This window comes from Paraburkholderia antibiotica (assembly GCF_012927125.1).
In the GTDB taxonomy this organism is placed as follows: domain Bacteria; phylum Pseudomonadota; class Gammaproteobacteria; order Burkholderiales; family Burkholderiaceae; genus Paraburkholderia; species Paraburkholderia antibiotica.
Genome location: NZ_JABBFZ010000002.1, coordinates 574,273 through 631,943, shown reverse-complemented (window position 1 = coordinate 631,943; position 57,671 = coordinate 574,273). Strand labels below are relative to the sequence as shown.

Below are 57,671 nucleotides of genomic sequence, written 5' to 3'. Positions count from 1 at the left end.
GGCCGCACGGTGAGAGCGGTCAATCACGCGAGTTTCAGCATCGCGCGCGGTGAGACGCTTGGGCTGATCGGCGAAAGCGGCTGCGGCAAGAGCACGCTCGGGCGCGCGGTGTTGCGGCTTCACGAACCCACGGCGGGGAAGGTGCTGTTCGACGGTGTCGACATCACGTCGCTCGACGCGCGCGAACTCAAGCGCATGCGCGCGCGCATGCAGATCGTGTTTCAGGATCCGTATTCGTCGCTGAATCCGCGCAAGACGGTGGAGCAGATCGTGAGCTTGCCGCTGCAATTGCAGGGCGGCGTGCAGCCGCGCGAGATGCGCGATCGGGTGGCGTTCATGATCGAGAGCGTGGGGCTCAAGGCCGATCACCTGCGCCGCTATCCGCATCAGTTTTCGGGCGGACAGCGTCAGCGGATCGGTATCGCGCGGGCGCTGATCGCGAATCCGGCCTTTCTCGTCTGCGACGAACCGGTGTCCGCGCTCGACGTGTCGATTCAGGCTCAGGTCATTCAGCTACTCGAAAATCTGAAGCGCGAACGCGGCCTCACCTATCTGTTCATTTCGCACGATATCGGCGTGATCGGTTACGTGAGCAATCGCATTGCGGTGATGTACCTCGGCGAGATCGTCGAGACTGGTCCGTCGCGCAGCGTGCTGGAGAATCCCGCGCATCCTTATACGCAGGCGTTATTGTCGGCGGCGCCGCAGGTCGACGAACCCGAGCGCAAGCGCAATCGCATCGAACTTCGCGGCGAGTTGCCGTCACCGCTCGATCCGCCCGCCGGATGCAAATTTCATTCGCGCTGTCCTTATGCGCAGGAGATTTGCCGCAAGGTGGAACCGCGCGCGGTGGAGATCGGCGGCGGGCAGAGTGTGGCTTGTCATCTTTATCCGGTGGGGTTGTGAGGGAGTGGGTTAGGCGTGGCGGGCGGCGCGATACTCCGTCTCGCCGCCCCAGAAATGCATCCGCGATGTTGCTCTGGCTTTCGTGCGACGGGCGTGATGTGAAGCGTCAGAACCGCTCCACCACGTATTTAAACGGATAGTTCGACTCCTCATACCCGCCAGGTTTCTGCCGTTTCGGTAACATCACCTTCTTGCGATGAGGCGCCTTGTACGGAATCCTGCCGAGCAGATCGCTGATGACATTGAGCCGCGCGCGCCGCTTGTCGTTCGAATTCGCGATGTACCAGGAAGCGAATTCCGTGTCCGACGCCGCGATCATCGCATCGCGTGCGCGCGAATAGTCGTACCAGCGGCTATAGGATCGCAAGTCCATGTCGGTGAGTTTCCAGACCTTGCGGCCGTCATGGATGCGCGCTTCGAGGCGGCGCGTCTGTTCGTCGGAGCTGACTTCGAGCCAGTATTTGAGCAGGATGATCCCGGATTCGACGAGCGCCCGTTCGATCAGCGGTACGGCCTTGAAGAAGCTCTGCACGTCCTGTTCGGAGCAGAAGCCCATTACGCGCTCCACGCCCGAGCGGTTGTACCAGCTACGGTCGAAGATCACGACCTCTCCGGCAGCCGGGAAATGCGGCACGTAGCGTTGCATATACATCTGGCTCTTTTCTCGTTCGGTCGGCGCGGGCAACGCGACCACACGGAAGATACGCGGGCTGACGCGCTCGGTAATGGCCTTGATCGTGCCGCCTTTGCCCGCACCGTCGCGTCCTTCGAAGACGATGCAAACCTTGCTGCCCGTCTGCACGACCCATTCCTGCAATTTCACCAGTTCGACGTGCAACTGGAATAGCGCCTTGCGATACGCCTTATACGAGAGTGTGCCGTTTTCTGTTTTCGTGGGCTGCCCGTTTTCCGAATCGGTTCTGGCCATGCCTCTCTCCCCGCCGCGGACTGCGCGAACTCGTTTGCCGACGATCAATTTACAAAATAAGGCGCATCGAGCGGCGAGACCATACGACCTTGGTCCAATATCGTCGGCATACCGCGCGCTGTAAGCTGCATGCGTCTGCTCGTGCGTGCAGCGCCCAGTCGGGGTGTCCGGCCGCCACCTCTCATCCTCATGCCATCGACGCCGCCGGCTTCGCATTTCGCATATCGGCCGCGAGCTGGCCGTAAGACCAAGGTCCGATTCCGCCAATGTCTCCGGGTGACATCATGTAACCGGAGGCGTTGCAGTCGTCGTTCCATTGAATGAAACGTCGACGGTTCGTGGGCAGCAATGCCGCATTACCGTAAAGAAAAGCCGAGCCGTCCGGACAGCAGGATGCGCGAATCGTATCGTAACGAGAACGGAGGTCGACAGTGAACAGACGGAACTTTGTGCAAACGCTCGCGCTTTCAACCATGGCCGCGAGTCTGGTTTTGGCGGGTTGCACGACGACCCCCGGCAGCGGCAAGAGCCCGGAAACCGACGCGGCGAGACGCCAGGAAATCGACGCGGCCGTGGACGGTACGCTGTCGCGCCTCTTTAGCACGGTACAGGGTTCGAAAGAACTGCTGGCCAAGTCTCAGGGCGTGCTGGTGTTCCCCTCGGTGAAGAAGGCGGCGTTTATCGTGGGCGCCGAGTACGGTGAAGGGGCGTTGCGCGTGCACGGCGCGACAGTTGGCTATTACAGTACCGCGGCGGCGTCGTTCGGCTTGCAGGCCGGCGCGCAGTCGACCGCGGTGATCTTCCTCTTCATGACGCAGGAATCGCTCGAGAAATTCCGCAATTCGGCGGGCTGGTCGGTCGGCGGCGATGTGTCGGTTTCGCTGGTGAAGGTCGGCGCGAACGGCGCTATCGATACGACTTCGGCGTCCTCGCAGGTCGTCGCGCTGGTCTTGACCAATACCGGCTTGATGGCCGACCTCTCGCTGGCCGGCACCAAGGTCACGCGGCTCGATCTGTAACGGCGCGAGCACGGCAGGTCGGACCGCTGCCGGTCGTCGTCACGTGATAGCGTCTGCGAGGCCACGCCATGCTTTGGCGTGGCCTCGCGGCTTCGTTATCGCCATGCCACCCCGCAATGGTTCATCTGCCAAAGTGCTACGCCGCGTATCGAATCGGCATCGGCACATGCGATCCGTCGTGCGTTTGTCTGCGCAGGCTGCGTATATCGCCGTCTTTATGTCCTATCGGTGGCCGAGGAAAGCGAAAGCGGCGCGCCGGCATATCGATCCTTCCCGGAAAACGATAGCTTTTTCCACGCCGCTCAACAATAGCCTGGGCATAAAAACGCGGCATCATCGCATAAGCGCGTGGGTGATTCGCGCTAAATACCGTGCAAAAATGCGCTGGGCAACACGAATGAAAATCGCTCATCGCCGCTGGCGAATTAACGTGGCCGTTATCGGTATTTATCCTGATCCACCCTGTGAAAAACATTGATCTGGAACACTCATCCGTCCTGTCAGGATGCCAGAATTAATACGGGGATAGTACAAATCGGCCACCACCAAAGACGATTGCGGACGGCCGCCGCCGGGTCGGCTGTTTTGAACCACCCGAATGCGCTTATAGGGCGGCACCATTCGTGCGAATAGGTAACCGGTTAAAAAAGACCACGTAAATAGTGTCCTGAATGAGCGACCGATGTCGGAAATGGAAGGGTGCGTGTCAAACGCACACGAAGCCGCGGGCGGGAATTAATTTAACTGCCGGTAATTGATTTCTGATGGCCTATACTGCTTTCAGCCGCAAGCTTTGCGAAAGACGGATTGTGAAGGTAACGACGCGGTTCGAATCCCTGGGAATTGAAGACGTCGCAGTTGTTCAGAATCCGTTCGCATTGGACGCGGAGGTGCCAATGATTAATCTGATCGTGCACGGCAGACATCTTGCAATGGGCGTAGCGGACGCTTTAATGGCACTCTATGTACAGCGTCATATAGGCCACCCGGCCTCCTCCGAAGTCGGTACCTTACCTGTCAGCGATTCTTCCATCCACGGCACTTCCAGGCAATTCCCACTGTGGCATCTCCCGCTGCAGTCCGTTCGCGGGATCGCCGGCATGTCGATCCGCAATGGCACTCAGGACACGCGCGAGCGGGCGGGGCCGCCCACGTGGCGGGACTATCTCGTCGCGTGCGGATTATGGCTGCATGGCGGCCGCGATCGCCGTGACCGTCGCGTGCGCCGGCTTCTGAATGTGAGAACGCCGCTCAGGGACGCGCTCGAAATGTTGCCGGTGCCGATCGTTACCGTCGATCAACACGACCAGATCGTCTTCGTCAACGCGAGAGCCGCGCAGATGTTCGGCTATACGAAGGAAGAGCTGATCGGCGCATCGACGGGAATGCTGTTTCCGATCGACGGCATGAACGCCGGCCACGCGGGCCCGGCGGATCTTGGCGTGCCGACTGCGCATGCAACCGTGCAGATGCTGATCGCGCGGCGCCGCGACGGTGTCGGTTTTCCCGCCGAGGCCGAAACTACCCGTTGGCGCGTGCTCGATCAGGAATTGCAGATCACCGCGATCTCGGACTGCAGCGCTTGCGGCGAAGTCGATCGGAACCCGAAAGAACTCGCGCATCTCGCGCGCGTCTCCTCGATGGGCGAACTCGCCGGCTCGCTCGCGCACGAGTTGAAGCAGCCGCTTACTGCAATTCTGTTCAACGCGCAGGCCGCGCGCAAATTCATGGATTCGAAGACCGCCAATGCGGCGGAATTGCGCGAAGCACTCGAGGACATCGTCACGGACAATTGCCGCGCGAACGACGTGCTGCAAAAAATCCGCGCGCTCGTGCGCAAAGGCGACATCGAATTGCAGTTGCTGGACCTCGGCAACGTCGTGCGCGATATCGCGTTGCTCGTGCACAGCGATGCGTTGACGCGCGGCGTTCGCACGAGCTTCGACATCGCCGACAATCTGGCGCTGATTTGCGGCGACAAAGTGCAGATCCAGCAGGTCATCCTCAACCTGCTGCTCAACGCGTTCGACGCGGTCAAGGATTGCGCGCCGGCGGACCGGGTGGTCGAAACCTCGGTGCGCGAAGAGTCAGCCGATGTCGTGCGGATCACGGTGAAGGATCGCGGACAAGGTCTCGCCGCCGACAGCATCGAGAAAATTTTCCGGCCGTTTTTCACGACCAAAACGCAAGGACTCGGGCTCGGCCTGTCGATCAGCCGCACCATCGTCAGCGCGCATCGCGGCCGGCTGTGGGCGGAAAACAATGAGGACAAGGGCGCGTCGTTCCACGTCACGCTGCCGGTCGCGGCGGATATCCGACAGGGTCGCGTGTCGAGAGCGTCATGAACGAAACCGCCACTCGCGTATTCGTGGTCGACGACGACGAGAGCGTACGTGGCGCGCTGGCCCGTTTGCTACGCGTGTCGGGCTACCAGGTCGAATGCTTCGAGACGCCGCAGGCCTTTCTGGAGCGCGCCGATCTGACCGGCACGCCGGCCTGTCTGCTGCTCGATCTGCAAATGCCGGGTATGAGTGGGCTCGAAGTCCAGCGCAAACTCGACCAACTGCTGCCGATCGTCTTTCTGACCGGACATGGCGACGTCAGCTCCAGCGTGGACGCGATGAAAGGCGGTGCGCTCGATTTTCTGCCCAAGCCGCCGAGCGAATCCCAGTTGCTTGAAGCCGTCGACCGCGCGCTCAAACGCGCCTGCGAAGAAAGCCGGCGCCGTCGCGAACGCGCGGAAATCGAGGAGCGTATGACTCATCTGACGCGTCGCGAGCGGGAAGTGATGGAACTCGTCGTGACCGGCCGGCTGAACAAGCAGGTCGCGAGCGATCTCGGCGCGGCCGAGAAGACCATCAAGATCCATCGGGCCCGCGTGATGGAAAAGATGAAGGCGAGATCGATCGTCGAACTTGCCCGACTCATGCGCAAGGCCGGCATCCGCGCGGCCGACGAAGAATAATCGTTGCTTTCGCGCAAACGGCAATTCCTGCTTGTGCCCGGACGCTTTGAACGGTCGTTGCCAATACCGGTAGTGGACCAAAGTCTTATATCTCGTTCGGCTTTCAACAAGTAGGCTACAGCTTCAATGGTCCACTTACCGGAGCGACTGCGCGCTCGCGCCGTCTTATGGTCAACCCTAATCAAATCATTGCTGTCGTCGATGATGACGAGTCGGTTTGCCGTGCCATCAAGCGCTTGCTGCATTCGGAAGGTATTCGGGCTGAGACGTTTTCGAGCGGCGACGAGTTTCTGAATGCGCTTGCGGCAATTCCGTCCTATCGGCCAGCGTGCGTGATCCTGGACGTCCAGATGCCTGGCAGCAATGGACTGGAAGTCCTGCGTCAACTCACGTCCATGCGCGTGCCGGTCATCATGATCACCGCTTACGACGATCTCGCCGTCCGTCAGGCCGCACTCGCGGCAGGCGCCGCCGCGTATCTGCGCAAGCCCTTTACGAGCGCGATCCTGTTCAAGGCCGTCGAGATGGCGGTGAACGGTAATCCGTCATCCTGAACATTGTGCTGACCATCTTCCGCGCGGCGCGGATATGAGACCAAGGTCCGATTGTCGCCGTTGCTCCGAGCCGCCAGACTGAACTCAATCGACGCGTCGAATGGAGCGCGGCCTGCGTTGTCCCGAACGCGCGGCCCTCGCGTTCGCGGCGCATGCGTGCGTGCGCGCGCAAGACGCTGTGCGCGAGCATTCAACGAACAAGCGAGGGCTCACGTGATGAACTCAAGTTCGGTGTTTCTCGCGATTCTTCTCAGCACCGTCGCGCTGCGTTCGGTCACCGCATGGCTTCCCGAGCGACGGAGTGAGCGATGAACACCGTCCCTGTGCGTTCCGTCCCGCTACGGCCGACCGCCTGCGCGCTGCTGCTCGCGGTAGCGGCGCTATCGCCGCTGGTCGCCTGCAAAAAAGCCGCGCCGCCGCCCGCTGCGACAGCGGCGGAAGTGACGGTAACCACGGTCACGCAGCAGGACACGCCAGTCGATTTCGAATTCACCGCGCAAACGCAAAGCTCGCGGGAAGTCGAAATCCGCTCGCGGGTGGACGGCTTTCTCGACAAGCGCACCTACACCGAGGGCCAACTGGTGAAGACCGGGCAAACGATGTTCCAGATGGACCGCAAGCCGTTCGAGGCCGCGTTGCAGACCGCCAAAGGAGAGTTGGCGCAGCAGCAGGCACGGCTCGAAGTCGCCAAGGCCAATCTCGCGCGCGTGCAGCCGCTGGCCGCGCAGAACGCGCTGAGCAAGAAGGATCTCGACGACGCGGTCGGCAACGAGAAGCAGAGCGCAGCCGCGGTGATCTCCGCGCAGGGCGAGGTCGACACCGCGTTGCTGAACCTCGGCTACACGACCATCAAGTCGCCGCTGAACGGTCTGTCGAGCTTCGCGCGCCAGCAGGACGGCAGCTACGTGACGGCGACTTCCAACGGCTTGCTGACCTACGTGTATCAACTTGATCCGATGTGGGTGAACTTCAGCATCTCCGAGAACGAGATGCTGAAGTACCGCGACGAGATCGCGGCGGGCCGGTTGAAATTTCCTTCGCACAACGATTTTGTCGTCCATCTGGTTCTCGCCGATGGCTCGCTGTTCGCCGAAGAAGGTCACATCGACTTTGCGAATCCGGCCTTCAATACCGAAACCGGCACCTTCCTCGTGCGCGCGGTCTTCGACAATCCACACGGCACCTTGCGCCCCGGGCAGTTCGTGCGCGCGCGCATCTCCGGCGCGCTGCGGCCCAACGCGACGCTGGTGCCGCAGCGCGCGGTCCTGCAGGGCGCGAAGAGCCACTTCGTGTGGGTGGTCGGCGCGGATTCGAAGGCACATCAGCAAGTCGTCGAGGTGGGCGACTGGCAGGGCGATCAGTGGTTCATCTCGGATGGACTGAAGGCGGGCGAGCGCATCGTCGTGGACGGCGCGTTGCGCGTCACGTCGGATGCGCCGCTGAAGATCGTCAAGGAGCTGCCGGCGAGCAGGAGTTCGACGGCGGTGGCGACGGCGGCCTCGGACAGCGCCGCCGCGCCGCCCGCCACCGAGACTCCGGGGCCGGCGGCGCACGGCTCCGGTGGCACCAGCGCCGAGTGACGGGGCGGCCGCCATGAACATCTCGCGCTACTGCATCGATCGCCCGATTTTCGCGTCGGTCATCTCGATCGTGATTACGCTCGGCGGCGCGCTGGCGATGTTCTCGCTGCCGGTCGCGCAGTACCCTGACATCACGCCGCCGCAGATCACGGTGTCGGCGACCTATCCGGGCGCCAACGCCGAGGTTGTCGCGAACAACGTCGCCGCGCCGATCGAGCAGCAGGTCAACGGCGCGGACAACATGATCTACATGAACTCGTCGAGTTCGTCGACCGGCAGTCTGACGCTCAACGTGTTCTTCGAGATCGGCACCAATCCCGAGCTGGCCCAGGTCGACGTGCAGAACCGCGTCAATCTCGCGTTGCCGCAACTGCCGCAATCGGTGCAGTCGCAAGGCATTCAGGTGCAGAAGAAGTCGTCGGCGTTCATGATGGTGATCGCGATCTATTCGCCGTCCGAGCGCTACGACCCGGTCTATATCGCGAACTTCGCGAACATCTACGTGCTCGACGCGATCAAGCGGATTCCGGGCGCGAACCAGTCGAGCATTTTCGGCAACCCCGACTACGCGATGCGTATCTGGCTCAAGCCCGACCGGATGGCGCAACTGGGCGTGACGGCCGCCGACGTGCAGAAGGTCGTCGCGAACCAGAACCAGCAGTTCGCGGTCGGCAGCATCGGCCAGTCGCCGACGGGCAGCGAGGTGCAGCAGTCGTTCGCGGTCACGACCACCGGACGCCTCGCCGAGCCGTCGCAGTTCGACAACATCATCGTGCGCGCCGCCAGCGGCGGCGCGGCGATCGTGCGGCTCAAGGACATCGGCCGCGCGCAGCTCGGCCAGAAAGACTACTCGATTCGCAGCCGCTTCCAGGGCAAACCGGCCACGGTGATCGCCGTCTATCAGCAGCCGGGCGCGAATGCGCTCGACGTGTCGAAGCACGTGCGCGCGACGCTTGCCGAGCTGAAGAAGTCGTTCCCGGAGGGCATGACCTATGAGATCGCGATGGATACGACCGAGTTCACGCGGGCGTCGATCTCGGACGTGATCCACACGTTTTTCGAGGCGCTCGTGCTCGTCGTGATCGTCGTGTTCGTGTTCCTGCAGAGTCTGCGCGCGACGCTGATTCCGATCGTCGCGGTGCCGGTGTCGATCGTCGGCACCTGCATGTTCATGCTGCTGCTCGGTTTCTCGATCAACATGCTGACGCTGTTCGGCATGGTGCTCGCGATCGGCATCGTCGTCGACGACGCGATCGTCGTGATCGAGAACGTCGAGCGCAACATGACGGTGCATAAGCTGTCGCCGAACGAGGCCGCGAAGCGCGCGATGGACGAAGTCGCCGGGCCGGTCGTGGCGATCGTGCTGGTGCTGTGCGCGGTGTTCGTGCCGGTCGCGTTTCTCGGCGGCATCACCGGGCAGATGTACAAGCAGTTCGCGATCACGATTGCGATTTCGGTGGTGCTATCCGGGGTGGTCGCATTGACGCTGTCGCCGGCGCTCGCCGCGTTGCTGCTGAAGAGCACGCACCACGAAAAGAAGGGCTTTTTCCGCTGGTTCGACAACCAGTTCGCCCGTATGACGGGGGGCTATACGCGCGCCGTCAGGCTCATCATCAAGCGCTGCGTCATCGCGCTGGTGTTCTTCGTCGCGATGATCGTGCTGGCGGTGCTGATGGTGCGCTCGATTCCATCCGCGTTCCTGCCGCCCGAGGACCAGGGCTATCTGCTTGGCGCGGTCATCATGCCGGACGCCGCGAGTCTCGACCGCACCGGCGAGGTGTCGCAACTCGTCACCGATTACTTCAAGCAGCAGGAAGCGGTCGGCAGCATCACCACGGTCGACGGCTACAGCCTGCTCGACAACCAGAACAAGAACAATGCGAGCGCGTTCTTCGTCGGTCTGAAGAGCTTCGACGAGCGCTACACGCGCGCCAACATCAGAACGCAGAACGCGCGCGCCGTGCTGCTCGACGCGTACCGTCATTTCGCGAACGTGCCGCAAGGCATGGTGCTGCCGGTCAACCCACCGTCCATTCCGGGGCTCGGCACGACGGGCGGCACCGAGGTGTGGATTCAGAGCAAGGGCGACGCGAGCATCGCGCAGCTCGCGGGCGTGGCCGATCAGTTCGTGCAGAAAGCACGGGCTAGCAAGGAGCTGACCGGCGTCACGATGACCTTCAATGCGTCGTCGCGGCAACTGCTGGTCGACGTAGACCGCGACAAGTCGGAGACGCTCGGCGTGCCGGTCGAAGATGTTTATAGCGCGATGCAGACGATGTTCGGCTCGCTGTACGTATCCCAGTTCAACCGTTCGAGCCGGCTGTGGCAGGTCATCTTGCAGGCCGAACCATCGTATCGCCTGAAGCCGACCGACCTCGATCAGATCTTCGTGCGCAGCCGTACCGGCACGATGGTGCCGATCAAGTCGGTGGCGAGCTATCGCTATGTGACGGGCCCGGACCTCGTGACCCGCTTCAACAACTTCCCGGCCATCAAGGTCACCGCGAACGCCGCGCCGGGATTCAGCTCCGGCCAGGTGATCGCCGCGCTCGAGCAGATCGCTACGCAGATGCCGGAAGGCTACGACGTCGCGTGGAGCGGCGAAGCGTACGAGGAGCGGCAGTCGGGCGGCACCTCGGGGCTCGTCTTCGTGTTCGGCCTCGTTATGGTGTTCCTGATCCTCGCCGCGCAGTACGAGAAGTGGACGCTGCCGTTCGGCGTGCTGATGGCGGTGCCGTTCGCGCTGTTCGGCGCGCTGCTCGCGATCATGCTGCGCGGCCTCTCCAACGACGTCTACTTCCAGATCGGGCTGACGATGCTGGTCGCGCTCGCCGCGAAGAACGCGATCCTGATCTTCGAGTTCGCGGTGCTCAATCGCGAGACCGGCGCGTCCGTGTTCGACGCGACGATGACCGCCGCCGAAGAACGGCTGCGGCCGATCGTGATGACCTCGCTCGCGTTCATTCTCGGCTGCGTGCCGCTCGCGATTGCGACGGGCGCGTCGGCCAACAGCCGTCATTCGATCGGCACTGGCGTGATCGGCGGGATGCTTGGCGCAACCGCGATCGCGGTGTTTTTCATCCCGATGTTCTACTACCTGCTTGAACTGATGTCGTCGCGCTCGAAGGGCGGCAAACCGTCCACGCCGGATGTTTCGGGCACGGGCGGCGCGGGGCCCACGGTGGTGCCGGGTCCGGGGGCGTCGAGCGAGGCGCCGTCCGCGCCGCAAGAGGGCGATTGAGATGCGCGCGACGCTGCCGGCACGGATGCTCGGGGCCGCGCTGCTGCTCGGCCTCAGCGGCTGCCTGCTCGGCCCGAACTACGTGAGGCCGGCGGTCGACGTGCCGGCGACCTATCGTTTCGCCCAGGGCGAGGCCGCCGATATCGCCAACACCGCGTGGTGGGGGCAGTTTCAGGACCCGGTGCTCGATCAGTTGATCGCCACCGCGCTGCAGGAAAACCGCGACGTCAAGATCGCGGCCGCGCGCGTCGACGAGTATCGCGGGCAGTTCGTGACCACCCGTTCCGGGTTGTTCCCGCAGGTCGCAGCGGGCGCCGACGCGTCGCGCCAACGCATCTCGCAGTCCGAGGGCGTGCCGCTGCCCAAAGGCGTTGCTCCGATCTACAACCAGTTCGACGCGACGCTGTCGGTTGCGTGGGAACTCGATCTGTTCGGCAAGGTGCGCCGCGAAACCGAAGCGGCGCGCGCGAATCTGCTGGCAAGCGAAGAGGGTCGCCGCGCGATGATTCTGACGCTGGTCGGCGCGGTCGCGTCGGCCTACATCAATCTGCGCAGCCTGGACCGGCAACTGGAGATCGCGAAGGAGACCGTGCAAAGCCGCGCGGAATCGGTGCGGGTATTCGAGGCGCGCTTCCACGGCGGCGAAGTCTCGCAGATGGAACTCGCGCAAAGCCAGTCCGAGTACCAGGCCGCGCAGGTGACGATTCCGCAGCTCGAAGCGCAGATCGCGCAGCAGGAAGACGCGTTGTCGGTGTTGATCGGCACGAATCCCGGCGCGATTCTGCGCGGCCGCGAACTCGCGCAGATGGGCATGCCGCGGATTCCCGCGGGCTTGCCGTCCGATCTGCTCGAACGCCGTCCCGATCTGCTGGAGGCCGAGCAGACGCTGGTCGCGCAGAACGCGCTGATCGGCGCGGCGCGCGCGCTGTACTTTCCGTCGATTTCGCTGACGGGACTGTTCGGCTCGGTCAGCGCGCAGTTCTCGAATCTGTTCACCGGGCCCGCGCGGGTGTGGTCGTTTGCCGGCAGCGTCACGCAGCCGATCTTCACGGCGGGCAGCATCGCGGGCCAGGTGCATCAGGCCGAAGCGCGCCAGCAGCAGGCGCTGTTCGCGTACGAGAAGGCGATTCAGGTGGCGTTCCAGGAAGTCGAGGACTCGCTCGTGTCGGTGCAGAAGACGCGTGAGGCGCTCGATGCGCAGAACCTCCAGATCGAGGCGCTGCACACCTACGCGTATCTCGCGCGGCAGCGTTACGAGGGCGGCTACACGAGCTACATCGAAGTGCTCGATGCGGAGCGCAGCCTGTTCAATGCGCAACTCAGCTATACGCAAACCCAGGGTGCGGTGCTGACCTCGTTCGTCACGCTCTACAAGGCGATGGGCGGCGGCTGGGTGCAGGAGGCGGAAAAGCTGACGGTGCCGCCGGCGGCGGCCGCGCCGGCGTCGTCGACGGCGCCCGCATCGCCCACGTCGCCCACGTCGCCCACGTCGCCGTCACCGTCATCCTCATCGCCGGAGGCCCCCGTTTCACAGCACGCGCCCGCGACAAGCGGCGCGCCGATCGCGCTGGAGGCGAGATGATGAGCGAGGAGATCATCGCGTGCGAGGAGTGCGATCTGCTGCAGCTCGGCGCGCCGCCCGCGGCCGGCCATGCGCTGCGCTGCCGGCGCTGCCGCGCGGAATTGCGGCGCGGCCGCTCGAACGGGCCCGAGTACGCGCTCGCGTTCACGTGTGCGTCGGTGGTGCTGCTGGTGATCTCGAACCTGTTTCCGATCGTCGGTCTGTCGCTGAACGGTCACGTCGTGCAGACGACGCTCGCCGGTTCCGTGAGCATGCTGTATTCGCACGGCTCGTGGCCGCTCGCCTTGCTGGTCGGTCTCACGACGATCGTCACGCCCGTGCTGCAGACCCTCGCGATGCTCTGGCTGCTGCTGCCGCTGCACTTCGGGCGCCTGCCGTGGCGCGCCGCGGAAGGCTTCCGGCTGTTCCAGCTGGCGCGGCCGTGGGGCATGACCGAGGTGCTGATCCTCGGGCTGCTGGTCGCGCTGGTCAAGCTCGCGCATATCGCGAAGGTGGTGCCGGGCACCGCGCTGTGGTCGTTCATCGCGCTGATGTTGCTGCTGGCGGCCGCCGCGGCGACCTTCGATCCGCACGAGGTGTGGGCGCGCATCACGGCGGCGCATGGCGCGCGCGTGTTCCGCTTGCCGCCGATCCGCTGGCGCCGTCACGCGCTCACCGCGTCCGCCTACGGGCTCGTGCTGTGCGAGGAATGCGGTCTGCTGCTCCGGCCGGCCAGCGGCGGCAAGCCGGTCTGCCCGCGCTGCAAGGCGCCGCTGCATCGCCGCAAGCCCGCGAGCCTGTCGCGGACGTGGGCGTATCTGCTCGCGGCGATGGTGCTCTACGTGCCGGCTAACGTGCTGCCGGTGATGGACACGAGTTCGCTGTTCGGCACGCAGAAAGACACGATCATGAGCGGCGTGGTCTATCTGTGGGTCTCCGGTTCGTGGCCGCTCGCGGTGCTGGTGTTCATCGCGAGCATCGTCGTGCCGATGCTGAAGATTGTCGGCCTCGCGTATCTGGCCGGCTCGACGCAGTTGCGCTCGCGCTGGCTGCCCGGGCAGCGCACGCGGATCTATCGCGTGATCGAGCTGATCGGGCGCTGGTCGATGCTCGACATCTACGTGATCACGATGCTGGTCGCGCTCGTGCAGTTTCAGGCGCTCGCGACCATCAAGGCCGGCCCGGCTGCGATCGCGTTCGGCGCGGTCGTCGTGCTGACGCTGCTCGCCGCGATGGCGTTCGATCCGCGTCTGATGTGGGATGCGCTGGAGAGCGGCCGTGGCCACGCCGAATGACGAACCCGAGCTGCCCGCCGCCGAACCGGTGCCGCGTTCGCGCTGGCGCATGCAACTGGTGTGGCTGGTGCCGATCGTCGCGATTCTGATCGGCGGCTGGCTCGCGGTGAAGGCGATCATGGAGCGCGGCGAGGAAATCAGCATCAGCTTCAAGACCGGCGAAGGCCTCGAAGCGGGCAAAACCAGGCTCAAGTTCAAGGATGTCGACATCGGCGTGGTCGAGGCGGTGTCGCTGTCGCCGGATCACAAACGCGTGGTGGCGAAGGCGGAAGTGACGCGCGACGTGTCGGACCTGCTCGTCGACAACACGCGCTTCTGGGTGGTGCGTCCGCGCATTTCGGGCGGCACGGTGTCGGGACTCTCCACATTGCTGTCGGGCTCCTATATCGACGTCGACGTCGGCAGCTCGGCGAAGGCGCGCCGCAGTTTCGTCGGGCTCGAAGAGCCGCCCGTGATCGCGAGCGACGTGCCGGGGCACGAGTACACGCTGCACGGCAGCGGGCTCGGCTCGCTCGACGTCGGCACGCCGGTGTTTTTCCGCCGGCTGCAGGTGGGCCAGGTCGCGTCGTACCAGTTGGACGCCGACGGTCGCGGCGTCACGGTGAAGGTGTTCGTCAATGCGCCGTACGACCGCTTCGTGAGAACCGACACGCGCTTCTGGCACGCGAGCGGCGTCGACATGGCGTTCGACAGCAATGGCTTGCGCGTCGAATCGCAGTCGCTCGTGTCGATCATCATCGGCGGCATTGCGTTCGAATCGCCGCCCGATTCGCAGATCGACACGGGCGCCGACAACAACACGCCGTTCCAGCTGTACACCACACGCGCCGATGCGATGAAGATGCACGATCGTATCGTCGATAAATACGTGGTGAATGTCACGGACTCGGTGCGCGGACTGACGGTCGGCGCGCCGGTCGATTTTCGTGGCGTCGTGGTCGGCGAAGTGACGGCGATCTACACGCGCTTCGATCCGGTCACGCGCCGCTTCAGCATTCCCGTCGAGATCAACGTCTATCCGGAGCGCTTCACGTCGCGCTATCAGAACGACGGCGCGGGCGGGCGCATCAGCGACGACCCGCACGGTCTCGCGAACTACCTCGTCGAACACGGTTTCCGCTTCCAGTTGCGGAGCGGCAATCTGCTGACCGGCCAGCAGTATCTGGCGCTCGATTATTTCCCCGACGCGGCGAAGGCGTCGATCGACTGGAGCAAGACGCCGCCCGAAGTACCGGCGGTGCCGCGCGCGCTGCAATCGCTGCAGGACTCGGTGACGCGTCTGCTTACCAAGGTCAACAACATCCCGTTCGACGACATCGGCAAGGACGCGCGCTCGACGCTGCGCACCACCAATGCGATGCTCGCGCAACTGAACAGCGAGGTCGTGCCGAAAGCGCACGACACGCTGCAGTCCGCGCAAACCGCGCTCGATTCCGCCAATGCCGCGTTGCAACCGGACTCGTCGCTGCAGCAATCGACGGAGGACGCGATGCATGAAATGACCCGCACGGCTGCCGCATTGCGCACGCTGGCCGACTATCTGGCGCGGCATCCAGAAGCGCTGGTGCGCGGCAAGTCGGAGGACAAGCCATGAGGTACGCGCTGGCGTGGCCGTTGCTCGTGTGCGTCGGCGCGTTGCTCGGCGCGTGCAAATCGCCGGCGACCAACTTCTATACGCTCAGTCCGGACGAGTCGCTCGCGGGGGTGAGTGCGACTGGCGCGGTTGCAAATGCGGCGGCGGCCACTCGTCCGATCGCGGCGGTGGTCGGTCCCGTGACGATTCCGGAGCTGGTGGACCGGCCGCAGATCGTCACGCGAGTGAGCGGCAACGAAGTCGTGGTCAACGAATTCGACCGCTGGGCGCAGCCGTTGACCGGCGACATCGGCCGCGTGATTGCCGCCGACCTCGGCGCGCTGCTGAACTCGGAGCAGATCTCGGTGTTCGATGCGGTGCGCGACCCGGCTGTCGTGTGGCACGTGCGGATCGACGTGATGCGCTTCGATTCCGTGCCGGGGCGCGACGTCACCGTCGACGTGCTGTGGGCCGTGCGCCCGCCCGGCAAGGGCCGCGCGCTGACCGGCCGGTCGATCGCGCGGGAGAGCGTGTCCGGGCCGGGATTCGGGCCGCTCGTCGCCGCGCACGATCGCGCGCTCGGCACGGTGAGCCGCGCGATCGCGGCGGCGGTGCAGGCGAATGCGACGCAGTGAAGGATGCGACGTCGTCGACGCGACGCAGCCGTGGCACCATAGTCGCCACGCCCAACCTGCCGCGCAGCGCAGGCACCCCACGAGGAACCCGTCGATGGAAAGGCATCAGAAGTATCAGCGTCTGATCGATTACTGCCGGACGTTGCCGGCACTGCCGACCGCCGTCGCGCATCCGTGCGACCAGAGTTCGCTCGCGGGCGCGATCCAGGCGGCGGACATGGGCCTGATCGAGCCGGTGCTGGTCGGGCCGCGCGCGCGCATCGAGGCGATCGCGGCCGAGCACGGCATCGATATCTCGGACTGCGCGATCGTCGATGCGCCGCATAGCCATGCGGCGGCCGCGGCGGCCGTGCAACTGGTGCGCGAAGGCAAGGCGGAAGCGCTGATGAAAGGCAGCCTGCACACCGACGAACTGATGGCCGAGGTGATCCGCCGCGATGCGGGCCTGCGCACCGCGCGCCGCATCAGCCATTGCTTCGTGATGGACGTGCCGGCGTACGACCATGCGCTGATCATCACCGATGCCGCGATCAACATCGCGCCGACGCTCGAAGACAAGGTCGACATCCTGCAGAACGCGATCGATCTCGGCCACGCGCTGCGGATGGACGAAGTGCGCGTGGCGATCCTGTCCGCGACCGAAACCGTCAACCCGAAGATCCCGTCGACGGTCGAAGCGGCGGCGCTGTGCAAGATGGTGGACCGTGGGCAGATCGTCGGCGCGCTGGTCGACGGCCCGCTCGCGCTCGACAATGCGATCAACCTCGAAGCGTCGCGCATCAAGCGGATCGAATCGCGCGTCGCCGGCCGCGCCAATATCCTGCTGGTGCCGGATCTCGAAGCGGGCAACATGCTCGCGAAGAGCCTGTCGTTTCTGGCCGGCGCGGACGCGGCGGGGATCGTGCTCGGCGCGCGCGTGCCGATCGTGCTGACGAGCCGCGCGGATTCGCTGACGACGCGGCTCGCGTCGTGCGCGGTCGCCGCCATGGTGGCGCAGGCGCGGCGCGAAGCCGCCAAGGTCGTCGGGTGACGCCATGACCGATGCGATCCTTGTGCTGAACGCGGGTTCGTCGAGCCTGAAGTTCCGCGTCTTCGACGCGCAAAGCGCGCAACTCGACCTCATCCTGCGCGGCCAGATCGAAGCGCTCTATACCCACCCGCGATTTCGCGCGGTCGACCGCGACGGCGACGCCGGCTCGTGCGACTGGGGCGACGGCTACCGGCTCGGTCATCAGGGCGCGATCGAGTACCTGGCGGGCTTTCTGCGCAACCACGGCGGCGGCCTTCGGGTGGTGGCGCTCGGCCATCGCGTCGTGCACGGCGGCCAGCGTTTCAGCGGGCCAGTCCTCGCGACGCCCGAGGTGCTCGACGAACTGGAACGGCTGACGCCGCTCGCGCCGCTGCATCAGCGGCATAACCTCGAGCCGATCCGGATCGTCGCGCGCATGCGCCCCGATCTGCCGCAGGTCGCGTGCTTCGACACCACCTTCCATCTCACGCAGAGCGAGACCGCGCAGGCCTTTGCGCTGCCCGCGTCGATTACCGAGCGCGGCGTGCGGCGCTACGGCTTTCATGGGCTCTCGTACGAATACATCGCGAGCGTGCTGCCGCAGATCGCGCCGGCCGCGGCGGCGGGGCGCACCGTCGTCGCGCATCTGGGCAACGGCGCGAGCATGTGCGCGATGATCGCCGGCAAGAGCGTGGCGAGCACGATGGGTTTCACGGCGGTCGAAGGCCTGCCGATGGGCACGCGTTGCGGCAGCCTCGATCCCGGCGTGATTCTGTATCTGCTCGACGAATTGCAGATGGACACGGAGGCGGTCGCCGAGCTGATCTACAACAACTCAGGGCTGCTCGGCCTGTCCGGCATCTCGGCCGACATGCGCGTGCTGCTCGACAGCCGTGAGCCGCGCGCGCGTTTCGCGATCGACGTCTACACGTACCGGATCGCGCGCGAACTCGGCAGTCTCGCCGCGGCGATGGGCGGGATCGACGCGCTGGTGCTGACGGCCGGCATCGGCGAACACGCGGTGGCGATCCGCGAGCGCATCGTGCGCGATGCGGCGTGGCTGGGCGCGGAACTCGACGAGACCGCCAACCGCGCGGGCGGTCCGCTGATCAGCCGCGCGTCGGCGAAACTGCCGGTGTGGGTCGTGCCCACCAACGAGGAACTGACGATCGCCCAACATACGCGCGCGCTCGCCGGCGCGCGGATGGCGTGAAGGAGCGCTTGTACATCGAAGGCGGACTGAATATCGTGGTGTCGTGCAGCACAACGCAATGCAAGGCAACGCAACGCCACGCAACGGTCGAGGAGCAATCATCATGGCTGAACTGCTGCTTGGAAACGTCGAGGAAAGCGTCTCCGACGAAGAGATCGGCGAGTTTCTGACCCGCTACGGTTTTCCGCGCTTCAATTCGATTCAGCGCATTCCCGGCGCGGGGTCGCGGCCGGCCGCGCTGCTCGTGTTCGAGCACGTCAGCGCGGAAGGCCTGCGCGTGCTGCAATCGCGCATCCACAACCTGTACTGGAAGGACCGCACGATCACCGCGCTGCTGCTGCCGGAGCGCGACGAATCGTGACGATCGACGGGAGCCGGGCATGGGCCTGTTGTCTCGATGGCTGACACGGCGTAACGCCGCGCCGGAAGACAGCGCGAGCGAGGCGGCGAAGGACATCGTCGGGCGGGTCGTCGGGCTCTGTCCGTCGCTGCGGCTCGCGCGCAATTGCGAGGCGCGCCTGCTTCCGGCCGTGCAACAGGCCACCGCGTATCTGGGACGGCTCGTCGCCGAAGTGCCGCCCGCGCGCGAGGCGAGCGCGGCGACCTGGGCGGGCGACCCGTATATCCACGCCTTTTTCGCCACGCCCGATGAAGTGGCCGCCGTCTTCAGCCACTCGCGGGAATTGCGCGCGTTCTTTCACGACCGTCCCGACGCGGACGAGGTTTTCGCGGTGCTGGGCATGGCCATCGACGAGCGGCATATTTTCGGCGTCGCGCAACACGGCGATGCGACCCATACCGACATCGCGCAGACGACCGTCAGCTTCAGCGATCACCAGGTGCGCGTGTGCGGCGAGTCGGAGGCCGCGCTGCGGCACGAAATCGTGCTGCGGATCGTCGATCAGCTGGTGCTCGAAGGGCTCGGCAAGATCGAGGCCGAGACGCGGCGGCACGATGCGCTGGAGCGCGAACGCGCGCTGCTGAAAACGCGCCTGACGATTCTCGAGCGACAAGGGGCAGGAGTGCGCGCGCTGCTCGGCAGCGAGGCGTCGTCGAATTTCGCGGAAGTGGCGCGGCTGCAGGCGCAGATCGAGGAGAACGATCGCGCGCTCGCCGAGCTGGGTCTGAAGACCGAGGCGCTGGAGCGGCATCTCGATGTGATGTGCGCCGTGCTGACGTCGCCGGATGCCTATTTCTACGTGCTGAAAAGCACCTTCCGGCTCGACCGGATGAACGTCGTGGTCGAGCCGGGCGACACGCGGCCCGCGCATGAAATCGATCTGCGCATCGCGCGGCTGCCGGCCAGTCCCGATGCGATGCGGGTTTTTTCGACGGTGCGCGTGCGGTGCGGCGATCTGACGCCCGCGCCCGATGTCGTCGCCCAGGCGCAGCGCCTGTTGATCTGACGCAATGGTTCGGCATCCCGGGACAGGCACGCTTGAGAGTCTGGCCGCCTACGAGGATGCGATGGATACGACCTTCATTCGACTCAGTCGTCCATTTTTCGACCGTCACGACGCGCTGTGTTTTTCCGCCTATGCGTTCGGCTGGGGCTATTGCGCGTTTTCACTGGACCCCACCGTCGCCGACGAGGCGCTGGGTCGCGCCGGTCAGTCGGCGCGGCAGCGGCGGGTCGGGTTCGCGGTGAGCCGGGCGCGAATCCGCGACGCGGTGCGGCGCGCCGTGCGCAGGGGATGCGGCGAGCGCGTCGCGCTGGACGTGGACGATTTCCGCTGACGCGCTCGCGGGTTGGCCGATGGGCCCGCTCGCGGTAAGCAGCGGCTGCAGCGGCGACGCAAGCGCGCCCATGCCGTTACTTGATCGTGTAACCGCGGCCTTCCATGCAAGCGGCGTACGCGCGATTGAAGGTGCTCATCGCGCCCTGCGACTGTGCTTGCGTCGATGCGGCGGCGGCCCGGCGGTTCTGCCGCGCGCGCGAGCCGCCGACCACCGTGCCGGTGGCCGCGCCGATCGCCGCGCCCTTGCCCGCATCGCCGGCGATCGCGCCGATCACCGCGCCGCCGGCCGCGCCGCGCGCGGCGCCCTGCACGCGCTCGCCGCCGCCCACCGCGGGCCCGGACGGCGGAGGCGGCGCGTTGGCGACCGCGGCCGGGTCGACGCCGGTATTGCTCCGGGCCCACGAATAGCAGGCGCCTTCGTCCTGCTGCTGTTTCTGCGCGCTTTGGCCTTTGGCCGGATAGGCGATCGGCCGCGATTGCGCGAGGCCGTCGAACGATAGCGACACCGTCAACGCGGCGACAATCCAGTACTTCGTCGATGTATTCACGACAGCTCCTTGCGTGAGTCCACGCTGGTGCGAGTCGCCGGTTGCCTGTTTTTCCGCAGGCGGGAGGGCGGAACCGGCATCCGTCGAATAGCGTCCTTGCTGGACCGGTTGCCGCGCGCCGAGGGAGCCGGGAAGGCGCGAGAGAAGTGCGGATAACGACGACGCAACGACGACGCAACGAGGATGCGCCGATGGCGCGGCAACGGCAGGTTCGCTTTCATGATTGCGTCGCGCGGGGGCGTGCGCAATCGGACCAAGGTCGTATTTGCAATCGCGCGACCGCTTTCCACACTGTACGCATGCAACAGGTGTGTCTCGTTTCCATTGCTTCGAATAAGGTCGATCGAAGACGGCGGGCCGGTACCGCAGTCATGGCAACGCGGATCGATGACGAAGCGCGAGGGGAAGCATCGATGGGCCGCGTTACGCATGCTCGTGAACGGATCGGCCGGGGCGTTTGGTGGGTCCGGCTGGTTCGGATCGTTCCGTTCTTTCCGCCGACGACGGCACCCGCCGGAGGGCGGTGCTCGTGCGTGCGGCGTGTACTGCATGCACAGCGCCTGCCGCATCTTCCGCATACACCTTTCACCCCGCTGCGCGCAGCGCTTGCCGTCGCCCTACGCGCGACGCTCGTCGCGTGCTGCGGCGCGCCGTTCTTCCCGTTTTTCGTTGCACCTTCGTTGGCGCAGGCCCCCGCGGCCGCTCCCGCGAACGCAGCGGTGCCGGCGGCGACGCTCGACAACCTCGTCGGGCCGATCGCGCTCTATCCGGACGATCTGATCGCGATCATTCTTCCTGCCTCGACCTATCCGGTGGAAATCGTCCAGGCCGACCGCTTTCTCGATCGGCACAAGACCGACAAATCGCTGAAGCTCAACGACGCGTGGCAGGACCCGGTGAAGGCGCTGCTCAATTACCCCGAGATCGTCAAGAAAATGAGCACCGATCTCGACTGGACGACCGCGCTCGGCGAAGCGGTCGTGGCCGATCAGGGCGCGGTGCTCGAAGCGGTGCAGCGTTTCCGGCGCAAAACGCAGACGGCGGGGCATCTGAAATCCGACGACAAGCAGGTCGTGGTCGTCGAGAAAGAAGTGATCAAGATCCAGCCGGCCGATCCGCAGGTGATCTACGTGCCGCAGTACAACCCGCAGACCGTCGTCGTGGCCAGCGCGCCGGTGACCTATGCGTACGCGCCCACGCCGTATCCGGCTTACTACTATCCGTACGCGCCGGGCGCCGCGCTCGCGACGGGGCTGATCTGGGGCGCGGCGATCACCGCCGCGTGGAACGGCGGCCACTACGAGACGAATTACGGAGGCGGCGGTAACAACAACATCAATATCAATCACGAGCGAAACGTCGAGCGCGGCGACCGGACCGTCAACCGGGGCGATCGGAGCGTCGAGCGCGGCAACATCAATACGGGCGATATCAATCGCGGTGGTGGTGGCGGTGGCGGTCGTGGCCAGGGCGGTGGCTCGTCCGCGTGGGTGCCGGATCGCAAGCCGGGCCAGGTTAGCGGCGTCGCGGATCGCTCGGCACGCACGCAGCGGGTCGGCGATCCGCCGTCGCGTGGTGGTGGGGCTGGTGGCGGTGGCGGTTTCGGAGGAGCCGGCGCGGGTGCCGGCGCGGGAGCGGGCGGGGGCGGCTTGGGGAGTGCCGGCGGCGGCGCGGGCGCGCAAGGTCGGGCGCAGCAACAGCCGGCGCAGCGCGCAGCGGCCTCGCCGGGCACGCGCGACGTGAATCCGCGCGCCGCGCAAACGCGCGGCGGCGGCGAGGCCTTCAGCGGCTACGGCTCCGCGCACGACGCGCAGGCCAACAGCGCGCGCGGCGCGGCGAGCCGTCAATCGTTCGAGTCGCGCGGACAGTCGGCGCGCGCGTCGGCCCGTGGCGGTGGCGGATTTGCCGGCGGAGGAGGCGGGTTTGCCGGAGGCGGCGGCAACTTTTCGGCGCGCGGCGGAGGCGGCCGCGGCGGCGGACGGCGATAGGGGATGGCCATGATCGAGCGGAACATCACCGGCAGGCGCACGCGCGACGCGTCGCGCGCCAGGGTCGCCGCGGCGCGCGGGCTGAGTGCGCTGGTTTTTGCGTCGATGTTGGCGTTGCCGCTGGCCGCGTTCGGCGCCGGACAACGAACCTTCGCGACGCCGGAGGAAGCGGTCAGCGCGCTGTCCGACGCGCTGAAAGCCGGCGACGAAGCGGCGCTGATCAGCATCTTCGGCGACACGCACAAGAGCCTCGTGGCGTCGCCCGATCACGCGGAGAACGAGGCGAACTGGGCCAAGGCGAGCGCCGAGCTCGAAGCCTTTCACGCATTCGACGACGCGGGTCAGACCCGGCGCATTCTGCTGGTCGGCGACGAGGCGTGGCCGATGCCGATTCCGCTCGTGAAGGAAGGCGGTACGTGGCGATTCGCGACCGAGCAGGGCGAAGACGAGATCATCAACCGACGCATCGGCGCGAACGAGCACGAAGCGATCAAGGTGCTGCGTGCCTATCTCGACGCGCAGCGCGAATACGCATCGCGCGATCGCAATCACGACGGCCTGCTCGAATACGCACAAAAACTCGCCAGTACGCCGGGCAAGCAGGACGGCCTCTACTGGCACACCGATGAAGACAGCGACGCGGAGCCGAGTCCGTTCGGGCCGCTCGTCGCCGCCAGTTCGGAATACCTGAAAGGCCACGTGGCCGGCGATCCTTATCGCGGCTACCACTTCCGCATCCTGACTCGGCAGGGCCGGCACGCGCCGGGCGGCGCGTTCAGCTACGTGATCAACGGGCACATGCTCGCCGGATTCGCGATGGTCGCCTATCCGGCGCGCTACGGCACGAGCGGCGTAATGACCTTCGTCGTCAACAACAACGGCGTGATCTACCAGAAGGATCGCGGCGCGCATGCGCCGCCGATTACCGAGTTCGATCCGGACAGTTCGTGGCAGCGCGTCAAGGATGCGCTTTGAGCGGCGGTGCGGTACACCAGCGCCTCTACGACCAAGGTCCGATGCGAAGCGCGCGGACGGAAGGCTACGCTTCGAAGCAGGCACGCGCGGCCCTCGGCTCGAATTCGGGCGCGCCGCGCCGCACGCGGGTTTTCTTCCGATCGGCTTCCGTACGCGAGGCGCTACGTTGAGCAACGAATCCAGCGGCAGCGGTCTTTCGATGACCGCGTCGCCCGCACGCGGCTGGCGCGCCGCGTTGCCGCCCATGCAGTGGCTGCGCGGTTATCGGCCGCGCTGGCTGCTGAACGACGCGGTCGCCGGCGTGACGCTCGCGGCCTACGGCATTCCGGTGTCGCTCGCGTATGCGTCGCTGGCCGGCTTGCCGCCGCAATACGGAATCTACGGCTATCTGGTCGGCGGCCTGCTGTACGCGCCGTTCGGCTCGTCGCGTCAACTCGCGATCGGACCGACCTCGGCGATCTCGATGCTGGTCGGCGTGACCGTCGCCGGCATGGCCGACGGCGATGCGGCGCGCTGGGCCTCGATCGCGGCGCTCACGTCGTTGCTGATTGCGTGCATGTGCGTGATCGGCTGGCTGTTACGGCTGAGTTCGCTCGTCAGCTTCATCAGCGAGACGATCCTGCTCGGCTTCAAGGCGGGCGCGGCGCTGACCATTGCAATGACGCAGCTGCCGAAGCTGTTCGGCGTGAAGGGCGGCGGCGAGTTTTTCTTCGAGCGGATCGCGGTGCTGGGCGCGCAGATTTCGCACACCAACGTCAGCGTGCTCGTGTTCGGCGTCGTGTGCATCGCGCTGCTGCTGCTCGGCGAAAAATTTCTGCCGGGCCGGCCGGTGGCGCTCGGCGTGGTGGCGGTGTCGATCGTCGTGTTGTCGGTCACGCCGCTGGCCGGCGCGGGCTTCGCGCTGGTGGGCGCGCTGCCGCGCGGCTTGCCCGCATTCCATTTGCCGGGGCTGCGCCTGCGCGACGTCGACGGCATCGTGCCGCTCGCGTTCGCGTGCCTGTTGCTCGCGTATGTCGAAAGCGTGTCGGCCGCGCGCTCGCTCGCGCGCGCACATGGCGACGAGATCGATGCGCGCCAGGAACTGCTCGGCCTTGGCGCGGCCAATCTCGCCGCCGGGCTGTTCCAGGCGCTCCCGGTCGCGGGCGGGCTGTCGCAATCGTCGGTGAACGACAAGGCGGGCGCGAAAAGCACGCTGGCGCTCGTGTTCGCGTCGCTGGCGATCGGCATCGCGCTGCTGTTCCTCACGGGGCTGCTTGCCAATCTGCCCAACGTGGTGCTCGCGGCGATCGTGTTGGTGGCCGTCAAGGGGCTCGTCGACATCGGCGAGTTGCGGCATGTCTGGCGCGTGAGCCGCTTCGAATTCGCGATTTCGATGGTGGCGTTCGCGGCGGTGCTGTTGTTGGGAATCCTGAAGGGCGTGATCGTCGCGGTACTCGTGTCGATGCTGTTGATCATCCGGCGCGCCGCGCATCCGCATGTCGCGATGTTGGGGCGCATTCCCGGCACGCGCTATTTCTCGGACCTCGAACGCCATGCCGACAACGAGGTCGTGGCCGGCGTGCTGGCCGTGCGGGTCGAGGCGGCGCTGCTGTATTTCAACGTCGAGCACGTGCGCGAGACGATCTGGCGGATGATTCGCGCCGCGCCCGCGCCGGTTCGCCTCGTGATCTGCGATCTGTCCGCGGCGCCGCTCGTCGATCTGGCGGGCGCGCGCATGTTCGACGTGCTGGATGCGGCACTGCGCGCTTCCGGTATCGCGCTGAAAGTCGCCGGCGCTCATGCGGACGTGCGTGACATGCTGCGTGCCGAAGGACTCGAAGCGCGCATTGGCCCGATCGATCGACGCACGTCGGTGGCGGATCTCGTCGATGCATTCGGCTCGGGCGGCCCGCGCGCGGACGATGCGCACGGCGTGCCGCGCACTGCCATCTAGCGCGCGGAGCGCACCCTGTAGCGAGGAGAGCTAGCCATGTCCTGCCAATTTCGATTCCGACTCCGATTTCGTCCGGCCGCACGCGCGCTCGCGGCGCTGGCGCTGCTGATAAGCGCGAACGCAGGCCACGCGGCCAACCTCAACTTCCTGAAAGACACACCCATTACCTACATGCGCGACGCCGATCGCAAAGCGCTGAATGCCGCCGCGCAAAAAGCGCTCGATACGAAACAGGACGGCGAAGCGCTCGAATGGAGCAATGCGGGCACGGGCAACCCGGTGTCGATCACGGGCACGGTGACGCCGCACGATACGTCGAAGGACGGCGAGCGAACCTGCCGCAGCGTGACGCTCGTCGCGCTGGCGAAGGGGCAGACGCAAAGTCTGACGCCGATCGCCTGCAGGAGCGGCAACGGGCCGTGGAAGCTCCTCAGGAAATAGGTTCGTGCGGCGCGCCGGGGTGGGACCAAGGTCGTATTGTTTTGTCCCGGTGGAAGAACCATTGTATGCAGAACGAGAGACCGCTTGCGCAGATCGGCTGTGCGTGATCGAAAGTCGACCGCCGCTATTCATTGACCATTCACCCGCTCTCACATCGTGTCGACGGGCGAACCGCAGACGAGGGCTACGATGACCTGGCTCGTTACGACGTTACGACAGTACCCGGAACTCGCGGTCTTCCTGTCGCTTGCGATCGGTTACTGGATCGGCGGAAAAAGCTATAAAGGGTTCAGTCTCGGCGCGGTGACGGCGACGCTGCTGGTCGCCATCGCAATCGGCCAGTTGCACATCACCATCTCGCCGAACGTGAAGTCGATCTTCTTTCTGATCTTTCTGTTCGCGGTGGGCTACGGCGTCGGCCCGCAGTTCGTGCGCGGTCTCGCGAAAGACGGCTTGCCGCAGGCGCTGTTCGCCGCCGTGCAGGCGGTGCTGTCGTTGGGCGCGGCGGTGCTCGTGTCGAAGATCGCGGGCTACGACATCGGTTCGGCGGCCGGCCTGTTCGCCGGCTCGCAAACCATTTCGGCATCGATGGGGCTCGCGTCGGATGCGATCAACCGGCTGGGCAGATCGCCCGACGAAGCCAAGGCGCTAATCGATGCGATGCCGACCGCGTACGCGGTCACGTACATATTCGGCACGGTCGGCTCGGCGGTGCTTCTCGCGACGCTCGGGCCGCGACTGCTGCGTATCGATCTCGTCGCGGCCTGCAAGGAGTACGAAGCGACGCTCGGCGGCACGACGGAGCTGGGCGGCGGCGGTCAGGCGTGGCATCGCTACGAGCTGCGCGCGTATCGCGTGGTGGCGGATAGCCCCGCGTGCGGCAAGACCGTGAGTCAGGTCGAGGCGTTGCAGCCGGAGAACACGCGGCTCTTTATCGAGCGTATCCGCCATGGCGACAAGATCGAGGAGGCGACGCTCGACATGGTGCTGCAGGCGGACGACGTCGTCGCGATAGCGGGCCCGCGCGATCAGCTGGTCGCGGTGCTCGGCGCCGGCGGCGCGAATGCTGCGAGTGCTGCGAATGCCGCGAATGGCACGACGCTCGACGAGGGCGGCGATCACACGCTCGCGGTGCGCCGCGCCCGCGCGATCGAAGTGGACGACCCCGAACTGCTGGCCGTGCCCGCCGAAGGGGTGGACGTCTACGTGACGAGCAAGACCGTGGATGGCAAAACCCTGCAGGAACTCGCCGACCTGCCGCTCGCGCGCGGCGTCTTTCTGCGCAAGATCAAGCGCGGCCCGACGGAAACGCAGATTCCGATTCTGCCGAGCACGAAGCTGCATCGCGGCGACACGATCACGATCGTCGGGCGCACTCAGGACACGAGCGCCGCCGCGAAAGTACTCGGCGTGCTCGATCGCGCGACCAACGTGACGGATGTCGCGTTCGTCATGCTCGCGATCACGATCGGCGCGCTGGTGGGCGCCGTCGTCATCAACGTTGCAGGGATTCCGCTCACGCTGTCGACAGCTGGCGGCGCGCTGATCGCCGGTCTCGTGTTCGGCTGGCTGCGGGCCATTCATCCGACTTTCGGCCGGATTCCGGAGCCGACGGTCTGGTTCATGAACTCGGTGGGACTCAACGTCTTCATCGCGGTGATCGGCTTGACGGCGGGGCCGGGATTTATCGCCGGCTTGCAGAGCCTCGGCGTCGGCCTGTTCCTGTGGGGCATCGTCGCGACGTCGCTGCCGTTGATCCTCGGCATGTTCATCGCGCGCTACGTGTTCCACTTTCATCCGGCCATCCTGCTTGGCGTCTGCGCCGGTTCGCGAACGACGACCGCCGCGCTCGGCATGATCTGCGATGCCGCGAAAAGCCAGATCCCCGGCCTCGGCTACACCGTGACGTATGCGGTGGGCAATACGCTGCTGACGATCTGGGGGATGGTCGTGGTGATGCTGATGGCGTGAGCGGGCGTGTCGCTCGCGGCGACGCCGGATTGGCCGTAGCGGAACGAACACTGCGCAGCAATTGCGTTCAGGAGGAGACATGAACAAGCGGGACAAACAGGACGCCGAGAAGGACAAAGACAAGGACAAGGCGGCGAGGCTGGCGGCGCTCAGCCCGTTCGAGCTGAAAGACGAGTTGATCAAGGCGGCGGGCGGCGGCGCGGTCGAGCGGCCCGCGAATCTGGCGATGCTCAATGCCGGGCGCGGTAACCCTAACTTCGTCGCGACGATTCCGCGCCATGGCTTCTGGCAACTGGGCCTCTTCGCGATGCGCGAGGCGGAGCGCTCGTTTGCGTATCTGCCGGAGGGCGTCGGCGGCTTTCCGAAGCGCGATGGCCTGGTCGAGCGCTTCGAGCTGTTTTTGCGCGGCAACAAGGGCGTGCCGGGCATCGCCTTTCTCGCGAGCGCCGTGTCTTATGTGCGCGATCAGCTCGGGCTGTCCGCGAGCGACTTCCTGTACGAAATGTGCGAGGGCATTCTCGCGTCGAACTATCCGGTGCCGGACCGGATGCTGAAGCTCTCCGAGGTTATCGTCGGTCAGTATCTGCGCCGCGAGATGATCGGTAAGCATCCGTTCATCGGCGAGTTCGACATTTTCGCGGTCGAAGGCGGCACTGCCGCGATGACCTACATCTTCAACACGATGCGGCAGAATCACCTGATCAAGTCCGGCGACACGATCGCGCTCGGCATGCCGATTTTCACGCCATACATCGAGATTCCGGGGCTCAACGACTATCAGCTGGCGGTCGTCGACGTGAATGCCGATGTCGAAAAGAACTGGCAGTACTCGAAAAAGGAACTCGACAAGTTGCGCGATCCGAAGGTGAAGGCGTTCTTTCTCGTCAATCCGAGCAATCCGCCTTCGGTGCGGATCAGCGACGAAAGTCTTCAGTACGTGGCCGAGATCGTCAACGAGCGCCCCGATCTGATCCTGCTCACCGATGACGTGTACGGCACCTTCGCCGACGACTTCGTGTCGCTGTTCGCGCTCGCGCCGAAGAACACCATTCTCGTCTACTCGTATTCGAAGTACTTCGGCGCGACCGGCTGGCGGCTCGGCACGATCGTCACGCATCGCGACAATATTTTCGACCGGCTGATCGGCGAGTTGCCGAAGGACGTGAAGAAGGAACTGCATCACCGCTACGAGTCGATCACGACCGAACCGGACAAGCTGAAGTTCATCGACCGCCTCGTCGCCGACAGCCGCACGGTCGCGCTCAATCACACGGCGGGGCTGTCGACGCCGCAGCAGGTGCAGATGGTGCTGTTCTCGCTGTTTTCGCTGATGGATACGCCTGACGCGTACAAGAAGGCGCTGAAGCGGCTGATCCGCAGCCGCAAGCGCGCGCTCTACGACGGCATTGGTATTACGTTCGACGACAGCGACATCAACCAGGTCGACTACTACACGATCCTCGACATGGAGTTTCTCGGCGAGCGCGCGTACGGTCGCGAGTTCGTCGAATGGTTGCTGAAGAACACCGAGCCGTCCGAGCTGCTATTCCGGCTTGCGCGCGAAGCGCGCGTGGTCGTGCTGCCCGGCCGCGGCTTCGGCACGCAGCATCCGTCGGGGCGCGTGTCGCTCGCGAATCTGAACGAGTCCGACTACCGCAAGATCGGTCAGGCGATCCGCACGCTGCTCGGCGATTACGTCGAGCGCTACAACGCGGCGACCGGCAACACGCTCGACAGGAACAAGGTCCTGTAGCACTACCCGCGTATCGAGGAGCACGAGATGGCTACGTCAAGCGAAAAGATCACCCCGTACGACGAATTCAACTATTCGATTCCCGAAGACGAATTTCCGAAAGACGGGATGTCCGCGCGCGCGGCTGCCGCTGTCGTGATCAGCGCGGAATGGACCGACGCGAATCCGATGCTGAACATGTCGTCGTTCGTGACGACGTGGGCCGAGCCTGAAGCAGCGGAGACCGCGAAGCGCAATATCTTCAAGAACTATATCGACCATGACATGTACCCGCAGGTGTTCGCGATGGAAACGCGCATGGTCAAATGGCTGCATCAGCTCTGGAACGGACCGAAAGACGTCGAGCCGTACGGCACCGCGACCGTGGGCTCGTCCGAGGCCTGCATGCTGGCGGGTCTCGCGCACAAGTGGAACTGGCGCAAGAGCCGCGAAGCACAGGGCAAGGACCGTAGCAGGCCGAACATGGTGACGGGCGGCAACGTGCAGATCGTGTGGAAGAAGTTCTTTCGCTATTTCGACGTCGAGCCGCGCATCGTACCGTTGACGCCGGGCAACTATCGGCTGACCGCCGAACATCTCGACAAGTATGTCGACGAGAACACGATTGCCGTCGTCGCGATTGCGGGGCAGACCTTCACCGGCGAGGACGACGACATTCAGGGCATTCACGACTGGCTCGACGACTACGAGCGGCGCACCGGCATTTCCATTCCGATGCATATCGACGGCGCGTCCGGCGGCTTCGTCAATCCGTTCCTCTATCCCGACTACGAATGGGATTTCCGGCTGCCGCGCGTGCAGTCGATCAACGCGTCGGGACACAAATACGGCCTGGTGCCGCCGGGCCTCGGCTGGATCGTGTTTCGCGAACGCAAGGTATTCAACGAGGAACTGGTGTTCTACGTGAACTACCTGGGCGGCGAAATGCCGACCGCGACGCTGAACTTCAGCCGCAACGCTTTTCAGGTGGCCGTGCAGTACTACATGTTTCTCAGGCAGGGTTTCGAAGGTTATCGCAGGATCATGCAGCACACGCTCGACAACGCGATTGCGTTGCGCGGCATTCTGGTCGAAAGCGGCTACTTCACGATGATGAACGAAGCGCAGCGGATTCCGGTGGTCGCCGTGACGCTCGACAGCAAGATAAAGAAATTCAACGAATTCGACGTCTCGAACAAGGTCCGGGAGAAAGGCTGGGTGCTCGCGGCTTATTCGATGCCGCCGAATGCCGAGTCGGTCAACAGCCTGCGGGTGGTGGTCAGGCCGCATGTGAACCGCAACGTGGCGGAGCTGCTCGCCGACGACATCGTCAGTGCATGCAAATTCCTCGACAAACACGGCGGCAACGCGACGCCGCCCGAATTGCACCAGCATGCGGCCGGTCCGGCAACGCCGACCAAGTGCTGACAGATGACCGGCGACGTGGCAGGAGCAATCGCTATGGCTCGCGTGGAGGGACGAATCGTGCTGGCGACAGTGGCGGTGTTCGTCGCGTTGGGCGGCATCGCGTCGTCGATCAACGGCTTGCTCTACGAGAAACCTCGACTCGTTCACATCGGGTTGCTGGCGATGGTGCTCGGGGTTGCGAGTTTCGTGACGCTGCTCAATGTGGGGAAAGGGGAGGACGAATAGCGACGCGCTTCGCCTGGGTTTCGCCGGCGTGCGACCATGGCCATGACGATGGCCGTACGGAGATTGTTCAGCCACGCCTACTACTCTATTCAGTGCATGATGCTTTTTCCATCGGGAATCGCCACCTAAAGTGTGGGTTTTACCCTTGGCGTCAGTGTCATCATGCAAATCGATACACCTGCAACTTCCGTATCTGTCGAAGCGGGCTCGACCTCCGCGGGTCAATGGCTATCCGTCGTTGCTGTCGCGGTGAGTGCGTTCGCGTTCGTGACCGCGGAATTTCTGCCGGTCGGGCTGCTGCCGCAGATCGCGCACGACCTCGGCGTATCGACCGGCGTCGCGGGCCTGATGGTCACCACGCCCGGCGTGATGGCCGCGATATCCGCGCCGATGCTGATCGTCAGCGCCGGGCGCATGGACCGCCGCTACGTCTTTCTGTTGCTCACCGCGATGCTGCTGATTGCGAACATCGTGTGCGCGATGGCACCGGGTCTCGCGGTCATGCTGGTCGGACGGGCGTTGCTCGGTGCGGCGTTGGGCGGCTTCTGGACACTGGCGACCGCGGCTGCCCCGCGACTCGTCGAAGCAAAAGACGCGGCTAAAGCGACGGCGACGATTCTGACCGGCGTCACCTGCGCCACCGTGATCGGCGTGCCACTCGGCACGTTCATCGCTTCGTTCGCATCGTGGCGCATGGCATTCGCGGCGACCGCCGGACTTGTGGCGCTCGCGTTGCTCGCGCAAGCGTTGCTCGTGCCTTCGCTGCCGTCGGCTTCGGCATTGCGTATCGCCGATTTCCGGGCGCTGCTGCGGCGCCCTCACACGCGGCTGAGCATGCTGATGGTCGCGCTCGTGTTTGGCGCGCACTTCTCGACGTATACCTACATCGCTCCGCTGCTCGAACACGATTTCTCGTTGAGTGTCATTACGCTGCTGCTGTTCGGCTTCGGCCTGATCGGCTTCTTCTCGAATGCGCTGACGTCGATGGTGATTTCCGAGCACCTGAAGAAGTCCGTCGCCGCGATGGTGCTGTTGCTGTTGGGCGCGATGTCGTCGATGTTGCTGCTCGAGCATTCGCCGATCGGCGAGACGGCCGGGATGCTGCTGTGGGGCGTTGCGTTCGGCGCGCTGCCACTGTGCTTTAGCGTGTGGATTCAGCGCAGCACGACGGACTTGCCCGAAGCCGGTTCAGCCATGTTCGTCAGCGTGATCCAGGTGGCGATTGCGGCCGGTTCGGCGGTCGGCGGCACCATCGTCGATCGGGCGGGAGTTCACGCCGACTTCACGCTGGGGCTCGGGCTTGCGCTGCTCGGTCTCGTGACGCTGCAACGGTTGGCCGCGTTGGAGCGGCCGGCTATCCGATCGCCCAAGCTGGATTGCAGTTGCGACGCGTCGCTCGATTGAGGTTCGAGCGGGCGACCGGAAAGCCGGTTATCTAACCGGCTTTAATCGAACGGCTTTATTCAGGCGGTTTTATTCAAGCGGCTTTATTCGGCCGCGAACCCCATCCAGTCCATTCGCCGCCACAGCGCACTTTCATCCAGGCGAAAGTGCGCTGTGGAGCAATGGCATTCATCGACCAGGCTGCTACCGTCTATCCGGTGGCATTGCCTTGCACGCAAAGGAAATGTATGCGGATCTACCGGACAGCCCGGATGCGATGAAACAGAAACGTGCGTGCCATTTCTCGCATCGCGGCCGAACAACGAGCGGTATCGAGATTGAGAGAGGGCACGAGCGTGCGCATATTTGCAGCCAGTCTGGCGACGGAAACGAATACATTTTCTCCTTTACCCGTGGGTCTTGCAGCATTCGAAAACGGGATGCTGTATCAGGGCGGCACCCATCCCGAAGCGCCCAGTTTTTTTGCCGGTCCGTTGTTCGCCGCGCGACAGGCGGCGCGCAAGAACGGCTGGACCTTGATAGAAGGGCTGGTCGCGGCGGCGTGGCCGGCCGGGCTCGTGACGCGCGAAGCCTATGAAGCGCTGCGCGAGCAGATCCTGAGCGAAATCCGCGCGGCCTTGCCGTTGGAGATGGTCGTGCTCGGGTTGCACGGCGCGATGGTGGCCGACGGCTATGACGACTGCGAAGGCGATCTGCTCGAACGGGTGCGTGCGCTCGTCGGTCCCGATACGGCCGTCGGCGCGACGCTCGATCCTCATGCGCATATGACCGGGCAGATGGTGCGCGCGGCGGACCTGCTGATCTGCTGGAAAGAGTACCCGCATACCGACATCGTCGAGCGCGCGGTCGAACTCGTCGACCTGCTTGCCGCCAGGGTCCAGGGGCGTTGCCGGCCCGTGCCGGCTCTGGTGGACTGCGAAATGATTTCGCTGATTTTCACCACGCAGGAGCCGGGCCGTACGCTGGTGGCACGCGAGTACGCGTTGGAGAAGTTGCCGGGTGTGCTGTCGGTGTCGCTGGTGCACGGTTTTCCGTGGGCCGACGTGCCAGGAATGGGCACCAAGGTGCTGGTCTACGCGGACAACGATGCATCGCTTGCCCAGCAATCCGCGCGAACCTTCGCAGACGATGTGATCGCCGCGCGCGATGCGTTGCGTGCCGACGAGCCTGACATCGATGCCGCGCTGGACCGGGCGCTCGCCAGCGCCGCGACGCCGGTGGCGATTGCCGATGGCGCTGACAATGCCGGCGGCGGTGCCGCGTCGGACTCGACCTTTTTCCTGCGTCGCCTGATCGAGCGGGATGTCGGGCAGGCGGCACTCGGGCCTCTGTGGGACCCCGCGGTGGTGGATATGGCCTTCAATGCCGGCGTCGACGCGCGCCTGCGGGTTCGTCTCGGCGGCAAGACCGGGCCGATGTCGGGCGAGCCGCTGGACGCGGAAGTGACCGTGCGCGCGCTCAAACGCGGACACACGATGGCGGGCCTCGCCGAGGGCGAGCGGGTGAATTGCGGCGATTCGGCGTTGATCGGCGTGAACGGCGTCGACGTGGTGGTGACCAGTCGGCGCGTGCAGGCCATCGGGACCGATCTGTTCACGGATCTGGGCTGTGCGCTCGAAGCGAAGCGGATGATCGTCGTGAAATCGTCGCAGCATTTCCATGCCCATTATTCGAAAGTCGTGGGCAAGGTGATCTACGCTAGCGCGCCGGGCACGGTGACGTCAGATCTGGATTCGTTGGGGCATCGGCGGATCAGGCGGCCTAAGTGGCCGTTGGGGGATTTGGCGTAGGCGTAGGCGGTTAGTCGTCAAGCTTCTTTTCGGTACCGAGCGATATACCGGCGGTAGATCAGGATGGCGACCAGGAATGCAAGCACGGTACCGACTGACGACATGAAGAAGGCCAGGTCAACCTCGTCGGAGGCGGTTTCGGACTTGAATTTCACAAGCAGAAAATTCCAGACCGGATTTGAAAAATTAAGCGGAGTATCCGGATGTGTGGCCCACCAGTACGCGTTAATAAGAATGGCAGCCACCAGACATGCCGCGATCGCGATGCAGACCAAAACCTTTTTCATCTCACTGTCAGCTCCCCATACGCTTTGAGCTGAGATCCGGGAACTGCCAGCCTGGGTGTGTCGGTGAAGATTGAACGGATCCGATGCCAGTCGCTACGGCTCTCGATCGTCATCAATGTCTCCGTCAATCGCATATAAGGAAAACCACTCGCTTTTGTTGTTGCCATTCAGATTGAGCTAGTCCATGAGCCGGCCTACTGTTCCTCCTGATCTTCTATCAAAAATATAGTATCTACCGAGGGGGATCGCCCCATAGTTCGGTGTGTAGGAGAATGCATGGTAGCGGCATAATTTTCTGAGATGACAACAAATATTGTTGCTGTGATTGCGACGATAGCCCATGACTCGCCAATTCCCATCTGACGTGCCTACGATGCGCGGCTTTGTTTGTACCAGGAGACAATCAATGCGTTCTGGACACACCACGCGATGACGAACCCCATGTGTTGTGTCCGCTCCTCCCTCACGCGCGGCACAAACCCTCCGCCAGCGTCGCACGATACTCACCGCGGTGCGGTTGGATCGCGCGATAATTGTTTTCCTTGACGATGCCGAAGCCGCGCACGGACATCGGCAATGCGGCGAGATCGATCGCGGTCTTCAACGAGTGCGGAGCCAGCGTGGACAGCGCGAGCTGCACGTCGTCCTCGAATTCGCGGATCAGCGCGCGCTCCATGCGCCGATCGCTCTGACGGGCAAACGGATCGGCAAGCGTGCCGCGCAGTACCTTGCCGTGTTTCAGCACCGCGAGCAGCGGCTGCATCCAGCGTCCGTCGAACGCGCGCTTCGAGCGGCGTCCCGTCGTCGAATCTTTACGCGAGAGCACGGGCGGCGCCATGTGATAGGTGAGCTTCGCGTCGCCTTCGAACTGCGCGGCGAGACGCCGCTTGAAGCTGCCGTCCGTGTGCAGACGCGCGACCTCGTATTCGTCCTTGTAGGTCAGTACTTTGTAGTAGCTGCGCGCGACTGCTTCGGTCAGTGCGCCGCAAGCGCCATTCACGCGCGCCTCTTCGTCCTTCACCTTCGTGACGAGTTGCGCATAGCGCTTCGCGTAAGCTGCGTTCTGATAAGCGGTCAGATCGTCGATGCGGGCCGCGACGAATGCGTCGAGTTCGAACGGCGCCTCTTGCGAATCCGGCACGCGGCTTACTTTATCGAGCAGGGTCGGGTCGTGTGCGATCAGTCGTCCCCACAGGAACGCGCGCTGGTTCATCGCAACCGATGCGCCGTTCAGTTCGATGGCCCGATGAATTGCGGCCTCGGACAGCGGAATCAGGCCACGCTGATAAGCGAAGCCGACCATCATCATGTTCGACGCGATCGCATCGCCGAAAATCGCTTCGGCCGCGGCGTTGCAATTCCAGAACGCCGAGATGGCCGGGCTGACGTCGCCGAGTGCACTTTCGATCGTGCGTCGATAGGCCGACTCGCCGATCGCCAGATCGCCGTGCTTCACGAACTCGGCGGTCGGCGTGATGTGCGTGTTCACCACCGCATGCGTGCCGTGATGGACGACGCGCGACAACGCATCCGGCGACGCCGCGACGACCGCATCGCAACCGAGCAGCACGTTGGCGCTGCGCGTCTCGATGCGCGAAGTCGCAATCTCGCCGCGGCTGCTGGCAATCTGCACGTGGCTCAACACCGCGCCATTCTTCTGCGCGAGGCCGGTGAAGTCGAGCGTCGATGCGCCACGGCCTTCGAGATGCGCGGCCATCGCGAGAATCGCGCCAATGGTGACGACACCCGTGCCGCCGATACCCGTCACGACGATCCGAGCGTGTCGTTCGATCTCCGGCGACACCGGCAGCGGCGCCGCGAGTTGCTCGCGCAACGCCGGTTCGATCGATTCGATGCGCGCGCGATCCGGCTTGCGCGGCGCGAGTCCTTCGACGGTGACGAAGCTCGGACAAAAGCCCTTCGTACATGACAGATCCTTGTTGCAGCTCGACTGGTTGACCGTGCGCTTACGGCCACGCTCGGTGTCGAGCGGCTCGATCGCAATGCAGTTCGATTGCACCGAGCAGTCGCCGCAACCTTCGCACACGTCGGGATGAATGACGACGCGCGCGGGCGGCGTCGGCAGCGTGCCGCGTTTGCGGCGACGACGTTTTTCGGCCGCGCAGGTCTGTTCGTAGACGAGAACCGTGACGCCTTTGCGTTCGCGCAGACGTCGCTGCACGGCATCGAGCGTATCGCGATGCTCGATTTCCACCCCCGCTAGTGCCGTGCCGAGCGAGGCGTATTTCGCCGGGTCGTCGGAGACGATCGTCACGCTTGCGACGCCTTCGGCGAGTACCTGCGCGACCACGCGCGCAACGGTCAGGCCGCCTTCGGTCGGCTGGCCGCCCGTCATCGCGACGGCGTCGTTGAAGAGGATCTTGTACGTGACGTTTGCTTTCGCGGCCACGGCCTGGCGGATCGCGAGACTGCCGGAGTGCTGATAGGTGCCGTCGCCGAGATTGACGAACATGTGCGGCAGATCGGTGAACGTCGACATGCCGATCCACTGGATGCCTTCGCCGCCCATCTGGCAGAACGTCGCGGTGCCCGGCGACTCGCCGAGCGCCATGATGTGGCAGCCGATGCCCGCCGCTGCATATGAACCATCCGGCAGCTTCGTCGAAGTATTGTGCGGGCAGCCCGCGCAGAAGAACGGTTTGCGCGTGAGCAGTTCAGCTTCCTTGCCGCTCAGGATCGGAATCGATTTGCGGGTGGACGTGCTGCGCGTATCGACGGGCGCGGGCGGCAATGCAACCCCGGTGTGCGCGCAGAATCGCGCGATCGTCGCTGCCGCGATCGCCGGAGAAATTTCCAGCGCGGCCGGCACGAGCGGACCTGCCGTGCCGAGCGTTTTGCCGAACACCTCGGGGCGCTCGGCGGCGCGCACGTCGTACAGCGCTTCCTTGATCTGCCGCTCGACGAACGAGCGCTTTTCTTCGACCACCAGCAATGCGGACAGACCGCGCGCGAATTGGCGCACGCCTTCGCTTTCGAGCGGCCAGGTCATGCCGACCTTGTACAGCGCGATGCCGAGCCGATCGAGTGCTGCCGTATCGAGGCCGAGATGGGCCAGTGCCGCCAGCACGTCGCCATGTGCCTTGCCGACCGTGACGATGCCGACGCGTGCCTGCTTCGAACGGAACACGACGCGGTCGAACGGATTGGCGCGCGCGAATGCGAGCGCGGCCGGCAGCCGCTCTTCGAGGACCCGGCGCTCGAGCTCCGCGCGCTCGACCGGCCAGCGCAGCGCCGGATCGTAATTGAAGCCGCGTCGCGACGGAATCGCGATGTCGGTGGGCGTGATGAAGCTGTTGCGGGCGTGCTCGTCGACCGGCATCGAGCGGCCGCTCTCGACCGTCTCCGTGATCGCCTTGTACGCGACCCACAGGCCGGAGAAGCGCGACATCGCGTAACCGGCGAGACCGAAGTCGAGGTATTCGTCGACGGAGGCCGGAAACAGGATCGGCATCATCGCGCCCTCGAACACGTGATCGGTCTGATGCGGAAACATCGACGATTGCGCGGCGTGATCGTCGCCGGCCACCGCCAGTACGCCGCCATGTTTCGACGTGCCGAGAATGTTGGCATTACGAAAGACATCGCCGGTTCGATCGACGCCCGGCCCCTTGCCATACCACATCGAGAACACGCCATCGACGCGTTTGCCCGGAAACGCGTCGAGCTGTTGCGCGCCCCACAGCATCGTCGCGCCGAGATCTTCGTTCAGGCCGGGTTCGAAGCGGATGTCCGCGTCTTTCAGCAGCTTTTTCTGGCGCCACAGTTCCTGGTCGAGACCGCCGAGCGGCGAGCCGCGGTAGCCGGAGACGAGTCCCGCCGTATTCAGCCCCGCGCGCCGGTCGACGCGTGCCTGCTCGAACAGGATGCGCACGAGCGCCTGGGTGCCGGTCAGAAAGACGCTGCCCTGTTCGCGTTGGTAACGGTCTTCCAGCCGATACGCGGCATCGATATCGCGAGGGATGTTGGGGACTCGCATGTTCACGTGATGTCTCCGTGATGAGTATTTGTGGGGTATGGACTGGAATAAATTTTATGGTGTCCAATTAGGCGAAATTTGCTAACCTTGGCCAGTGAAAGTGCATTGGATGGCTGGTTTTGCCATTAACAAAGCAATTAATAGGAAAAATAGCCAATGAAGCTGGATCGAACCGATATCCGGATACTTCAGGCGCTGCAGAAGGACGCGCATATCAAGGCGGCGGATCTGGCGGAGGCGCTCAATCTGTCGCTGTCGCCGTTCTATCGCCGCGTGCGGCTGCTCGAAGAGAGCGGCATCGTGAATCAGTACGTGACGCTTCTCGACCAGGAAAAAGCCGGGTTTCCGGTGAATGCCTACGTGCAGGTGGCGGTGGACAAGAAAAGCGCGTCGCAACTCGCGGGCTTCGAGCGCGCGATCGGCAACTTCGACGAAGTGATGGAGTGCTATCTGATGACAGGCGCGTTCGATTACATGCTGCGCGTGGTCGCGGCGGATATCGCCGGCATCGAACGGTTCGTGATGGAGCGGCTGGTGAAGATCGACGGCGTGAAAGACATCAGCACGTCGATTGCGTTGCGCAAAGTGCAGTACAAGACGGCTTTGCCGGTGCAGGTGCGCGAGTATTAGCGGCGAGCGCGCAGTGCCTGAAGAATGCGACGAGTGACTGGTGCCTAACGACACATGAGGCGAGACATAATGCGGGACGTCGGAAAAATGCGAGCGGCCTGCAGCTTTCGGCCGCTCGGGTCGGCACCGAATCAGAACCTGGTTCTGATCGCGATTCTGAAAGCGAGTTGTTTGTCGGTGGTGGAATAGCCCATATTCGGCGAGGTGAGGCTCGTGATCCACAAGATGCCCGCGGGGTAACCGGCGGTCGCCGACTTCTGATAGGCAACGAGTGCATACAGATCGGTCCGCTTCGACAGCAGATAGTCGACGCCCAGGTTGAACTGATGCGCTTTCGCTTCTCCGGTTTTCATGTACGAGTAGCTCGGGTAGAAGTAAAGCGCGGGGGTTACCGAATAACGCACACCCACGTCCGCATTCGTCGCGGACAATGTCTTGCCGCCGCTGAGCGGGTCGCTCAACCGGCTGTGGTCGATCAGCGCATAGATCGCCGAGCTGCCGAACGTGTAGCGCACGCCGAGGCCACCCGTCGTGGAGGTCGCGTCGCCGAGCAGGACCGACGCCGCGCTGCCGCCATAGCCGTCGGCCTTGGTATAGGCGAGATACCACGACAGCGGATCGTCCCGCTGATAGTTGAGCGTAAAGCTCACCGTGCGGGGAGAGCCTGCGGTGCCGCCGAACGCGCCCGCCGCATTGCTGAAGCCATAAAGCGCACCGGCCTGAACGCCGGCAAAGAGCGGTGTGAGGTAGCGCACGGAATTATTGACGAACTCGCCGGCGAGTCGGTCGGAGTCGTACGGATGGCCGCCGTAAATGCCGCTCATCGCGTTCGCGTAGAGCACCAGGTAAGCCATGAAATCGTACTGGCGTCCGAAGGTGAGCGTGCCCCACCGGTCAGATTGAAGCCCGACGTAAGACCAGCCGCCGAACATCGCCGACGAGGCCCCGTTATGTAGCGTGAAGCGGTTCTCCAGATTGAAGATCACGCTGGTGCCGCCGCCCAGATCTTCTTTTCCCAGCAGCCCCCAGCGGCTGCCTTGCGTAATGCCGGAATCCATGTAGACGATGGAATGGCCGCCGCGATTGTTCACGTAGGTGAGGCCGGTATCGATGATGCCGTAAAGAGAAACACTACTCTGTGCTTGTGCGCCGACGGAAAACAGAATGCAGGATGCTGCTACCAGTTTGGTGTAACGCATAGTCCATCCAGGGTGTTTGAATCGTTATCGGTTGTTATTCGTCGTGTTTTATTTGTCGGTTGGATGTGCTTATTTGAATGACGGTCTCCGGTCGATGGATGGAATGGCGGACGGCATGTCGAGAATCCGATGTCGCGCGATCACGAGCAGGACGACGGCCACCGCCGACCAGACCACGCACGAGGTGAACAGCGCGGATGCCAGCGCGTCGCGACCCGTGCCGAGCCTGTCGGCCAGATAGCCGACGCTCACCGGACCCAGCCCGCCACCGACGATCGACGTGATGAACGCGCTGACCGCAATGGTCTGTCCGCGCAGACGATTGGGCATGGTCAACTGAATCGGCGTGGCCACGGTCGAAACAAGCATGCTGCAAACGAAGGTCATCGCGCCGTATAGCCAGAAAAACTGCGTGACGGTGGCAGCGAAAAAAGACAGCACGAAGATCGGAATCAACGCGATGCCGAGGCCAACCTGAAGGTTGAGCGTTCTGAGCAGCAGGCCTTCGGTGGTGTCGTTCTTCAGCAGCAATCCGGCGATCAACGCACCCGCGACACCAGCGCAGATATAGATAGGACCGAGATGGCCGCCGACGAAATGCGGATTCGACGCGAAGCTGCGAATCATTACGGTGGGAAACCATGTCACCAGCGAATAGAAAAGAGCTACGACGAAGATCCCCGATGCGAAATACCATTTGACGAAGGGGCGCGCGATAAAGATTTCGGCCAGTGTTGCGTGCCAATTCGATTCGGCGCGGTTCGGAACGGACTGGGTATTGGAGCGCGTGCGGCCGACATCGCGAACCGTCAGCACCATGAGGAGAAACAGTGCGATGCCCGGCGCGCCCAGCGCGATCATCACCCAGCGCCAGGGCGACAAGGTCGTGAACAGAAAGTGCGGCAGCCACGCGGACGCGGTCGAGCTGGACAGCATCTGAAAGAGCGTGCCGCCGACCAGCAGCGCGATACCGCCTCCGACATACGGGCCGACATAAAAGAAGCTATTGGCCCGTTGCAGCTTTTTCGAATCGAAGAGGTCCGCGAAGATCGATAGCGCGGCAGGGTTGATACCGGCCTCCGAAATCGCGGTGCCAGCGCGCGCCAGCACGAATAGCCAGAAGGTCGGCACGACGCCGCACAGAACAGTGGCGATGCTCCAGATCAGCAGACAGATTGCGGACAAGCGTGTTCGCGACGAACGGTCGATGACGCGCGAAAGCGGCAGCATCGCCACTGCCCAGCACATCGCGAACGCCAGTCCTTGCACGAGTCCAATCTGCGTATCGGACAGGCCGAATTCGAGTTTGATGGGCTGAATCAGGATCGCGACGGATTGACGATCCGCGTAGGACAGCACGCAAGCGAGAAACAACACGAACACCAGATACCACGAGTACCACTCGCCGTTGCGGTGGTTTGTCGACGATGCGTTGCTGTGCATAGGGGATTCTCTCTATAAGGCGAAGCTGCGCGGCTTTCTTGCGGATCGACTAAAACTTATCTCGTCAAAACCGCATCGTGTGGTCTGGAAGTGATCTGTCGATAGGCTGGAAATGCACTCTTGTGGATCTCATGAGGATCGGATAACCAAGTAATGAGGAGCGCTGGCTGGTGGCGAGTTGCATCGCCCGTGTTCTGTGCCGGAAGACACGTCAGGAAGGGAGTGGTGTCCCGCGATCGAGCCGGCTGGCGCGGCGAGCAGCGGACAACCTGATACGGCGGTGGTGGGTGACGATCGGGAAGCCCGAGCCTGCCGCGTGGGCAGCTTGCGGGCTTCCGGCCGATCAGTAATGGGTCTGCAGCTGTACGCGGAACAGGTTGCCTCTAACGGTCCTGTAAGGCGCTTCGGCGAGATTGGTTCGCTTGATCCGCGAGTAGGCAACAGTCAGTTCGAGCGCGAGGAACGGTTGCCATTTGGCGTATGGAATCAAGGTTCCGTATGTGGGGTGATCGAGCTTGTACATCGCCTGCACGTATCCGCCGTATAGCGGCTTCGTCGAAATGACGCCTTGGTTCAGGTCCAGTTGCGGGCCGCGCCCCACGGTCCATTCCATCTGCAGACCAAATGGCTGTGGATAGAAGGCGTCTTCCGCCTCATCCTTCGAGCGCGAGTCCCGCGCGAAACACGCCGGGCGAAACGTGGAAACATTTCCTGAACGTGCGACTGAAGTGACCCGCGTCGTTGAAACCGGCGCGATACGCGATATCGCCGATTTTCAATGAAGCAAGACGCGGGTCTTCGAGTTCGTCGCGCGCATGTTCGAGTCGACGCTGCAGAAGGAATTCGCCGTATCGCAAGCCGTGCTTCTCGAACAGTCGATGCATATACCGTTTCGACATGCGCGCGGTCGAGGCAAGGCTATCCGCGGACAACTCGGGATCGCACAGGCGGATCTGCAGCGCATTGAGCAACCGGCCCCAAGCGGCCGTCGAGGCCTGCTCATGCGAGCGAGCAGCTTTCGACGACGACTCGCTCGCCTCGAGGTACACCGAAGTCAGCAGGCTGATCAGTGCCTGCTCCGCAAAGAAGCGACTACGCGTCGGCGTGCTGCTTGCCATCGCCAGCCAGATCTCCGCGTATTGCGTGAACGCGCGGATGCTTGGCGTATTGCGCGCCGAGCAGATGCTGACGATCTTGTCGATCGGATAGGCGGCGCTGCCGAACAGCCTGCTCGCCGGAATGCGCAGGCCGAGCAGGTGGCTTTGCTCGTCGAGGGTCGCCGCCGCCGGTGTTCTGGCGCGGCGGAAAATCACGTCGCCGGTTTCGAACGAAAACGCGTCGTGTTCGAGTTGGACTGAACCCTTTCCGCGCAACACCGTCACGACGCTGATGTCTTCGTCGCGAGTCGGCGAGTCGACGTTTGCGCGGTACTTCATCGACTGCGGCTCGCAGGTGGACAGTGCCGCGATGCCGCCGCCGACCAGACGGCAGGCCGCGATTCTTCCCGGGCACGCATTCGGCGATTGTCCTTCGAGCTTTTCTCCGGCGGAGAGGGCCGCGAGAAGCGAGGTCCAGCTTGACACATCGGGTGTCGAGAATTCGGTCATGAAGGGCGCGTGGCGCAGCGGCAAGTCGTGGAGATTCATATCGACCCGAATAGCTCGGCGGAAACGTCAGAATCGATCGACGCGGAAAGGCCGCGGGTCGACCAGCGTCGGCTCGCCAGTGATCATTTCCGCGATCAGCCGGCCGGTTACGGGGCCGAGCGTCAGGCCATGATGCGCGTGGCCGAACGCGAACCACAGGTTGTCGTGCCGGGGCGCGCGGCCGATGATCGGCATCATGTCCGGCGTGCAGGGACGGCAGCCGAGCCACGGCTCGGCATCGAGGCGCGCGCCGAGCGGAAAAATTTCGCGTGCGAGCGGCTCGACGGCTTCGAGTTGCACGGGCGTCTTCGCGGTGTCGCGATGGCCGAGTTCGGCGCCGGTGGTCAGGCGGATGCCGCGCAGCATCGGCGTGATCATGAAGCCGACTTCGGGGTCGAGCACCGGTTGATTGAGGCGCGCGCCGTCCGCCGCCGCATAGTGCATGTGATAGCCGCGTTTCACCGCGAGCGGCAACGTATAGCCGAGTTTGCCCGCGATGTCGCCGGACCAGGGGCCCATGGCCACGACGATCGAGCGGGTTTCCACCGCGCCGCGCTGTGTCGTGACGCGCCATGCAGGTTCGAGCGTATGGGCGTCGCCAATCAACACCTGGCCGCCAAGCTGTTCGAATAGCCGTGCATAGGCAGTGACGAGCGCACTCGGATCGCTGACGGAATTCGACGACGTATAGCGCACGCCGCCAACCAGCGCTGGACTCAGCGCCGGCTCGGTGGCGCGCAGCGCGCCACGGTCGAGCGCCTCGTAGTCGACGCCATATTCGTCGTTCCAGCGGCGTGCTTCGGCAAGCGTCCTGTGCAGCGCGCTTTCGTTGCGAAACACCTTGATCCAGCCGCCGGTGCGCAGCAGTGACTGTGCACCGGCCGCATCGATCAGATCGCGATGCTCGGTGACGCAATGCTCGATCAGCGTCGAGTACGCCCGCGCGATCCGCGCGTGGCGGTCGTCGCGCGAGTGATACCAGTAGCGATAGAGAAACGGCAGCAACTTCGGCATCGCCGCCGGGTGGTAGCGCACGTCGGTCGCGCGGTTGCCGGCGTAATGCGCGAGCGATGCGAAATCGCGCGGAATGGCGTACGGATAGACGCCTTCGCGCTGGATCAGCCCGGCGTTGCCCAGCGAAGTCTCGTTGCCCGGCGCCTTGCGATCGACCAGCGCGACGCGCAGCCCGCGCCGTTGCAGCTGCACTGCCACCGACACACCGACGATGCCGCCGCCCAGCACGACTGTATCGAACTTCATTGCGGGTTTCCTTTTTGATGCCCGTGATGCCCGTGCCAATAGTATGGATTCCGATGCGTTCTTGAAAGCAGGTTCAGGCGAGCGCGGTGACCGCGACCTCGACGTCGAGTCCCGGTTTCATCAGCAACGCGGTCACGCAAGCGCGTGTCGGCGCGTGGCCTTCCGCGAGCCAAGTGTCCCACACCGCGTTGAACGCGTCGAAATGCGCGGGATCGCTCAGCCATACGTTGGCGGTCAACAGCGCGGTCCTGTTGCTGCCGGCGCTGGCGAGCAGTGTGTCGATGCGCGTCAGAACCTCACGCGTCTGCACGTCGATCGAAGCGCCGGCCGTATCGGGTACCTGCCCCGACAGATACACGACGCCATTGGCGATTACCACCTGGCTCATGCGCGTGCTGGTTTGAAGTCGTTTGATCGGCTGGTTCATGATCTGGTTACTCAAAGGGAAAGGGGAAAAGAGCGAATGGCGATGCTGCTCACTCAACGATCCAGCGGCCACTTCGGCCGCGCGATCTTCCGGTACGGCAGCGTCGAAATGTCATGCGCGACCACGCCGCGTACCGCCATATAGATCACGCGGCTCGCGATCGGCGCGTAAGACGCGTAGAAGTGCTGCGAGGATTTGACCACCACGAAGCGCCGCGTTGCGGGATCGCAGCCCAACTGCGTGAATAGATCGACACTGAAGGCCTGGGAGCGAAGACTCGAAATCACCACTTCGACGCCCGCGCTTTCGATCAGCGCGCAGTCGCCGAGTCGCGCGGGGGTACCGGCGAGGCCGCTCATCACCATGTCGCGCTTCAACGCGCGCACGGTCCAGGTCGCGTCGAGCGGATCGCCGGACAGCGGGCCGATCTTGCCGCCCACGCGCAGCGGCAGCGTCGCGCCTTCGCCCGCGCCGAATGCGAGCCGCACTGCGCCGGGGTCCCACAAAGGGCCGACGCACGCGTCGGTCAGCTTGCGCTCGAACAGTCTGCGCAGCACGAAGGTCGAATCGCTGGGTGCGCCGCCACCCGCGTTGTCGGCACCGTCGGCGAGCACGACGGTGCCGGGCGTGTCGATCGCGAGATCGAGCGCGCGATCGACATCGGGCAGCGGCGGCTCGAACTGCTCGCGCGCGTTCCACAATTCATCGGCGAAAGCGCGGGCCAGCTCGCGGCCGGTGCTGCCGTCGCGGTCGATGCGTGCGTCGGTGTACACCACCACCTTGGTGCCCATGTCCGGCGTGTCGCCCCAGGCGAAACCATGCACGATGGAGACCGACAGCACGTCGTCGCGTTGCTCCAGCGCCTTCGCACGGGCGACGAAGTCGCGGGCCGGCGAGCGCGTCGTGTGCAGTTGCACGATCATGCCGGTATCGACTACCGCGGCCTGCGGCACGATCTGCTTCGCGTGAGCCGCTGCGCACAATTCGACGAGTTCGAGCGCGCGATCGAGAATGTCGGTGTGCGGATATTCTTTCCACCAGATCAGCAGATCGGCGCTTTGCGTCATCCGCTCGCTCAGATGCGTGTGCGAATCGAGCGTCGCACCGATGACCGTATCCGCGCCGACGATATCCCGCACGCACGCGAGCAGATCGCCTTCGCAATCGTCGTAGCCGTCGGCGACCATCGCGCCGTGTAGGCCCAGCAACACCATATCGACCGGCAATGCACGACGCAGGTCGTCGAGCAGTTCGTCGCGCAGGCTCTCGTACGCCGCGCGCGTGACGATGCCGTTCGGCACCGCCGCCGCGACCAGCCCTTCGATCAGCGTCCAGCCGCGCGGCCGGCCGATCTGACGCGCGGCCCAGAGCGGGCCGCTGTGCATCTGCATCGCGTCCGGATGTTCACTGGAGCGGAAGTAAGTCCGTTCGTGGAACGACGTGATATCGGTCGGCATCGGACCGAACGTGTTCGTTTCGGTGGCGAGCGCAGCGGAGAAAACGCGCATGGTGGATCCGGGCAGGAATAGAAGAAAAGGAGGAACGGCGGATTCGCGGATGCTCAGGTTTCCTGAGCGTATTCAGCGTCCGCTATCGACGCGATTGCACGCGAGCGCGATCGCGCCGACCGCGAGCAGTACGGCAATCACCGAGAGGCCGAGCTGCAGCGAGCCGGTCATGTCCTTGATGCCGCCGATGATCAACGGGCTAACGAAGCCGCCGGTCAGTCCGACGCTATTGATGAAGGCCATGCCGCCGGCCGCGGCGGCGCCCTTCAGATAATTGGCGGGGATCGCCCAGAACACCGTATAGCCCGCGTAGATCGCGCCGGTCGCCGCGATGAGAGCGGGCAGCGCGAATGCGACGTTGTGCAGATTGGACGCGGTGACGAACAGCAGCACCGCCGCGATCAGGCAACTGATGCTGCTATGCCAGCGCTGCTCGCGGCGGCGGTCCGAATGAATCGCGACGAGCACCATCGTGACGACCGCCGCGATATAAGGCAGCGCGGCCAGCAGGCCGACCGCCATCGGCCGGGTGACGCCGACCGCGCGCAGCAGCGTCGGCAGCCAGAAGCTGATCGCATAGAGGCCGCTGATCATGCAGAAGTAGCTGAACGACAGCGCATATACGCGCCAGTCGCGCACAACGCCGGCGAGGCCCGCGTGCCGCGCGGGGCCGCCCGCGCTCACCTGCTGCGCGATCAGTTCCTTGTCGGCGGCTGTGAGCCAGCGCGCCTGCTGCGGACTATCGTCGAGCACGAAAAAGAGCAGCACGCCGATCAGCACGCACGGCACGCCTTCCACCAGAAACAGCCATTGCCAGCCGGCAAGTCCGGCGGCGCTGTCGAGCGAACTCATGATCAGCGTCGACAGCGGACCGCCGATAATGCCCGCGACCGGCGACGCGAGCAGCAGATACGCCATCACGCGCGCGCGCCGCTCGGGCCCATACCACAGCGTCAGATAAAACAGCAGGCCGGGACCGAAGCCGGCCTCGAATGCGCCGAGCAGAAAGCGCAGCACGTAAAACGTGTGGGCCTCGCGCACGAACAGCATCGACGCCGACGCGATGCCCCACAGCACCATGATGCGCGAGAGCGTACGCCGCGCGCCGATCTTCGCGAGCAGCAGGTTGCTCGGCACCTCGAAGATCACGTAGCCGATGAAGAAGACTCCGGCGGCGAAGCCGTAGACGGATTCGCTCAGCCCGAGCTGCGTTTGCATCTGCGCCTTGGCGAAACTGATGTTGACCCGGTCCATGTACGCGAGCATGTACGACAGCGCGAGCAGCGGCAGCAGCCGCAAACCGATGCGTCGGTAGAGCGTATCGACGGTGCGTTGCGTCAGGTCAGGCGACGGCTCGGCTGCTGCGGCATAGGAAACGGGTTGCATGCGGGTCTCGTGTGAGCGGCGTGGGCTGGTTCGTAAAGGCGCGTATCCGCGACGACTGGGCTGAAGTTTCCGCAGCCGAAATGTTGCAATCAATGCACGACTTCGTAGAATATCGTTGTCATTTAGTCAACAGACAGGCGAACAGGCAAGTGCCGGAGGAGGCCATATGGCGGGGTTGAGCGAGCGCCGGCTGCATTATTTCCATGAGGCGATGAGCGCCGGCTCCATGCGCGCGGCGGCCGAGCGGCTCGGGGTCGAGGCATCGGTGATCAGCCGGCAGATTCAGCTGCTGGAAAAGGAATTGAACGTCGCGCTGATCGAGCGGCGCGGACGGGGCGTCGCGCCGACCGACAGCGGCAAACTCGTGCTGGAGATGTGCGAGGAACGGCGCGTCGCCGACGAGCTGCTGCGCTTGCGGCTGGACGAATTGCGCGGGCTGGAGCGCGGGGAGTTGTCGATCGTCACCGGGCCGGGCTTTATCAATGAACTGATGTCGAGGGTCTTACGTGGATTCTGCGCGCGCTATCCCGGCATTCAGGTGCATATCGAGGGAACCGACGCGGACGATGCGGCCGCGCGAGTCGTCGACGATCGCGCGCATATCGGCCTGACTACCTGCCCGCCGCCGCATCCGGCATTGCGCGTGGTGAGCGAGCGGCCGCAGCCGATCTGTGCGATCGCGGCGGCGGGCCATCCGCTCGATGGCTACCGGGGACCCGTGCCGCTCACGGAGGTGGCGCGATATCCGCTGGCGCTCGCGCGTGCCGGCACGGGGTTGGGGTCGTTGACGCAGCAGGCCGAGGTTGTCGACGGGACTCGATTTGCGCCTGCGTTCACGTCGAATTCGATCGAAGTGCTGAAGCAGTTCGCTTCGATGGGGCTGGGCGTGACGCTGATGTCGGCTTCGTCGGTCGCGACGGAACTGGCAAATGGAACGCTGGTGGCGAAACGCACGACTAACGCCGTGTTCGAAAGTGCGCGCGCGCGATTGTTCGTGCGCGCGGGGCGCCGCTTTTCCGCCGCGACCAAAGCGTGGCTCGACTGGACGCGCGAAGCGGAGATCTTCGATACGCACAGCGGTTGACGATGCGCCGACGAAGGTCGGCGCAGTTCTGCGAGCATTGCATTCGAGCGTTGCTTTGAAGAGCTAACCTAAAGGCTCACTCGAAGGCTCATTCGAGGACTCACGCAACGCTAAAGCTGGAATTAAAACTAAAAAAACATAACCGTTCACGCGTCAAACATTTCATCTGGCTTTCTATTGGCCTATTGCACACGTTATTCGCGAGATTCAATTCCATTGCCGCAGGATTCTACCGCGTGGCCGCAGTCAACTTGCCAGCCAGTTCCGACAATAAATTATATCGGTCTTGCCAAATAACCCAATTGGCAACTCACCGATTTACGCAATAACCCATTCCGCCTGCTGCGACGCACAAGGCCGCTCGACGACGCTACGATAGCACCGGTGTTCTACTCATCATTTCTTTTAAACATAAGGAATCCGTATGAAGCCGAGTGACGTTCGATCCAAAGCGTTTGCCATGCCGCTGACGAGCCCTGCGTTCCCGATGGGACCGTACCGCTTCTTCGATCGCGAATTCCTGATCATTACCTATCGCACGGACCCAGAACTGCTGCGCAAGGTCGTGCCCGAACCGCTTCAGATCACCGAGCCGCTCGTTCATTACGAATTCATCCGCATGCGCGATTCAACGGGCTTCGGCGACTATACCGAAAGCGGCCAGGTGATTCCGGTCGAGTACAACGGTCAGCAGGGCGGCTATACGCTCGCGATGTATCTCGACGATCATCCGCCTATCGCCGGTGGCCGGGAACTGTGGGGCTTTCCGAAAAAGCTCGCAACGCCGACGCTGGAAGTCAACACCGACCATCTGCTCGGCACGCTCGACTACGGCAAGGTGCGTGTCGCGACCGGCACGATGGGCTACAAGCATCGCGAGCTCGATATCGCCGAGCAGCAGAAACGGCTCGCCGCGCCGAACTTCCTGTTGAAGATCATTCCGCATGTGGACGGCTCGGCGCGCGTCTGCGAACTGGTTCGCTACTACATGGAAGACATCAGGATGAAAGGCGCGTGGAGTGGCCCGGCATCGCTGCAATTGTCGCCGCACGCGCTCGCGCCGGTTGCCGATCTGCCGGTGCTCGAGATCGTCGAGGCCCGGCATCTCGTGGCCGACCTGACACTGGGACTCGGCGAGGTCGTCTACGACTATCTCGCGCAATAACCGTCCACAAGCGCGAATAGCCGCTAATAAGCGCAGCGGTTCTTTCTCTCACTCTCTCATCGAAAGGCATTCGATCATGAACAATCTGAACGGTAAAGTCGCGGTCGTCACCGGTGCGGCAAGCGGAATCGGCAAGGAAATCGCGCTGGAACTCGCACGCGCCGGCGCGGCAGTCGCCATCGCGGATCTGAACGAGGCCGGCGCGAACGCCGCTGCCGCGGAAATCGCGCAGGCGGGCGGCAAGGCGATCGGCATTGCAATGGACGTGACGAACGAGGAGGCGGTCAATCATGGCATCGACAAAATCGCGGCGACGTTCGGCTCGATCGACATCCTCGTCTCGAATGCGGGTATTCAGATCGTCAATCCGATCGAGAACTATTCGTTTGCCGACTGGAAGAAGATGCAGGCGATCCATGTCGATGGCGCGTTCCTGACCACGCGCGCGGCACTCAAGCATATGTACAAGGATGATCGCGGTGGCACCGTGATCTATATGGGCTCGGTGCACTCGCACGAGGCGTCGCCGCTGAAGTCCGCGTATGTGACCGCGAAGCACGGCTTGCTGGGGCTCGCGCGCGTATTGGCGAAAGAAGGCGCGAAGCACAACGTGCGCTCGCATGTCGTGTGTCCCGGTTTCGTGCGCACGCCGCTCGTCGACAAGCAGATTCCGGAGCAGGCGAAGGAACTCGGCATCAGCGAAGAAGAGGTCGTGAAGAACGTGATGCTCGGCGCGACGGTCGATGGCGTCTTCACGACGGTTCAGGACGTGGCGCAAACGGTGCGCTTCCTGTCCACCTTCCCGAGCGCGGCATTGACGGGGCAGTCGTTCGTCGTCAGCCACGGCTGGTTCATGCAATGAAGCCGCATGCACCCATAGAGAAACAGACGCTCGATGCGACGGACCTGCATCATGAGGCAGGTCCGCTCGCGTTGTCGTCGTTGCCGTACGAAACGATCGCGCTGGTCTTGCAAGGCGGTGGCGCATTAGGCGCCTATCAGGCGGGCGTGTTCGAGGGCCTGCACGCCGCAGGCATCGAGCTCGACTGGATTGCGGGCATCTCGATCGGCGCGCTCAATACGGCACTGATCGCGGGCAATCCGCCTGAGCGGCGAGTCGAACGGCTGCGCGCGTTCTGGGAAAGGATCTGCCAGCCGGCGTTTTTTTCCGTGCTGCCGTCAACGTTCGAAATCGCGATGTTCAATCATTTCGATCAGGTGCGCACGTTCCTGACCGCATCGCAGGCAGCCAGCGCGATCATGCAGGGTCAACGCGGGTTCTTTGTGCCGCGTGTGCCGGCACCGTTGCCCGGTGTGTCCGATCGGCCGGAAAAAGTCAGCTGGTACGACACGTCCGCGCTGCGGGCGACGCTGCTGGAGTTGTGCGATTTCGAGCGCATCAACTCGGGAGCTATTCGGGTGTCGGTCGGCGCGGTCAATGTCGGGACCGGCAACTTCGTCTATTTCGACAACACGCGCATGACGCTCAGGCCCGAGCACTTTATGGCGTCGGGTGCATTGCCGCCGGCGTTTGCACCGGTCGAGATCGACGGCGAGTACTACTGGGATGGTGGCGTGGTATCGAACACGCCTTTGTCGGAAGTACTGCGCGCGCATCCGCGTCGCGATACGCTCGCGTTTCAGGTCGATCTGTGGAGTGCGCGGGGACCGTTGCCGCGCACGATGGCGAACGTGACCGAACGCGCGAAAGATATCCAGTATTCGAGCCGTACGCGTTTCGTGACCGACACGCTGCAGCGCGAACAACGCTATCGCAACGTATTACGCCAGGTGCTCGACCGGGTGCCGGAGAAGCTGCGCAAGTCGGACCCGTGGTGCATCGAGGCCGACGAGATGGCATGCGGCAAGAAATACAACATTCAGCATCTGATCTATCAGCAGAAAGAGTACGAACATCACTACAAGGATTATCAGTTTGGCTTGTCGACGATGCGGGATCATTGGTCCGCGGGCCTGACCGATATTCGTAAAACGCTTTCCGCTGAAGGCAGCCTTGCGCTACCTGTGAACGACGCGGGTTTTGTGACGCACGATATTCATCGGGCGGAGTAGGGCGGCGCGGGCGTAGGTCCGGATTCCGGTGCCTATGCCTTTGCCTACCCGGTTAGTTTCGTCATTGCTCAAAGCCTCACCTGGGCTATCAACGTCATCGCGCGCTACAACGTTTGCCGGGATGGCGACCGCAACTTCAATCGTGTCGAATTTCCGGCGTTGCCGTGACGGTGACGCCGATCGGCCTGCGTTGCTTAGGCCAGTCGGATAGCCCGAAGTGATGGTGGATGAGTTGAACATAGGTTGATTGATTTCGCACACACTCGGTGCTGCTTATCGAGTGCTTACGAACCAGCGTAGATATTGCAGAAGCTCACCGGTCCCACGCAGTGCGGGTTGCCGTGCGGCATCGGGTTGCGGTTCGGCGCTTCCGCTGCTTGCTGGGTCGGCGCTTTCTCAGGCGCGTTGCTGGCTTCGGCTTGCTGCGCAGGTGCCTTGACCTTGACCATGAATTTGTGTGCGAAGCTCGGATGCATGTCCGGGTACGACGTGTCGGTGACGTAGTCGAGGCCGTTTGCCTTGGCTTCGATGAGTTGCTGCTTCACGTCCGCGCGCGTCAGGCCTTGCGCATAAGCGGTGCTGGAAAGAGCCATGGCCGAGGCGAGAATGAGTAGGGCGATCGATTTCATAGTTGACTCCGATGGTTGAGGGGATCGCGGTGTATTTCGAAATCCGCTTTCCCTGAGGAACAGTGGTGCGCGAGTTTGTGGGTGTGCGGGTAAATGGCGGCGTTGCGATATCAGGCCTTATTTAGGCCTTAATTGCGTCCGCTCGCGGCGTAATTCCGCTTGTTACGTTCGATGGTCCGTTCGCTCGGCGGATAGTCCGCGTCGGTGGTCGGAATGAGGCCTGCTTTCTGCGCCAGCAGGAGTTCCTGGTGGACTTCGGCGCGCGTCTTGCCGCGATGTTTCGACTCGACTGCCGGTGCGGTATTCGAGGACACGATCGCGTTCGCTGTGGTGGCGGCCGTTCCGGACAGATGACCGGGAGCGTTGGATTGCACATCCGCGAAAGCCAGTGGTGAGAGCAATGCGGCGGACAGGCCAATACAAAGCACGTTTCGAACTTTCATTTGAGTCTCCGCTAATGTCGGCGCCGTGATTGGCTCCGATCTGTACTCAGTTTGACGTCCGGATGATTTCTCAACGTGATCGCAAGATGATGTTTTTGTCACAAAAGAATGCTATGTCGAAGTACTCGGTGTTCTGTCGTGGTTCGCGCGCGCCGCGTCACCTTGCATTGAGTTGCATTGCGTAGGCAGAAAAACATAACGCGCCGGCATGCCGGCGCGTTATGAGCTTGCGTTAATCTCTCTATCGATCTACGGGCACATTACATTGCTGCGTCGTTACCTCGCCGCAGGTTCGAGTTGCCGGCATTCGACCTGAATGCCTCGCGCCGGCGCATCGCGTACGAATTCGCGAATCAGTTCCCGCACGTCCGCATCGATGAAGTCCGCGCGGCTGCCGTCGACGACCACCGTCGCGCGGTCGGGGACCGACTTCAGATGACCTTTCAGGCTCACTTTGGCTAGGAACGAGACGTCCTTGCGGAAAGAGAACAGGAAATGATCGCCGTCCTGCGTCATCGTGATCGGTCGTTGCATCTGCGCGTAGATCACGAGTGCGATGCTGCACAGAATACCCAGCACGATACCGATCAGAAGGTCGGTGAGCAGCACGCCGGCGATGGTGACGAAGAACGGCGCGGCACGCACGAAACCCTGTTTGGCCACATCGAGGAACATCTTCGGCTTCGCCAGCTTCAGTCCGGTGAAGATCAGAATCGCGGCCAGACACGAGAGCGGAATCAGGTTGATCACGGCAGTCAGCGCAAACACGCTCAGCAGCAGAAGCATGCCGTGCACCACCGCCGACCAGCGGCTCTGCCCACCCGCCTGCACGTTCGCGGAGCTACGCACGATCACCGAGGTGATCGGCAGTGCACCGATTGCGCCGGCCACGATGTTGCCGATGCCTTGCGCCTTCAGTTCGCGATCGGGCTGCACCGGACGCTTCTTCGGATCGATCTGCTCGACGGCTTCGAGGCTCAGCAGCGTTTCGAGACTCGCGACGATGGCAATCGTCATCGCGAGACGCCAGACGTCGGGGTTCATCAGCTGCGAGAATGCAGGCCACGCGAGGGCGCCGTTGAGCGCTTCGAGCGAAGCCAGCGACGGCAGCAGCACGCGATGCGCGGCCGGCGGTGCGAAGCCGGGCGCGACGAAGTCGAGCAGCAGCGTGGCGCCGATGCCGAGCAGAACCACTGCGAGAGGCGCAGGCAGCAGACGTACCAGCAGGAAGCGGCGCATCGCGCGGGTGTCCCATGTCGCGAGAATCGCCAGCGACAGCAGCGCGATCGCGCAAGCTGCCGGCGACATCGCACCCAGGGACGTGTTGATGACGCCCGACGCGGCGCCGGCTTCAGTCGCGGGCCCGTTAGCGAAGCCCAATGCGAGCGGCAACTGCTTGATGATCAGCAACAGGCCGATCGCCGCGAGCATGCCCTTGATGACCGACGTCGGCACGTAGGACGCGAAACGTCCGGCTTTTAGCATGCCGAAGCCGAACTGGATTACGCCTGCGAGCAACACGGCGGTGAGAAACGCCGGGAAGCTGCCGAGCTTGGTGATACCGTCCACGACGATCACGACGAGTCCGGCGGCGGGGCCGCTCACGCTCAGATGCGATCCGCTTAGCAGGCCGACGACGACACCGCCGATGATCCCGGACAGCAGACCGGCGAACGGATCGACGCCCGACGCGTTGGCGATGCCCAGACAGAGCGGTAATGCCACGAGAAAGACGACCGTGCCGGCAAACATGTCGCGTGGAAACGTTGCAAACTGTTCGCGTAGATTCATATATTTCCAATTCCAGAAATTCAATTAGGTCAACCAACGGCCCATTGCGGGCCGTCGGCCAGGCGCGCGTCTCAGCGCGCCGCTGCCTCCTTCGCGTGCAGGTACTCGCGCACCGAGGTCTCGCGCGGGTTGGACTGGGCGAGCGCGAGATGCACGTCGCCGGGAACCAGCACCTTGATGCGTCCGTCGTGCAGACCGAAGATCCAGCCGTGTACCAGCGGCGGAGTGGGCGAATCGTGAACGATCGGGTGGTTGCGGATCGCTCGCACCTGGGCCATCACGTTCAGTTCGGCGAGGCGATTGACCTGTTCGTCGGTCGTCGCGCATTGACCCAGTTCCTCGCTATGCGTGCGGGCGAGCGTGCACAGCGGCGCGATGCGTCGCGCGACATGCGGCAGGTCGGACGGCACCGGCAGCAGCGCGGCCTTCACGCCGCCGCAACCATAGTGTCCGCAGACGATGATGTCGTTGACCTTCAGAACCCGGACCGCATACTCGAGTACGCTCATTACATTGTCATCGGTACTGGAAAAGAGATTTGCAATATTGCGGTGAACGAACAGATCGCCCGCCGCGCAGTTGGTGACGATTTCGGCGGGAACGCGACTGTCCGCACAGCCGATCCAGAGTGCTTTCGGGCTCTGCCCGAGTGCGAGGCCTTCGAAAAACGCGGGGTCGCTTTGCGCCGATTCGGCTGCCCACGCGAGGTTTTCCAACAGCATGCGTTTGGTTCGATTCATTAGCGCTCCAGTTGAATGTTGGTCCGCTTGCGCGGAACTACGCTATTAAATAGAGGTCCACGTAACGTGGACTGTGTCCAGCAGACGATGTCCAGCAGTGTCCTCAGTGTCCTTTTTCGTGCCGTTTTACCGGCGAAACTATGGGCGCGATAGAAAACGATGTGCCTGGCAATTCGCATCGTCCTATCAGTGACCCGCCTAATCTAACGACGACCCAGTGCGCGTACATGATTGCCGCATGACAAATTTGTCATATGCGGTCGCGCTGTGTCGTGATGCATGGGGAAAAATTCATAATGAGAATTTTGATTGTTGAAGACCAGGAGAAAATCGGCGCATACCTGCAAAAAGGCCTTAATGAAGCAGGGTTTGTCACCGACTGGGTGAGCGACGGCGTAAGCGGTCTGCATCAGGCCACCACCGAGACCTATGACCTCATCGTGCTCGATCTGATGCTGCCGGGCCGCGACGGCTGGTCGGTGCTATCCGAATTGCGACGCACGCACGCTACGCCGGTGCTGCTGCTAACCGCCCGCGACGACACCAGCGACAAGGTCAAGGGTCTTGAGATGGGCGCCGACGACTACGTCGTCAAACCGTTCGATTTCGCGGAATTGCTCGCCCGTATCCGTACGATTTTGCGTAGAGGCAAAGATCGCGACGCGTCGGTGTTGCAGGTGGCGGACCTCGAACTCGATCTCACGCGGCGCAAGGCGACGCGCCAGGGCGACACGATTCTGCTCACCGCGAAGGAATTCACGTTGCTGTGGCTGCTGATGCGTCGCGAAGGCGAAGTGCTGCCGCGCTCCACCATTGCGTCGCAGGTGTGGGATATCAACTTCAACAGCAACACCAACGTCGTCGATTCGGCCGTGAGACGGGTGCGCGCGAAAATCGACGACCTCTATCCGACCAAGCTGATCCACACGGTGCGCGGCATGGGCTACGTGCTGGAGGTACGCGATTGAACTGCATGCTTTGCCGCTTCGTGCCGCGCACGCTGGGTGTGCGGCTCACCATCATGTTTGCGCTGGCCAGCTCGATCCTGCTCGCTGCAAACGGCCTGTGTCTATATGCCGCACTCAAGAAGAATGTGATGGCCGACTCGGAGCAGGAAATACACATGACGCTGGGCGCCACGCTTTCGCGTCTGGCCAACGAACCTAGCGAAGACGCGGTGGCGCGTCAGGACCCCGTCTGGTTCGACCCATTCCATGCGCATGACAATATTGAGATGGCGATCTATGCGCGGGACGGCCGCCAACTCGTGCGTTCGTCGGGCTTCCGTCTGGAAGACGAGAGCCTGATCG

The 57,671-nt window shown here is 63.7% G+C and carries 51 protein-coding genes (2 of these 51 only partly in view); 34 read left to right on the top strand and 17 right to left on the bottom strand.

Annotation, left to right across the window (positions count from 1 at the left end; translation table 11 throughout):
* Positions 1-906 carry the 3' portion of a dipeptide ABC transporter ATP-binding protein gene (locus HHL14_RS06885; RefSeq protein ID WP_329601623.1) on the top strand. It extends 108 nt beyond the left edge of the window, so 906 of the gene's 1,014 nt are visible here — the last part of the coding sequence; the start codon falls outside the window, past its left edge; the stop codon is at positions 904-906.
* A 106-nt stretch (positions 907-1,012) separates the two neighbouring features.
* Here HHL14_RS06885 and ppk2 read toward each other — a convergent pair whose 3' ends face one another.
* Positions 1,013-1,834, bottom strand: coding sequence for a polyphosphate kinase 2 (gene ppk2 / locus HHL14_RS06880; protein ID WP_169496804.1), 822 nt, complete (start codon positions 1,832-1,834; stop codon positions 1,013-1,015).
* Between the two features lie 431 nt (positions 1,835-2,265).
* On the opposite strand from ppk2, the gene HHL14_RS06875 reads away from it, so the two are divergent.
* The 16 genes from HHL14_RS06875 to HHL14_RS06800 all read left to right on the top strand — a co-directional run bounded on the left by HHL14_RS06875 (position 2,266) and on the right by HHL14_RS06800 (position 20,216).
* Positions 2,266-2,853, top strand: a complete 588-nt coding sequence (locus HHL14_RS06875; RefSeq protein WP_407945263.1) for a BPSL1445 family SYLF domain-containing lipoprotein — start codon at positions 2,266-2,268, stop codon at positions 2,851-2,853.
* A gap of 166 nt (positions 2,854-3,019) precedes the next feature.
* A complete protein-coding gene (locus HHL14_RS06870) occupies positions 3,020-3,331 on the top strand; it encodes a hypothetical protein (protein WP_169496802.1) in 312 nt (103 codons plus the stop codon).
* A 622-nt stretch (positions 3,332-3,953) separates the two neighbouring features.
* Positions 3,954-5,198 carry a PAS domain-containing sensor histidine kinase gene (locus tag HHL14_RS06865; RefSeq protein WP_230412939.1) on the top strand — a complete coding sequence of 415 codons (1,245 nt, stop codon included), beginning with the start codon at positions 3,954-3,956 and terminating at the stop codon, positions 5,196-5,198.
* Entirely contained in the window at positions 5,195-5,818 is a 624-nt protein-coding gene (locus HHL14_RS06860; protein ID WP_169496800.1) for a response regulator transcription factor, read from the top strand. Before HHL14_RS06865 ends, HHL14_RS06860 begins: the two co-directional genes overlap by 4 nt.
* A 167-nt stretch (positions 5,819-5,985) precedes the next feature.
* A complete protein-coding gene (locus HHL14_RS06855) occupies positions 5,986-6,372 on the top strand; it encodes a response regulator transcription factor (RefSeq protein ID WP_169496799.1) in 387 nt (128 codons plus the stop codon).
* Between the two features lie 308 nt (positions 6,373-6,680).
* Positions 6,681-7,952, top strand: a complete 1,272-nt coding sequence (locus HHL14_RS06850) for an efflux RND transporter periplasmic adaptor subunit (protein ID WP_169496798.1) — start codon at positions 6,681-6,683, stop codon at positions 7,950-7,952.
* Positions 7,953-7,965: 13 nt separating this feature from the next.
* On the top strand, positions 7,966-11,193 hold the full coding sequence (locus HHL14_RS06845; protein ID WP_169496797.1) for an efflux RND transporter permease subunit: 3,228 nt from the start codon (positions 7,966-7,968) through the stop codon (positions 11,191-11,193).
* Position 11,194: 1 nt separating this feature from the next.
* Positions 11,195-12,775 carry an efflux transporter outer membrane subunit gene (locus HHL14_RS06840; RefSeq protein ID WP_169496796.1) on the top strand — a complete coding sequence of 527 codons (1,581 nt, stop codon included), beginning with the start codon at positions 11,195-11,197 and terminating at the stop codon, positions 12,773-12,775.
* Positions 12,772-14,049 carry a paraquat-inducible protein A gene (locus tag HHL14_RS06835; protein ID WP_169496795.1) on the top strand — a complete coding sequence of 426 codons (1,278 nt, stop codon included), beginning with the start codon at positions 12,772-12,774 and terminating at the stop codon, positions 14,047-14,049. Before HHL14_RS06840 ends, HHL14_RS06835 begins: the two co-directional genes overlap by 4 nt.
* A 49-nt stretch (positions 14,050-14,098) precedes the next feature.
* Positions 14,099-15,643: a PqiB family protein gene (locus HHL14_RS06830; RefSeq protein ID WP_230412951.1), complete on the top strand. Its 1,545-nt coding sequence runs from the start codon at positions 14,099-14,101 to the stop codon at positions 15,641-15,643.
* Positions 15,640-16,257, top strand: a complete 618-nt coding sequence (locus HHL14_RS06825) for a PqiC family protein (protein ID WP_169496793.1) — start codon at positions 15,640-15,642, stop codon at positions 16,255-16,257. Before HHL14_RS06830 ends, HHL14_RS06825 begins: the two co-directional genes overlap by 4 nt.
* Entirely contained in the window at positions 16,244-17,287 is a 1,044-nt protein-coding gene (locus tag HHL14_RS06820) for a phosphate acetyltransferase (RefSeq protein ID WP_169496792.1), read from the top strand. The genes HHL14_RS06825 and HHL14_RS06820 overlap by 14 nt, the downstream gene beginning before the upstream one ends.
* Before the next feature lie 4 nt (positions 17,288-17,291).
* Complete coding sequence (locus tag HHL14_RS06815; protein WP_169496791.1) at positions 17,292-18,479, top strand: acetate/propionate family kinase; 1,188 nt, start codon at positions 17,292-17,294, stop codon at positions 18,477-18,479.
* A 103-nt stretch (positions 18,480-18,582) separates the two neighbouring features.
* Entirely contained in the window at positions 18,583-18,840 is a 258-nt protein-coding gene (locus HHL14_RS06810) for an RNA-binding protein (protein WP_169496790.1), read from the top strand.
* 19 nt (positions 18,841-18,859) lie between these two features.
* Entirely contained in the window at positions 18,860-19,885 is a 1,026-nt protein-coding gene (locus HHL14_RS06805) for a hypothetical protein (protein WP_169496789.1), read from the top strand.
* Positions 19,886-19,946: 61 nt separating this feature from the next.
* A complete protein-coding gene (locus tag HHL14_RS06800; RefSeq protein WP_169496788.1) occupies positions 19,947-20,216 on the top strand; it encodes a hypothetical protein in 270 nt (89 codons plus the stop codon).
* Between the two features lie 76 nt (positions 20,217-20,292).
* On the opposite strand, the gene HHL14_RS06795 is transcribed toward HHL14_RS06800, so the two are convergent.
* Both HHL14_RS06795 and HHL14_RS06790 read right to left on the bottom strand, forming a co-directional pair.
* Positions 20,293-20,766, bottom strand: coding sequence for a glycine zipper family protein (locus tag HHL14_RS06795; RefSeq protein ID WP_169496787.1), 474 nt, complete (start codon positions 20,764-20,766; stop codon positions 20,293-20,295).
* On the bottom strand, positions 20,763-21,317 hold the full coding sequence (locus HHL14_RS06790; protein WP_169496306.1) for a hypothetical protein: 555 nt from the start codon (positions 21,315-21,317) through the stop codon (positions 20,763-20,765). The genes HHL14_RS06795 and HHL14_RS06790 overlap by 4 nt, the downstream gene beginning before the upstream one ends.
* A gap of 129 nt (positions 21,318-21,446) precedes the next feature.
* On the opposite strand from HHL14_RS06790, the gene HHL14_RS33515 reads away from it, so the two are divergent.
* The 10 genes from HHL14_RS33515 (at position 21,447) to HHL14_RS06740 (ending at position 34,653) form a co-directional block, all read left to right on the top strand.
* Entirely contained in the window at positions 21,447-22,754 is a 1,308-nt protein-coding gene (locus HHL14_RS33515) for a DUF3300 domain-containing protein (protein WP_268966580.1), read from the top strand.
* A 9-nt stretch (positions 22,755-22,763) separates the two neighbouring features.
* Complete coding sequence (locus tag HHL14_RS06780) at positions 22,764-23,729, top strand: DUF2950 domain-containing protein (protein ID WP_169496785.1); 966 nt, start codon at positions 22,764-22,766, stop codon at positions 23,727-23,729.
* Positions 23,730-23,928: 199 nt separating this feature from the next.
* Positions 23,929-25,662 (top strand): SulP family inorganic anion transporter, encoded by a 1,734-nt coding sequence (locus HHL14_RS06775; RefSeq protein ID WP_407945267.1) that lies wholly within the window; start codon positions 23,929-23,931, stop codon positions 25,660-25,662.
* Positions 25,663-25,698: 36 nt separating this feature from the next.
* Complete coding sequence (locus tag HHL14_RS06770) at positions 25,699-26,103, top strand: RT0821/Lpp0805 family surface protein (protein ID WP_169496783.1); 405 nt, start codon at positions 25,699-25,701, stop codon at positions 26,101-26,103.
* Between the two features lie 189 nt (positions 26,104-26,292).
* Positions 26,293-28,074, top strand: coding sequence for an aspartate-alanine antiporter family protein (locus tag HHL14_RS06765; RefSeq protein WP_169496782.1), 1,782 nt, complete (start codon positions 26,293-26,295; stop codon positions 28,072-28,074).
* A gap of 79 nt (positions 28,075-28,153) precedes the next feature.
* The gene (locus HHL14_RS06760; protein ID WP_169496781.1) at positions 28,154-29,827 is read left to right on the top strand and encodes a bifunctional aspartate transaminase/aspartate 4-decarboxylase; all 1,674 of its coding nucleotides are present in this window, start codon (positions 28,154-28,156) and stop codon (positions 29,825-29,827) included.
* Positions 29,828-29,854: 27 nt separating this feature from the next.
* Positions 29,855-31,234, top strand: a complete 1,380-nt coding sequence (locus tag HHL14_RS06755; protein ID WP_169496780.1) for a glutamate decarboxylase — start codon at positions 29,855-29,857, stop codon at positions 31,232-31,234.
* Positions 31,235-31,267: 33 nt separating this feature from the next.
* Positions 31,268-31,459 carry a DUF2964 family protein gene (locus tag HHL14_RS06750; RefSeq protein WP_169496779.1) on the top strand — a complete coding sequence of 64 codons (192 nt, stop codon included), beginning with the start codon at positions 31,268-31,270 and terminating at the stop codon, positions 31,457-31,459.
* A 162-nt stretch (positions 31,460-31,621) separates the two neighbouring features.
* Positions 31,622-32,863 (top strand): MFS transporter, encoded by a 1,242-nt coding sequence (locus tag HHL14_RS06745; protein WP_169496778.1) that lies wholly within the window; start codon positions 31,622-31,624, stop codon positions 32,861-32,863.
* Between the two features lie 335 nt (positions 32,864-33,198).
* A complete protein-coding gene (locus HHL14_RS06740) occupies positions 33,199-34,653 on the top strand; it encodes a M81 family metallopeptidase (RefSeq protein ID WP_169496777.1) in 1,455 nt (484 codons plus the stop codon).
* A 17-nt stretch (positions 34,654-34,670) separates the two neighbouring features.
* Here HHL14_RS06740 and HHL14_RS06735 read toward each other — a convergent pair whose 3' ends face one another.
* Together HHL14_RS06735 and HHL14_RS06730 are read right to left on the bottom strand one after the other, a co-directional pair.
* Positions 34,671-34,940, bottom strand: coding sequence for a hypothetical protein (locus HHL14_RS06735; RefSeq protein WP_169496776.1), 270 nt, complete (start codon positions 34,938-34,940; stop codon positions 34,671-34,673).
* Between the two features lie 463 nt (positions 34,941-35,403).
* Positions 35,404-38,937 (bottom strand): indolepyruvate ferredoxin oxidoreductase family protein, encoded by a 3,534-nt coding sequence (locus HHL14_RS06730; protein WP_169496860.1) that lies wholly within the window; start codon positions 38,935-38,937, stop codon positions 35,404-35,406.
* 156 nt (positions 38,938-39,093) lie between these two features.
* On the opposite strand from HHL14_RS06730, the gene HHL14_RS06725 reads away from it, so the two are divergent.
* Positions 39,094-39,567, top strand: a complete 474-nt coding sequence (locus HHL14_RS06725) for an Lrp/AsnC family transcriptional regulator (protein ID WP_169496775.1) — start codon at positions 39,094-39,096, stop codon at positions 39,565-39,567.
* A 131-nt stretch (positions 39,568-39,698) separates the two neighbouring features.
* Here the strand turns inward: HHL14_RS06725 and HHL14_RS06720 are convergent, their stop codons facing one another.
* From HHL14_RS06720 to HHL14_RS06685, 8 genes are all read right to left on the bottom strand, one after another.
* Positions 39,699-40,766, bottom strand: a complete 1,068-nt coding sequence (locus HHL14_RS06720; protein ID WP_169496774.1) for a porin — start codon at positions 40,764-40,766, stop codon at positions 39,699-39,701.
* A 69-nt stretch (positions 40,767-40,835) separates the two neighbouring features.
* Positions 40,836-42,209: an MFS transporter gene (locus HHL14_RS06715; protein WP_169496773.1), complete on the bottom strand. Its 1,374-nt coding sequence runs from the start codon at positions 42,207-42,209 to the stop codon at positions 40,836-40,838.
* A 343-nt stretch (positions 42,210-42,552) separates the two neighbouring features.
* On the bottom strand, positions 42,553-42,966 hold the full coding sequence (locus HHL14_RS06710; RefSeq protein ID WP_329601628.1) for a porin: 414 nt from the start codon (positions 42,964-42,966) through the stop codon (positions 42,553-42,555).
* Positions 42,863-43,855: an AraC family transcriptional regulator gene (locus HHL14_RS33760; RefSeq protein WP_169496772.1), complete on the bottom strand. Its 993-nt coding sequence runs from the start codon at positions 43,853-43,855 to the stop codon at positions 42,863-42,865. Before HHL14_RS33760 ends, HHL14_RS06710 begins: the two co-directional genes overlap by 104 nt.
* A gap of 27 nt (positions 43,856-43,882) precedes the next feature.
* A complete protein-coding gene (locus HHL14_RS06700) occupies positions 43,883-45,115 on the bottom strand; it encodes an NAD(P)/FAD-dependent oxidoreductase (RefSeq protein WP_169496771.1) in 1,233 nt (410 codons plus the stop codon).
* Positions 45,116-45,188: 73 nt separating this feature from the next.
* On the bottom strand, positions 45,189-45,542 hold the full coding sequence (locus tag HHL14_RS06695; RefSeq protein ID WP_169496770.1) for a RidA family protein: 354 nt from the start codon (positions 45,540-45,542) through the stop codon (positions 45,189-45,191).
* Between the two features lie 53 nt (positions 45,543-45,595).
* Complete coding sequence (locus HHL14_RS06690) at positions 45,596-47,050, bottom strand: M81 family metallopeptidase (RefSeq protein ID WP_169496769.1); 1,455 nt, start codon at positions 47,048-47,050, stop codon at positions 45,596-45,598.
* A 72-nt stretch (positions 47,051-47,122) separates the two neighbouring features.
* Positions 47,123-48,436, bottom strand: coding sequence for an MFS transporter (locus HHL14_RS06685; protein ID WP_169496768.1), 1,314 nt, complete (start codon positions 48,434-48,436; stop codon positions 47,123-47,125).
* 166 nt (positions 48,437-48,602) lie between these two features.
* On the opposite strand from HHL14_RS06685, the gene HHL14_RS06680 reads away from it, so the two are divergent.
* The 4 genes from HHL14_RS06680 (at position 48,603) to HHL14_RS06665 (ending at position 52,758) form a co-directional block, all read left to right on the top strand.
* A complete protein-coding gene (locus HHL14_RS06680; protein ID WP_169496767.1) occupies positions 48,603-49,520 on the top strand; it encodes a LysR family transcriptional regulator in 918 nt (305 codons plus the stop codon).
* 424 nt (positions 49,521-49,944) lie between these two features.
* Complete coding sequence (locus HHL14_RS06675; RefSeq protein WP_169496766.1) at positions 49,945-50,685, top strand: acetoacetate decarboxylase; 741 nt, start codon at positions 49,945-49,947, stop codon at positions 50,683-50,685.
* A gap of 76 nt (positions 50,686-50,761) precedes the next feature.
* A complete protein-coding gene (locus HHL14_RS06670) occupies positions 50,762-51,547 on the top strand; it encodes a 3-hydroxybutyrate dehydrogenase (protein WP_169496765.1) in 786 nt (261 codons plus the stop codon).
* Positions 51,544-52,758, top strand: coding sequence for a DUF3734 domain-containing protein (locus HHL14_RS06665; RefSeq protein ID WP_169496764.1), 1,215 nt, complete (start codon positions 51,544-51,546; stop codon positions 52,756-52,758). Before HHL14_RS06670 ends, HHL14_RS06665 begins: the two co-directional genes overlap by 4 nt.
* A 284-nt stretch (positions 52,759-53,042) precedes the next feature.
* On the opposite strand, the gene HHL14_RS06660 is transcribed toward HHL14_RS06665, so the two are convergent.
* From HHL14_RS06660 to HHL14_RS06645, 4 genes are all read right to left on the bottom strand, one after another.
* A complete protein-coding gene (locus HHL14_RS06660) occupies positions 53,043-53,387 on the bottom strand; it encodes a DUF4148 domain-containing protein (protein WP_169496763.1) in 345 nt (114 codons plus the stop codon).
* Positions 53,388-53,515: 128 nt separating this feature from the next.
* The gene (locus HHL14_RS06655) at positions 53,516-53,830 is read right to left on the bottom strand and encodes a DUF4148 domain-containing protein (RefSeq protein ID WP_169496762.1); all 315 of its coding nucleotides are present in this window, start codon (positions 53,828-53,830) and stop codon (positions 53,516-53,518) included.
* Positions 53,831-54,106: 276 nt separating this feature from the next.
* Positions 54,107-55,621 (bottom strand): SulP family inorganic anion transporter, encoded by a 1,515-nt coding sequence (locus HHL14_RS06650; RefSeq protein WP_169496761.1) that lies wholly within the window; start codon positions 55,619-55,621, stop codon positions 54,107-54,109.
* Between the two features lie 71 nt (positions 55,622-55,692).
* A complete protein-coding gene (locus HHL14_RS06645) occupies positions 55,693-56,361 on the bottom strand; it encodes a carbonic anhydrase (RefSeq protein WP_169496760.1) in 669 nt (222 codons plus the stop codon).
* A gap of 296 nt (positions 56,362-56,657) precedes the next feature.
* On the opposite strand from HHL14_RS06645, the gene irlR reads away from it, so the two are divergent.
* Both irlR and HHL14_RS06635 read left to right on the top strand, forming a co-directional pair.
* Positions 56,658-57,329 (top strand): heavy metal response regulator transcription factor IrlR, encoded by a 672-nt coding sequence (gene irlR / locus HHL14_RS06640; RefSeq protein ID WP_169496759.1) that lies wholly within the window; start codon positions 56,658-56,660, stop codon positions 57,327-57,329.
* A gap of 5 nt (positions 57,330-57,334) precedes the next feature.
* Positions 57,335-57,671: the 5' end (the start) of a heavy metal sensor histidine kinase gene (locus HHL14_RS06635; protein WP_169496858.1), read on the top strand. 1,070 nt of this gene lie beyond the right edge of the window; 337 of the gene's 1,407 nt are visible here — the first part of the coding sequence; its start codon is at positions 57,335-57,337; the stop codon falls past the right edge of the window.

Coding starts and splice junctions, on each gene's coding strand:
- ppk2 (WP_169496804.1), bottom strand. CDS start 1,834: ATGGCCAGAACCGATTCGGAAAACGGGCAGCCCACGAAAACAGAAAAC.
- HHL14_RS06870 (WP_169496802.1), top strand. CDS start 3,020: ATGCGATCCGTCGTGCGTTTGTCTGCGCAGGCTGCGTATATCGCCGTC.
- HHL14_RS06865 (WP_230412939.1), top strand. CDS start 3,954: ATGTCGATCCGCAATGGCACTCAGGACACGCGCGAGCGGGCGGGGCCG.
- HHL14_RS06860 (WP_169496800.1), top strand. CDS start 5,195: ATGAACGAAACCGCCACTCGCGTATTCGTGGTCGACGACGACGAGAGC.
- HHL14_RS06855 (WP_169496799.1), top strand. CDS start 5,986: ATGGTCAACCCTAATCAAATCATTGCTGTCGTCGATGATGACGAGTCG.
- HHL14_RS06850 (WP_169496798.1), top strand. CDS start 6,681: ATGAACACCGTCCCTGTGCGTTCCGTCCCGCTACGGCCGACCGCCTGC.
- HHL14_RS06845 (WP_169496797.1), top strand. CDS start 7,966: ATGAACATCTCGCGCTACTGCATCGATCGCCCGATTTTCGCGTCGGTC.
- HHL14_RS06840 (WP_169496796.1), top strand. CDS start 11,195: ATGCGCGCGACGCTGCCGGCACGGATGCTCGGGGCCGCGCTGCTGCTC.
- HHL14_RS06835 (WP_169496795.1), top strand. CDS start 12,772: ATGATGAGCGAGGAGATCATCGCGTGCGAGGAGTGCGATCTGCTGCAG.
- HHL14_RS06830 (WP_230412951.1), top strand. CDS start 14,099: ATGCAACTGGTGTGGCTGGTGCCGATCGTCGCGATTCTGATCGGCGGC.
- HHL14_RS06825 (WP_169496793.1), top strand. CDS start 15,640: ATGAGGTACGCGCTGGCGTGGCCGTTGCTCGTGTGCGTCGGCGCGTTG.
- HHL14_RS06820 (WP_169496792.1), top strand. CDS start 16,244: ATGCGACGCAGTGAAGGATGCGACGTCGTCGACGCGACGCAGCCGTGG.
- HHL14_RS06815 (WP_169496791.1), top strand. CDS start 17,292: ATGACCGATGCGATCCTTGTGCTGAACGCGGGTTCGTCGAGCCTGAAG.
- HHL14_RS06810 (WP_169496790.1), top strand. CDS start 18,583: ATGGCTGAACTGCTGCTTGGAAACGTCGAGGAAAGCGTCTCCGACGAA.
- HHL14_RS06805 (WP_169496789.1), top strand. CDS start 18,860: ATGGGCCTGTTGTCTCGATGGCTGACACGGCGTAACGCCGCGCCGGAA.
- HHL14_RS06800 (WP_169496788.1), top strand. CDS start 19,947: ATGGATACGACCTTCATTCGACTCAGTCGTCCATTTTTCGACCGTCAC.
- HHL14_RS06790 (WP_169496306.1), bottom strand. CDS start 21,317: ATGCAGTACACGCCGCACGCACGAGCACCGCCCTCCGGCGGGTGCCGT.
- HHL14_RS06780 (WP_169496785.1), top strand. CDS start 22,764: ATGATCGAGCGGAACATCACCGGCAGGCGCACGCGCGACGCGTCGCGC.
- HHL14_RS06775 (WP_407945267.1), top strand. CDS start 23,929: ATGACCGCGTCGCCCGCACGCGGCTGGCGCGCCGCGTTGCCGCCCATG.
- HHL14_RS06770 (WP_169496783.1), top strand. CDS start 25,699: ATGTCCTGCCAATTTCGATTCCGACTCCGATTTCGTCCGGCCGCACGC.
- HHL14_RS06765 (WP_169496782.1), top strand. CDS start 26,293: ATGACCTGGCTCGTTACGACGTTACGACAGTACCCGGAACTCGCGGTC.
- HHL14_RS06760 (WP_169496781.1), top strand. CDS start 28,154: ATGAACAAGCGGGACAAACAGGACGCCGAGAAGGACAAAGACAAGGAC.
- HHL14_RS06755 (WP_169496780.1), top strand. CDS start 29,855: ATGGCTACGTCAAGCGAAAAGATCACCCCGTACGACGAATTCAACTAT.
- HHL14_RS06750 (WP_169496779.1), top strand. CDS start 31,268: ATGGCTCGCGTGGAGGGACGAATCGTGCTGGCGACAGTGGCGGTGTTC.
- HHL14_RS06745 (WP_169496778.1), top strand. CDS start 31,622: ATGCAAATCGATACACCTGCAACTTCCGTATCTGTCGAAGCGGGCTCG.
- HHL14_RS06735 (WP_169496776.1), bottom strand. CDS start 34,940: ATGAAAAAGGTTTTGGTCTGCATCGCGATCGCGGCATGTCTGGTGGCT.
- HHL14_RS06730 (WP_169496860.1), bottom strand. CDS start 38,937: ATGCGAGTCCCCAACATCCCTCGCGATATCGATGCCGCGTATCGGCTG.
- HHL14_RS06725 (WP_169496775.1), top strand. CDS start 39,094: ATGAAGCTGGATCGAACCGATATCCGGATACTTCAGGCGCTGCAGAAG.
- HHL14_RS06720 (WP_169496774.1), bottom strand. CDS start 40,766: ATGCGTTACACCAAACTGGTAGCAGCATCCTGCATTCTGTTTTCCGTC.
- HHL14_RS06715 (WP_169496773.1), bottom strand. CDS start 42,209: ATGCACAGCAACGCATCGTCGACAAACCACCGCAACGGCGAGTGGTAC.
- HHL14_RS33760 (WP_169496772.1), bottom strand. CDS start 43,855: ATGAATCTCCACGACTTGCCGCTGCGCCACGCGCCCTTCATGACCGAA.
- HHL14_RS06700 (WP_169496771.1), bottom strand. CDS start 45,115: ATGAAGTTCGATACAGTCGTGCTGGGCGGCGGCATCGTCGGTGTGTCG.
- HHL14_RS06695 (WP_169496770.1), bottom strand. CDS start 45,542: ATGAACCAGCCGATCAAACGACTTCAAACCAGCACGCGCATGAGCCAG.
- HHL14_RS06690 (WP_169496769.1), bottom strand. CDS start 47,050: ATGCGCGTTTTCTCCGCTGCGCTCGCCACCGAAACGAACACGTTCGGT.
- HHL14_RS06685 (WP_169496768.1), bottom strand. CDS start 48,436: ATGCAACCCGTTTCCTATGCCGCAGCAGCCGAGCCGTCGCCTGACCTG.
- HHL14_RS06680 (WP_169496767.1), top strand. CDS start 48,603: ATGGCGGGGTTGAGCGAGCGCCGGCTGCATTATTTCCATGAGGCGATG.
- HHL14_RS06675 (WP_169496766.1), top strand. CDS start 49,945: ATGAAGCCGAGTGACGTTCGATCCAAAGCGTTTGCCATGCCGCTGACG.
- HHL14_RS06670 (WP_169496765.1), top strand. CDS start 50,762: ATGAACAATCTGAACGGTAAAGTCGCGGTCGTCACCGGTGCGGCAAGC.
- HHL14_RS06665 (WP_169496764.1), top strand. CDS start 51,544: ATGAAGCCGCATGCACCCATAGAGAAACAGACGCTCGATGCGACGGAC.
- HHL14_RS06660 (WP_169496763.1), bottom strand. CDS start 53,387: ATGAAATCGATCGCCCTACTCATTCTCGCCTCGGCCATGGCTCTTTCC.
- HHL14_RS06655 (WP_169496762.1), bottom strand. CDS start 53,830: ATGAAAGTTCGAAACGTGCTTTGTATTGGCCTGTCCGCCGCATTGCTC.
- HHL14_RS06650 (WP_169496761.1), bottom strand. CDS start 55,621: ATGAATCTACGCGAACAGTTTGCAACGTTTCCACGCGACATGTTTGCC.
- HHL14_RS06645 (WP_169496760.1), bottom strand. CDS start 56,361: ATGAATCGAACCAAACGCATGCTGTTGGAAAACCTCGCGTGGGCAGCC.
- irlR (WP_169496759.1), top strand. CDS start 56,658: ATGAGAATTTTGATTGTTGAAGACCAGGAGAAAATCGGCGCATACCTG.